Raw genomic sequence first — 57,671 nt, forward strand, 5'->3', positions numbered from 1 at the left:
GGGTAAGAAACGTATCCTTCACATACCGTTAATTCCTTTTATATTTCTTTCTTTTGTATCAACCTCTGTCTTGTACGCAGACCTTTTATATTTTTTCAACTTTAACTGATAGGAGCATGAAAATTGAACATTAAACAATTACCAGATTGTGATAAACCCAGAGAAAAGCTGGTGACGAAAGGTGCAGACAAGTTGTCTGAATCAGAATTGCTGGCAATATTAATTAATACAGGCACTAAAGGAAAGTCTAGTGTGGAACTTGCTCAGGACTTACTGCATTTAACGACGAACCTCAAAGATTTGAAGCTGTTGTCATTAGACGATATGACACAAGTTAAAGGGATTGGTTTGTATAAAGCGGTGATTTTAAAAGCTGCCTTTGAATTAGGAGAACGCATGAATGCGCCGGATCAAAAAGAGAAAGTGAAAATCAATTCACCGCAAGATGCGGCGGACTATTTTATGTCTAGGATGATGCATTTAAAGCATGAGCAGTTCGAAGTTTTATTTTTGAATTCGAAAAATATAGTTATTCGTCATGAAGTGATATTTGTAGGGACATTGAATTCGTCTGTTGTTCATCCAAGGGAAGTATTTAAAGCTGCAATTAAATGGTCGAGCAATGCGATTATTGTCGTACATAATCATCCTTCTGGGGATGTTACGCCTTCTAAAGAAGATATACGAACAACACAACGTTTGCAGGAGTGCGGCAGAGTACTTGGAATAGAAGTGCTCGATCATATCATTATTGGAGATGCTAAGTATTTGAGTATGGTGGAAAAGGGATATTTTGATGCATAATAAAACCCGACTATACTTGTTGTGTATAATCGGGGAGATTATCTATTTCGCTTAAAAGAGATGCAGCTGGAAGTAATCATTCAACCAAACAACGCCTTGATAAGCGAGATAAACTACTAATGCTAATATCGCTAATTTTATAATAAAACGCAATAATGAAATGCCCACTCTAAAGAGCAGTCCAATAAGCAGTACTATTAATATTATTGTTAAAATTGACATGGTCGCCACTCCTTTAATTACATTTTAACCGAAACTATCAGACGATGCATCAGTCCTGGGATAGACATTTGAAGTCATTCTCTAGTCTGATGCAAACATTTATATTTTCGGCTAAAATAAAGACAATAATAATGAGGCGGTGTGAGCATGCGTTTTCTCTTCAACATTATAAAAAATATCATCGCTGTTGTATGTATTATTGTTATCGTATTTTTTGCATTGAAATACGCACCGTTCTTAAAGGAACAAGAGTGGAATCCTATCAGCAACAAAACGACGTATTCCTCTTATCATGGAGGTAACGTACCTGTTGAAGACTTCAAACCAGGTCAGCGTTACGTTGTTGAAAAGAACGATTTATTAAATAACATGCCTGCAAGTCAGACTAAAAATATCTTCGGCATGCTGGACAAACAAGAATTTATGGACGTCAGCGGAATCAGCAGAATGGGATATAATGATAAATATTTAATCGGACAGCGCGGGAATCAATTTATTATGTATCGCTTCGGTTCGAAAGAAATACGAATCTATGCGACTGAAATCGAATTGCAGCAGGATTTGAGAGCGATGCAGCAAAATATACAGATGCAGCCGGTTTCGGCTTTTAAGTAAAAGCACTTCAACAGTTAAGAATCTTGAAAATATACCTGTCTTGCGTTAACCTTGTGTTGAATCATTAAAAAGAGAGGTTTGGTGTTTGCAATGAGTAAACAAGCGAATGGTAAGAAAGCTGACGAACAATCAAAAGCACAAAAACTATTCGAACAGTGGAGAAAAGAAGAAACACTGTATAAAGAAGACGAGAAAGACAACAACAGCCAGAAGAAATGATTCACGTTAGGAATGCAGGGATTAACATTAAAAGCTGATTTTTGAAATAATAATAGAGTAAAAAACACTTTGGAGTATCAGCAAATTGATTTGAATTTGTTGATGCTCTTTTATTTTGTAAAGTGAGTTATAAAATAGGGGGTTCGTACTTTATATAACGAACAGAGTAATATAAAATAAAATGAGATATGAAAAATTGAGTTAATAGAGGTGTTCAGGTTGTCCAAGTTTTTTAAAAATAACAAACTGATTGTTATTTTCTGTTCCCTGATTCTATTTATATCATTAATAGGGTTATCGATCAGATCACATCACCAGTCTCCGGTGGAACAATATGTCGGTGATACTGTTTCAGTTCCGCAACGCGTACTATCTTACCCATTACATATGGTGACTGGTTCAATCAGCGGCTTATTCGATGGGAAATCATCTGAGAAAGATAAAAATAAAATTAAGCAATTGGAAGCGGAAAACGAACGTTTAAAAGCAGAAAACAAAGATTTCCGCAAAGAGCTTGATATTAAAGACATATCCAAATACGAACCTTTGAGTGCTACGGTAATTGCCAGAAATCCAGATCAATGGATGAATAAAGCGATTATCGACAAAGGTAAAAAAGCGGGTGTCAAACAAAACCAAGCAGTGATTACGACGAAAGGTTTAGTCGGCAGAGTTTCGAAAGTCAATCAGTTTTCATCTCAAGTCGATTTGCTTTCTACATCATCAAGAAATGGTAAATTAGCAGTCAATATTCAACATAATTCAAACAAAGTTTTCGGTCTTATCAATCACTACGATACTAAAACAAATGAATTAGTGATCAGCGATATAGACAACAAAGACAAAATTGCCAAAGGCGATAAAGTCGTAACAAGCGGACTTGCTGAACAATTGCCGAGCAACTTATATATTGGAGAAGTTACAAAAGTCGAAAACGATCAATACGGTCTTTCTAAAGAAGTGAGAGTGAAAACAGCGGCTGATTTAAGTGATTTAGGTCATGTCTATGTCGCACAACGCGATCCTCAAACACTTCCTGACGAAAGCGGTGATGAATAATGCGTGCATTTTGTTATTTTTTGATAGGGGCGGTATTGTTTTATCTTGATGCGCTCATCGCATTAGTCATCCCGATGCAGATTTCCGGTAAGAGTATTATCTTTGTACCGCATCTTCTTTTGATGTACTTGCTGATGATTACAATATATAAGAAGCCAAGCATTGCAGTGGTACTTGCAATTATTTTCGGGTTAACAACTGATTTGTATTACGGTACGATTTATGGTCTGAACACTTTTGGTTATTTATTATTCGTGATTTTAATGGACTTTTTCTTTAAAGTTTATTATCGCGATCATACAATGATTTTCTTGGGTGTTTGGATATTCACAATCATTTTTGAAATCTATCAAGTTATTATATATGGACTCCTTGGGTTGATTCGATTTAATTTAGGCGAGTTTATTTTATTCAGGATGCTGCCTACTGCTTTCATCAATTTATTACTGTTAATTATTATTTTCAGCTTGATTAGAAAAATCGTAAAAAAATTAGATTTGTCAATTGACAGGAAAGCATAAGGATGGTAAGCTTTAGCAGTTGAGTAGTTTATAGCTACATACAACCGCTCAAATATAGGTTTAAGAATACCATGTGTATCACCTATATATGGCGTGACTTATTTTATAGGAGGTGCAAAGTATGTTTGCTATTATCGAAACAGGCGGTAAACAAATTAAAGTAGAAGAAGGTCAAGAAATCTACGTTGAAAAATTAGACGTAAATGAAGGTGACGCTTTCACTTTTGACAAAGTTTTATTTGTAGGCGGAGACTCAGTTAAAGTTGGTGCTCCAACAGTAGAAGGTGCTACTGTAACAGCTACAGTAAACAAACAAGGTCGCGGTAAGAAAATCACTGTATTTACTTACAAACGTCGTAAAGACTATAAACGTAAAAAAGGCCATCGTCAACCATACACTAAATTAACAATCGACAAAATCAACGCTTAATCATGATAAATATAGACGTTTCGTTTAACGATGAAGGTCAAGTTACAGATGTCATCATGGATGGTCATGCTGAACATGGCGAGTATGGTCATGATATTGTCTGTGCTGGAGCTTCAGCTGTCTTATTTGGAAGTGTAAATGCCATTCTTGGATTAACATCTGAAAGACCCGATATTGATTACGACGATGATGGAGGTTATTTCCACATCCGAAGTGTAAACGTAAACGATGATCAAGCGCAATTAATTTTGCAAGCAATGCTCGTTTCGCTTCAAACTATTGAAGACGAATACCAAGATAATATAAAATTAAATTATAAGTGAGGTGTATCCAGATGTTAAAATTAAACTTACAATTCTTCGCATCGAAAAAAGGGGTAAGTTCTACTAAAAACGGACGTGACTCTGAATCTAAACGTCTTGGCGCTAAACGTGCTGACGGACAATTCGTAACAGGCGGTTCTATTTTATTCCGTCAACGCGGAACTAAAATTTACGCTGGTGAAAATGTAGGTCGCGGCGGCGATGACACATTATTCGCTAAAATTGACGGCGTTGTTAAATTCGAACGCAAAGGCCGTAACAAAAAACAAGTTTCAGTTTACGCTGCAGCTGAGTAATTTTGTTGACGCAACACCAGAAGTTTAACTTCTGGTGTTTTATTTTTGTCTTTATTTCTCTGGGTACATAAATAATGATATAATATTCTAGATATTGCATTAGAAAACATATAAAAAAGAGGTGAGAAACATGTTTGTCGATCAAGTGAAAATACTATTAAAAGCTGGTGACGGCGGTAACGGCATTACAGCATACAGAAGAGAGAAATATGTTCCATTCGGAGGACCAGCAGGCGGCGATGGCGGTCGCGGTGCATCAGTGATATTCGAAGTAGATGAAGGATTAAGAACATTGCTTGACTTCAGATACCAACGCCAATTCAAAGCGAAACGCGGTGAAGGCGGTCAAGGCAGCAACATGCACGGCAGAAATGCGGAGGATTTAGTACTTAAAGTACCGCCAGGCACTATTATCAAAGAAGTTGAAACAGGCGAAGTTCTAGCGGATTTAGTTGAAAACGGCCAACGTGCAGTCATTGCCAAAGGCGGCCGCGGCGGACGAGGCAACTCTCGTTTTGCGACACCAAGAAACCCTGCGCCTGATTTCAGTGAAAACGGCGAACCAGGCGAAGAAATTGAAGTTACATTAGAATTGAAATTATTAGCGGATGTAGGACTTGTCGGTTTCCCAAGTGTCGGTAAATCTACATTGCTTTCTACAGTGTCAAAAGCTAAGCCTAAAATCGGTGCTTACCATTTTACTACTATCAAACCTAATTTAGGTGTGGTTTCAACACCGGATGGCAGAAGCTTTGTTATGGCAGACTTGCCAGGATTAATCGAAGGGGCTTCTGAAGGTGTCGGTTTAGGCCATCAATTCTTGCGACATGTCGAAAGAACAAAAGTTATTGTACATGTTATCGATATGAGCGGTTCTGAAGGCAGAGACCCGTTAGAAGACTATGAAACGATTAATAACGAATTGAAATCTTATGGTCAGCGATTAGAAGATCGTCCGCAGATTGTTGTTGCGAACAAAATGGATTTGCCTGATTCAGAAGATAATTTAGAATTATTCAAAGCATCTGTCGGCAAAGATATTGAAATCATTCCAGTTTCAGCATACACACGCGACAATATCGATCAATTGCTCTATGCGGTAGCTGATAAATTAGAAGAGTACAAAGATGTAGACTTCTCTAAAGAAGATGATGAAGCATTAGGTGTAAACCGTGTACTTTATAAACACACACCATCACAAGATACATTTACGATCACGCGTGATGATGATGCGGCTTATGTTGTCAGCGGCAAAGCAATTGAAAGAATGTTCAAGATGACTGACTTTAACAGTGATCCTGCAGTCAGACGCTTTGCACGTCAAATGCGTTCAATGGGTATTGATGATGCATTACGAGAACGCGGAGCGAAAAATGGAGATATCGTCAGAATTTTAGGCGGAGAATTTGAATTCGTTGAATAGAGGTGTCTAAGTGAACGATAAACAAGTTAAGAAGTTCTATCTGATACGAGAAGATGTACTGCCTGAATCTGTGATCAAAACATTGCAGATTAAAGACGCTTTAAAGGAAAATCCGCACTTATCCATTTACGAAGCAGTGAAAAAGTTCGGTTTATCCCGCAGTGCGTTTTATAAGTACAAAGATACTATTTTCCCCATTGATGAAAAGATGGAGGAAAGCAAAGAGTTTACGATTATTCTTTATGTGCATGACAAGGTAGGTATGCTTGCGCAAGTTCTCAATACGATATCTCAAATTCAAATGTCGATATTAACGATTCATCAAAGTATTCCTATGGAAGATAAAGCAACCATTACACTATCTTTGAATTCAGCTGGCAGTCAGGCCTCAATGGAAGATGTGATTTATGCGTTGAGAAATATAGAAAATGTATATAAAGTAGAAATTATAAGTATGTCCATGTAAGGAAGTGACGGCATGTATGCATATATAAAAGGGCAATTGACGCAGCTTTTTCCAACACATGTTGTGGTTGAAACGAATGGCGTCGGTTATGAGATTCAAACACCGAACTCTTATCGTTTTCAATCATCTTATCAAAAGGAAGTTGTCATTTATACTTCCTTAGTAGTAAGAGAAGATGCGCAATTACTTTACGGATTTGTTTCTGAAGAAGAAAAAGAAATGTTCTTAAGTCTGAATAAAGTAACGGGTATCGGTCCTAAATCAGCTTTAGCAATTTTAGCTGCCAGTACCCCGAACGAAGTTAAAATCGGAATTGAAAATGAAAACGAAGCGTATTTAACGGAGTTTCCGGGCATCGGTAAAAAGACAGCCAGACAAATTATTTTAGACTTGAAAGGCAAAGTTAAAATTACCGAAGAAAGCGCAAGTACTTTATTAACGCAGCCCGACAGCAATGTGTCTGGCAATGACCCTGTTGTTGAAGAAGCATTGCTTGCTTTAGATGCCTTAGGCTATTCTAAACGTGAATTGAATAAAGTTGAAAAGAAACTCAATGCAGAACATTTCGAGTCTGTAGACGATGCAGTCAAAGCAGGTTTGAAACTGCTTATTTCATAAATTTGTAATAAGGAGGGGACAAAATGGATGACAGAATGGTAGATCAGTCCGTGCATGATGATGAATATTCATTTGAATTATCATTAAGACCGCATTTACTAAGACAATATATTGGCCAAGCTTCAATTAAAGCCAATTTAGAAGTTTTTATCAAAGCAGCTAAAATGCGTGAAGAGCCATTAGACCATGTCTTATTATTCGGTCCCCCTGGACTCGGTAAAACGACACTGTCTAATATTATTGCGAATGAAATGGGTGTCAATATCAGAACAGTAACCGGTCCTGCAATTGAACGCCCAGGCGACTTAGCAGCCATACTCAATGGCTTGCAGCCGGGCGATGTCTTATTTATTGATGAAATCCATCGCTTGAGCAGTGTAGTAGAAGAAGTGCTTTATCCTGCAATGGAGGACTTTTATTTAGATATTGTTATCGGAAAAGGCGAAGAAGCGAGAAGTATCCGCATTGATTTGCCTCCGTTTACACTGGTTGGAGCCACTACGAGAGCCGGCAGTTTAACTGGTCCGCTGCGCGATCGCTTTGGTGTCCATCTGCGTTTAGAGTTTTATAAAGAAAATGAACTCAAAGATATTATTAAAAGAACAGCAGATGTCTTGGATACTGAAATCGATGATGAAAGTGCAGTTGAACTTGCTAAACGCAGCCGCGGTACACCGCGTATTGCGAATCGATTATTAAAACGTGTCCGTGATTTCCAACAAGTAAATGAAGATGACAAAATTTATATTGAAACGACAAAACGTGCTTTACAGCTCTTGCAGGTAGATGATTATGGTTTAGATTATATTGACCATAAAATGATGCGTTGTATTATAAACCAATATAACGGCGGACCTGTCGGTTTAGACACTATTGCAGTTTCAATCGGAGAAGAACGTATTACTATTGAAGATGTCTATGAACCTTTCTTGATTCAAAAAGGGTTTTTAGAACGTACGCCTAGAGGCAGAAAAGCAACACCCCTAGCTTACGAACACTTTGGTACAGAACATGGAAAGAGGGACGATTTTGAATATTGAAGAATTTGATTACCATTTGCCAGAATCATTGATTGCACAAACGCCTTTAAAAAACAGAGATACTAGTCGTTTGTTAGTGCTGCATAAAACGAATGGCGAAATTGAACATCGTCACTTTAAAGATATTTTAGAATATATCAACCCAGGCGACACATTGGTATTAAATGATACGAAAGTGATGCCTGCACGTTTATTCGGAATAAAAGAAGATACAAAAGCAAAAGTTGAAATGCTGATGCTGACACAAATAGAAGGCGATGATTGGGAAGTATTGCTGAAACCTGCCAAGCGTATTAAAGTTGGACAAAAATTATCATTCGGCGAAGGCAAAATCATTGCTGAATGTATAAAAGAATTAGAACAAGGCGGACGCATCATGCGTTTATCGTATGAAGGTATTTTGCAAGAACGTTTGGATGAGCTTGGAGAAATGCCTTTGCCGCCATACATCAAAGAGCGCTTAGATGATCCTGATCGCTATCAAACAGTGTATGCAAAAGCAGCGGGTTCTGCAGCTGCACCAACAGCAGGTCTGCATTTTACAGACGCATTATTAGAACAGCTGAAAGAAAAACAAGTGAACCTTGCTTTTGTAACGCTACATGTCGGATTAGGCACTTTTAGGCCTGTCAGTGTGGAAAACATCGACGATCACAAAATGCATAGCGAGTACTATCAAATGTCGCAAGCAACAGCGGATTTATTGAATGAAACTAAGGCACAAGGAAAACGAATTATCTCTGTGGGTACAACTTCGACAAGAACACTTGAAACGATACGCAGAGACCATGACCAATTCGTAGCAAAAAGCGGTTGGACAGATATATTTATTTATCCAGGCTTTGAATTCAAAGCTATTGATGGTTTAATTACGAATTTCCATTTGCCTAAATCAACACTTGTCATGCTGGTTTCCGCATTCAGTTCAAAACAATACATTTTAAATGCATATCAAACAGCTGTTGAGATGAAATATCGTTTCTTCAGTTTCGGCGATGCAATGTTAATTATTTAAGGGAGTCGTGAAAAAGTTATGCCTGCAGTAACTTATGAACATATTAAAACATGTAAACAATCCGGTGCGAGGTTAGGAATTGTGCATACACCGCATGGTTCTTTCGAAACACCGATGTTTATGCCAGTTGGAACAAAAGCCACAGTAAAAACAATGAGTCCAGAAGACTTGCGTGCGATCAACGCAGAAATCATCTTAGGAAACACATACCATTTATGGCTTCAGCCGGGCAGTGAAATTATCAAACGCGCTGGCGGCCTGCATAAATTTATGAACTGGGATGGTCCGATTCTTACAGATTCAGGCGGATTCCAAGTCTTCAGTTTAAGCAATCTGCGTAAAATCACAGAAGAAGGCGTACACTTCAGACATCATAAAAATGGTTCTAAACTCTTTTTAAGTCCAGAAAAATCAATGGAAATTCAAAATGATTTAGGATCAGATATTATGATGGCTTTTGATGAATGTCCTCCGATGCCGGCAGAATACGAATATGTTAAAGATTCTATCGAACGTACAACAAGATGGGCTGCACGATGCAAAGCAGCGCATCAGCGTACTGAGGATCAAGCATTATTCGGTATTATCCAAGGCGGAGAATATAAAGACTTGCGTCAGCAAAGTGCTGAAGAATTAGTCAAACTTGATTTTCCAGGTTACGCTATCGGCGGATTATCTGTAGGTGAGCCTAAACCAGTCATGTATGATATGGTTGAACATACAGAACAATTTATGCCGAAAGATAAACCGCGCTATTTAATGGGTGTAGGTTCTCCTGATGCATTAATTGAATGCAGTATCAGAGGTATGGACATGTTTGATTGTGTCTTGCCTACACGTATTGCCAGAAATGGTACATGTATGACTTCAAATGGCCGTGTCGTAATTAAAAATGCTAAGTATGCGGAAGATTTAGGTCCATTGGACGAAAATTGCGATTGCTATACATGCCGTAATTATTCTAGAGCATATCTTCGCCATTTGATAAAAGAGGAAGAAACTTTCGGTATACGTCTAACTACTTACCATAATTTGTATTTTCTGTTAAAATTAATGGAGGATATCAGACAGGCCATTCGGGAAGATCGTCTTTTAGATTTTAAAGAGGAATTCTTCGAACAATATGGATTGAATGAAGAAAATCCTAAAAACTTTTAATTAAAGGAGAATGTTTGTGAATTTAACCGGTCTTATTTTACCTATTGCATTACTAGCTTTAATGTGGTTCTTCATGATCAGACCACAACAAAAGCGTCAAAAAGAACACCGCGAAATGGTGAATCGTTTGGAATCAGGACAACACGTTACAACAATCGGCGGAATCAAAGGTGTGGTTCGCGCAGTTGATGAAACAACAGTTGTGATTTCAGTTAACGATAAAGGCACTCAAATCACTTTTGAAAAAGGTGCTGTTAAACAAGTTAATCCAGACTAATCGCATATTGCGTTAACAAAGTATAGGTTTTTTAATCAAGCAATTCCTGTACATAGATTAACAACATCACATCCCGTATAGATCCTTAGAGGATTTGTACGGGGTGTTTTTGTTCATTTGAAATACTTCACTTCCTTGAAAAATAGTTTTAAATTAGTGCTAGAGCGTGTATAATTCATTATTGGAATACGACTTAATAGGATTCTGTATAGTTCAACCGTAATTAAATCGCATTATAAATTAAGTTGAAATATGCATGAATTTGAATGCGGTCTGTTTTGAAAGTGAAGGAAGGATGTAGTAAGCTATAAAGGTTCATTCAAATAGATTGTATGTCAAAACAATTCACATTATGCAGTGCAGTTTTGGCTTGCAGTTGGTTTGAAAAATCAAGTATGCTATTTACATAAGTAAATAATGAGGTGTTCATGTGAAGAAAAACAGTAGAATAATTGCATTCTTGTTACTTGTTGTTTTGCTATTTGCAGGCATGGGAGCTACATATAAGAGTGTAATTAAAGATGTTCGTTTAGGCTTGGACCTTCAAGGTGGATTTGAGGTACTTTACCAAGTAAATCCATTGCAAAAGGGTGATAAGATAGACGATAAGGCTGTACAAGCCACAGCCAAGACATTAGAAAACAGGGTTAACGTTTTAGGGGTATCTGAACCTAAAATTACAGTGGAAGATAATAACCGTATCCGTGTACAATTAGCGGGTGTTAAAAACCAAAATGAGGCAAGGGATATTTTATCTTCACAAGCGAATTTAACAATTCGAGACTCTGATGACAATGTTAAATTAACAGGTAAGGATTTAGTTCAAGGTTCTGCGAAACAAGAATTCAAGCAGAATACAAATCAGCCGGCAGTTACGTTTAAATTGAAAGACAGCAAAAAGTTCAAAAAAGTAACTGAAGAGATTTCAAAACGCAAAGAAAACGTAATGGTTGTTTGGTTGGACTTTGAAAAAGGCGACAGTTACCAAAAAGAAAAAGATAAAAAAGATCCGAAATACGTATCAGCCGCTTCAGTTGATCAACCAATCAACTCAGACAGCGTAGAGATTTCCGGCGGATTCAACGGTGAGGAAGGCGTACAAAAAGCCAAACAAATTGCGGACTTATTGAACTCTGGTTCATTACCGGTTCAATTAAAAGAAATCTACTCTAACTCAGTAGGTGCACAATTTGGTCAAGATGCACTTGATAAAACAATCTTCGGATCATTATTAGGTGTCGGCATTATTTATTTATTCATGGTAGGATTCTACAGATTGCCGGGTATCATTGCCGTGATTACGTTGACAACATATATTTATTTAACACTTGTTGCATTCAACTTCATTCATGGTGTGCTAACATTGCCAGGTTTAGCCGCACTCGTATTAGGTGTCGGTATGGCAGTCGATGCGAACATTATCATGTATGAACGTATCAAAGATGAATTGAGAATCGGACGAACGTTGAAACAAGCGTTCCATAAAGCTAATAAGAGTTCCTTCATCACTATTTTAGATGCGAACTTAACAACTGTCTTAGCCGCAGCTGTACTGTTCTTCTTCGGTGAAAGTGCAGTTAAAGGTTTCGCAACAATGTTATTACTTGCGATTCTTATGAGTTTCGTAACAGCAGTATTCTTAACACGTATTTTATTATCACTGCTTGTACAATCAAATTACTTCAAGAAAAGCTTTGGATTATTCGGTGTTAATAAAAAGCATAGACATGATATCAACGAAGGTATCGATGTGTATCAATTGAAAACACCTTATGACCACTGGAACTTTATGAAGCTTGCTAAACCATTGTTCTGGGCAAGCGGTGTGGTTATCGTTGCAGGTATCGTGATTCTGTTTATCTTCAAACTGAACCTAGGTATCGACTTTACCAGCGGTACACGTGTTGATATGAAAGCAGATCACAAAATTACACAACAAGAAGTCACTAAAAAGATTGAAGATGCAGGTCTGAAAGCAGACAGAGTTGCACTATCAGGCAATAACGACAGTGCATCAGTTCAATTCAAAGAAGATTTATCGAAAAATGAAGTGGCTAAAGTCAAATCAATGATGAAAAAAGAATTCGGCAACGATCCGACTGTCAACACAGTATCGCCTGTAATCGGACAAGAGATTGCGAAAAACGCATTATTATCTCTGATTTACGCATCGATCGGTATGATTATTTACATTTCATTACGATTCGAATGGCGTATGGGTCTTTCATCCATCATTGCATTGCTGCATGACGCATTTATGATTGTCGCAGTGTTCAGTCTCTTCAGAGTCGAAGTCGATGTAACATTCATCGCTGCAGTGTTAACAATTATCGGTTACTCTATCAACGATACTATCGTTACATTCGACCGTGTACGTGAGAACTTGCATAAGATGAAAGTTATTACCAAACCGGAACAAATTGATAAAATTGTAAACCGTTCTATCCGACAAACAATGACACGTTCCATCAATACAGTATTGACTGTTGTGATTGTAGTCGTAGCATTATTAATCTTCGGTGCATCAAGTATCTTTAACTTTGCACTGGCATTATTAATCGGTTTAGTTTCTGGGGTATTCTCATCTATCTTCATTGCCGTTCCGTTATGGGGCATGATGAAGAAAAAACAACTTAAAAATGCACCAAATCAAAAACTTGTAGTTCATCGTGAAAAACGTAAAAACGAAGATAAAATCCTAGTTTAATTTGATTTTGGTATTAACTCTCAGACTTTTTCAGTCTGGGAGTTTTTCATTCGAAAGAAAAACAGTATTTCAGTAGAAGTTGCTTTTTATTTTTTGGGTTCTTCTGTATAATGACATGTGGAAAAGAGGGAAGTCGTTCTATGATTAAAGCTAAGTATAAATGGGACTTACAACAAAATAATACGGAAATCGCACCTGAAGTTGTACAATCATTGAAATTAACACCGATTGTGCAAAAAGTACTGCAAAGCAAAGGTATTGTTGCACAAGAGGAGATTCAAAAACTGCTTGTACCATCTCAGTTGAAACATGATCCGTTTTTATTAAGCGATATGCAGAAGACTGTTGATAGAATCAATCATGCACTCGACAAAAAGGAGCGCATTTTGGTTTATGGAGATTATGATGCGGATGGTGTTACGTCTACTTCTATTTTAGTTACGGCTTTACGTGAATTGGGAGCTGAAGTCGGCTGGTACATACCGAATCGATTCACAGAAGGTTATGGCCCGAACGAAGCAGCATTTAAAAATGCGGCTGATGAAGGTATTAATCTAATTATTACAGTCGATAACGGCATTCAGGGCCATCATGAAATGGAAGTCGCAAAATCATTGGGTATCGATGTGATTGTGACCGATCACCATGAAATCGGTGAAACATTGCCGGATGCCTATGCAATCGTACATCCAATGCATCCTGAATTTGATTATCCGTTCAAATATTTAAGCGGTGCCGGTGTTGCACTGAAAATTGCACAAGCATTGCTGGATCATCCATCACCATCCTTTACTGCTTTAGCAGCCATCGGTACTGTAGCGGATTTAGTCTCATTAACAGATGAAAACCGTGCCATTGTTCAACAAGGTTTGAAAGTTATGAACGATCAGCCGTTTGATTCAATCACAGCTTTATTGAATCAAGCAGGTCATAACGATGTGATTACTGAAGAAACTATCGGCTTTATTATCGGTCCGAGATTAAATGCGGTCGGCCGTTTGGATGATGCAGGATTAGCTGCAGAATTATTAATGTGCGAAAGTGCAGAAGAAGCTGAGTTCTTAGCTGAACAAGTTGAACACTTTAATCAAGAACGAAAAGATATCGTTCAAGAAATTGCGGAAGAAGCCTTAGAGATGGCACAAGCAGAAGTCGATGCAGGAAATCGTTTCTTAATTCTCGCTAAAGAAGGCTGGCATGAAGGTGTTTTAGGTATCGTTGCTTCACGTATCGTAGAAACATACGGCTTACCGACAATTATTTTAAATATCGATACTGCACAAGACTTTGCGAAAGGTTCAGCACGAAGTATCGAGCAAGTATCAATGTATGAAATACTAGATAAAGAACGCAGCTTGATTTCGAAATTCGGCGGCCACCACATGGCAGCAGGTATGACACTTCCGATTGAAAGTATTGAACCTTTGAAAGCAGCGCTGAATCAGCATATGGAAGAAATTGCGCAAACAGAAGACTTAACACCAAGAAAGAAAGTGGATTTAGTATTAACAGAATCGGACATCACAGTTAAAAATATCGCAGATATTCAAAAACTGAGACCGTTCGGTACTGATTTTACAAGTCCGTTGTTCGAACTTGATAATGTTGTTGTCAAACAAGCAAAAGGTATCGGACAAGAAGGCAAGCATTTAAAAATGACTTTAGGGGATTCAAAACTGCAAGCACTTTATTGGCAGCACGGCGAATATGCGAATCAGCTTGAACCGAATGAACCGTTGAATATGATTGGTGCGCTTCAAATTAATGAATGGAACGGCAATCAATCACCACAGTTCATGGTGCAGGATATGGCTTCAGAAGCACTTCAAATTCTTGATTTCAGAGGCAAAGCCCGTCAGCATGAAATGCATGATGAAGCCTCTACAGCAGAAATTATCAATGCACAGCAAACTAAGACGCATGAACATCAATATTATTATGGGAATATGATTGATAGACCATATGAACGCTATGTGTTTAAAGAATTGCCGTTGAATTTAGAAACAATGGAGACGACACTGAACTCCATGCAAGAGAGCCAGATTATTTTAGAATTAAAACATAAGCAGTCGATTTACTTTGACGGCATGCCGAGTATGAATCATTTCAAAGCTTGCTATAAAGCACTGATGGCTAAGAATGAAGTCAATCTTCAGCAAGACGGCATGCAGCTATGCGAATTTCTGAAAATCAAGCCGCCATTGCTCATTTTTATCCTCAAAGTATTCAATGAATTGGATTTCATTGAGGATAATCATGGTATAATCAAAGTGAACCAGAATGTGGTTAAAAAGGACATAGCATCCAGCAAGCTTTACCAAGCTAGACAAAAGCGGATGGATGTTGAAAAATTCTTATTGTATGATGATTTTTCAAAAGTTAAAAATTGGATTAAAGCACAGCTAGCTAAGTAATTAGGAGGATATATAGAAATGGATTTAAAACAATATGTTTCAGAGGTACAAGATTGGCCGAAAGAGGGCGTAAACTTTAAAGACATCACAACAATTATGGATAACGGTGAAGCTTATGGCTACGCTACAGATCAAATCGTCAACTTTGCTAAAGAAAAAGAAGTTGATATCGTAGTCGGACCAGAAGCCCGCGGTTTCATTATCGGATGTCCGGTTGCTTACTCTATGGGAATTGGTTTTGCACCTGTAAGAAAAGAGGGCAAATTACCGCGTGAGGTCATTAAATACGAATATGACTTAGAGTATGGCACAAACGTTCTTACAATGCATAAAGACGCAATCAAACCAGGTCAACGTGTCTTAATTACTGATGACTTGCTAGCAACTGGCGGAACAATTGAAGCAACAATCAAACTTGTTGAAGAATTAGGCGGCATTGTAGCTGGTATTGCATTCATTATCGAATTGAAATACTTGCATGGTATTGAAAAAATAAAAGATTATGAAGTATTAAGTTTAATTTCATACGATGAATAATAGAATGTATCGCTTGCTTTCGTTTGGCAGGCGATACATTTATTTATTTGCAATATCAGACTTTTATTTTTAAAATAAATATTAATTCCGTATAAAAAAAGGTTCGCTGTATATTGCAGGATAATTGTGAATGTTTAAACAATGTGGTTCGTATAGAGGTTCAATTATCTGTCAATGTATAGTAGAATAGATATATTATTTAATATAAATGTAGGTCGCAGTTAAAGAATGAGGTCAATTGTATATGAGATAGGAGTGGTAACCTATCATCATTTTCAAAATACTTAAATAAAATTCATCTGAATTCTATGCGGTATGCCTCTTTATACTTGAAACATAACATTTATATGAAAAATGAATATGTGGGGGTGTCTAATGTGAATAATGAATATCCGTACAGTGCAGACGAGGTCCTGTACAAAGCAAAGTCTTATTTAAGTAAAGAAGAATATGAACATGTCCTTAAGAGTTATCATATTGCTTATGAAGCACACCAAGGACAATTCAGAAAAAATGGTCTGCCATATATTATGCATCCCATTCAAGTGGCTGGAATCTTAACTGAAATGCATCTGGATGGTCCGACCATTGTTGCGGGCTTTTTACATGATGTTATCGAGGATACGCCTTACACATTTGATGACGTAAAAGCAATGTTTAATGATGAAGTAGCCATGATTGTCGAAGGGGTTACTAAGTTAAAGAAAGTGAAGTATCGTTCTAAAGAAGAACAACAAGCTGAAAACCATCGTAAATTGTTTATTGCGATCGCTAAAGATGTTCGGGTCATCTTAGTAAAATTAGCCGACAGACTGCATAATATGCGAACATTAAAAGCAATGCCGAGAGAAAAGCAAATCAGAATTTCTAAAGAAACATTAGAAATTTATGCACCGCTTGCACACCGTTTAGGGATTAATACCATTAAATGGGAACTTGAAGATATTGCGCTGCGCTATATTGATGGCGTACAGTACTTCCGTATTGTTAATCTCATGAAGAAAAAGCGCAGTGAGCGTGAAGCGTATATTAAGAATGCGATTGAACGTATTCGTGCTGAGATGGATAAAATGCATATTGAAGGCGAAATTAATGGTCGTCCGAAGCATATCTACAGCATTTATCGCAAAATGATGAAACAAAAGAAACAGTTCGATCAGATTTTCGACTTATTAGCAGTCCGCATTATTGTGGATTCGATTAAAGATTGTTATGCGGTCTTAGGTTTGGTACATACGTTATGGAAACCTATGCCAGGCAGATTTAAAGACTATATTGCCATGCCGAAACAAAACATGTATCAATCCTTGCATACGACAGTAGTAGGTCCGAACGGCGACCCGCTGGAAATTCAAATCAGAACGCATGAAATGCATGAAATAGCAGAACACGGGGTTGCGGCACACTGGGCGTACAAAGAAGGCAAAAAAGTAACAGATGATAATTCAGGCTATGCTAAAAAATTATCATGGCTGAAAGATTTGGCTGAAGCGGATAAAACAGCAAATGATGCTCAAGAATTTATGGAATCATTGAAGTTTGATCTGCAAAGTGATAAAGTATACGCCTTCACACCGCAAAGTGATGTTATCGAACTGCCGTATGGTGCCGTGCCGATTGACTTTGCTTATGCTGTGCATAGTGAAGTCGGCAATAAAATGATCGGTGCGAAAGTCAACGGTAAAATCGAACCGATTGATTATGTACTGCAAACCGGCGATATTGTTGAAATCCGTACGAGTAAACATTCATACGGACCGAGTCGCGATTGGTTGAAAATTGTGCGTTCATCCAGTGCTAAAAGCAAGATTAAAAGTTTCTTCAAGAAACAAGATCGTTCTTCTAACATTGAAAAAGGAAAATTCATGGTAGAAGCTGAAATCAAAGAGCAAGGTTTCAAAACAGAAGATGTTTTAACTGAATCTAATATTGAAATTGTGAATCAAAAATACAACTTCTCAAACGAAGATGATTTATTCGCAGCAGTCGGTTTCGGCGGTGTGACATCTTCTCAAATCGTCAACAAATTAACTGAGAAACAACGTATTCTTGATAAACAGCGTGCATTGAATGAAGCACAAGAAGTCACAAAATCAGTGCCGATTAAAGATAATATTACAACTGACAGCGGCGTGTATGTAGAAGGTATAGAAAACGTATTGATTAAATTGTCGAAATGCTGCAATCCAATACCTGGTGACGACATTGTCGGTTATATTACTAAAGGACATGGTATTAAAGTGCACAGAACCGATTGTCCGAACATTAAAAACGAAACAGAACGTTTAATCAATGTGGAGTGGGTAAAATCAAAAGACTCCACACAACGTTATCAAGTTGATTTAGAAGTAACCGCTTATGACCGTAACGGCCTGCTTAATGAAGTATTGCAGGCAGTGAATGCAACAGATAGTAATTTAGTTAAGGTTTCTGGTAAATCTGACGTAGAGAAAAATGCTATCATTAACTTGAGTGTTATGGTTAAAAATGTCAATGAAGTCTTCAAAGTTGTTGAGCGTATCAAACAGCTAGGAGATGTTTATACAGTTACAAGAGTCTGGAACTAACTGAGGTGTTTATTATATGAGAGTAGTAGTACAACGTGTTAAACAAGCATCTGTAACAAATGACTCGATCAACGCATCTATCGGGAAAGGTTTATGTTTATTGGTCGGTGTCGGACAAGATTCTACAGAAGCAGATGTGAAAGCAGTAGCAAAAAAGATTGCAAATGCAAGAATATTTGAAGATGAACAAGGAAAAATGAATTTGAATGTTCAGCAAATCGGAGGTTCTGTATTGTCGATTTCTCAATTCACGCTTTATGCGGATGTTAAGAAAGGCAACAGACCTGGATTTACAAATTCAAAAGCTCCTGATGAAGCGAATCGTTTGTATGAAGCTTTAAATGACGAGTTACGACAATTCGATCTTGAAGTGAAGACAGGTGAATTCGGAACAGATATGTTGGTGGATATCGCAAATGACGGTCCTGTAACTATTATCTATGAAAGTCAGGACGGCAAAGTGATATGAACCGAATTGAACGGTGGTTTAAAAAGAATAGACTGAAACCTATTCCCGTGCTGATTGCCCTGATTCTAATTATCATTTTGGTCTTTATCATCATATTGGTAGCGAATTATCAATATAAACATGATGATAGTGTCACAATGAAAGAAGATGCAGAATTAAGAACCGGACCTAACGCAGTCTATCCTGAAATTTTTCCAGCTGAGAAAGGCCAAACTTTTCATCAAATTGATAAAAGGGGCAAATGGCTCTATGTAGAAACAAAAGACGGCAAAGATAAAGGTTGGGTTGCCGGCTGGCATACGGATTTAGATATTCCTCCGGATAATGATCCGAATGCTAAGCCGTTAAAAGGCAAAGTGATTGTACTGGATCCTGGTCATGGCGGAGGAGACCAGGGTGCTTCCAGTTCAACTAAATATAATTCACTTGAAAAAGTTTACACCTTGAAAACAGGTTTAGAACTTAAAAAGAAATTAGAACAAGAAGGCGCTAAAGTCAAAATGACAAGAGATAAAGATGAATACGTCAAATTGAAAGACAGAAATTTCAAAGGCGACGCATTTATCAGCTTACATAATGATGCATTGAAATCACCTGAAGCCAATGGTGTGACAGTATACTGGTTTAAGAAGCAGCAAGAAGGCCTTGCGGAAGCTTTGAGCATGAGTATACAGAAAAAAGGATTGTTATCGCCTAAAGGTGCAAGACAAGAAAATTATCAAGTACTGAGACAGTCGAAACTGCCGGCAGTATTGATAGAATTAGGTTATATCAGCAATCCGACAGATGAAATGATGATTCGCGATAAATTGCATCGTCAAGTATTGGAACAAGCAATTGTTGACGGTCTGCGCATGTACTTTTCATCTTAAATAGTTGCAATCAATGCTTAAAATCGTTATGATAGTATCTGAATAAAATAATTAAAACCGTTATGATTCTTGAATAGACATTACGAAATGGCAAAAGAGAAATAATCCTTGGCTGAAAGATTATGCAGAGTAAGCGTGTCAATATTGAACACAAGAAGAGGTGAAGTGCAATACTTGCTGTTGTACTTCCGTAAGACATACGTTAAATGTTTAAAGTGGAGCTGATTTTTTCGGCTCAATTAGGGTGGCAACACGGAAAATTCGTCCCTTGTGTGATAGTGATATCATGCAGGGGATTTTTTATTTCTAAAAGGAAGTGACGAGATGATAAATATACCGCGCGGTACACAAGATATACTGCCTGATCAAAGCAGAAAATGGAGATATATTGAATCAAAATTAGACGAGTTAATGGAACTTTATAATTATAAAGAAATCCGTACACCGATTTTCGAAAGCACAGATTTATTTGCGAGAGGTGTCGGCGACTCTACAGATGTCGTTCAAAAAGAAATGTATACATTTAAAGATAAAGGCGACAGAAGTATTACATTAAGACCTGAAGGTACAGCTGCAGTTGTGCGTTCATATATTGAAAATAAAATGCAAGGCGACCCGAACCAGCCGATTAAATTGTATTATAACGGACCTATGTTCAGATACGAACGTAAACAAAAAGGACGTTATCGCCAATTCAACCAATTCGGTGTAGAAGCGATTGGTGCACAAGACCCAAGTATTGATGCTGAAATACTTGCCATGGTAATGCACATTTATCAATCATTCGGCTTAAAACACTTGAAATTAGTGATTAACAGTGTCGGTGATTTTGAATCACGCAAAGAATACAACCAAGCATTAATTGAACACTTCGAACCTGTTATCGATACATTCTGCAGTGATTGTCAATCACGTTTGTATACAAATCCAATGCGTATTCTTGACTGTAAAGTCGATAGAGATAAAGAAGCTGTTAAAACAGCACCGCGTATTACAGAATATCTTAACGAAGAATCTAAAACATATTTCGAACAAGTGAAAAGCTATTTAGATGAATTAGGCATTCCGTATGTAGAAGATCCAAATCTTGTACGCGGATTAGACTACTATACACACACAGCATTCGAATTGATGATTGATAGTCCAGATTACGACGGTGCAATCACAACGTTATGCGGCGGCGGAAGATACAATGGTCTGCTTGAATTGTTAGACGGACCTAAACAAACAGGTATCGGTTTTGCTTTAAGTATCGAACGTTTATTGCTGGCACTTGAAGAAGAAGGTATCGAAATCGAAGACGAAGATCATCTTGACTTATTCGTCGTAACAATGGGCGACAAAGCAGATCGCTATGCCGTTAAATTATTAAACGACTTGCGTCATCACGGTATTAAAGCAGATAAAGACTATTTGAAACGTAAAATCAAAGGTCAAATGAAACAAGCTAACCGTGTCGGTGCAGAATATACCATTGTTATCGGTGATCAAGAACTTGAAGATGGAAAAATCGATATTAAACACATGGAAAGCGGCGAAACTGAAAGTATTCAGTTAACAGATTTAGTATCGTATTTCGAAGAAAAGAAAGCAAAATAAGAGGAGAGTATGAAAATGAGTAAAAGAACAACTTATTGTGGTCTTGTAACTGAAGACTTTTTAGGACAGCACGTAACATTGAAAGGATGGGTGCATAACCGCAGAGACTTAGGCGGATTGATTTTCGTAGACTTGCGTGACCGCGAAGGCTATGTACAAATCGTATTCAACCCTGATTTTTCTAAAGAAGCATTAGAAATTGCAGAATCTATCCGTTCAGAATATGTCATCGAAGTTGAAGGTACTGTCACTAAACGTGATCCTGAAACAGTCAATAATAAAATCAAAACAGGTAATGTTGAAGTGCAAGTAGATAAAATCAACATTATCAACAAAGCACAAACACCTCCGTTTTCAATCAACGATGATTCACAACAAGTTGACGAAAATATTCGTTTGAAATATCGTTATTTAGATTTAAGAAGACAAGAGTTGGCGCAAACAATCAAAATGCGTCACCATATTACACGTTCAATTCATGAATATCTTGATAACGAAGGTTTCTTAGATATTGAAACACCATTCTTAACAAAATCAACACCTGAAGGTGCACGCGACTACTTAGTTCCTTCTCGTGTGCATGAAGGAAAATTCTATGCCTTGCCGCAATCTCCGCAATTATTCAAACAATTATTGATGATCAGCGGATTCGACAAATACTATCAAATCGTTAAATGTTTCCGTGACGAAGACTTGCGTGCAGACAGACAGCCGGAATTTACACAAGTCGATATCGAAATGAGTTTTGTGGATCAAGAAGATGTTATGGAAATGGGCGAAGACATGCTTAAAAAAGTCGTAAAAGACGTGAAAGGCATCGAATTGACTGAACAATTCCCACGCATGACTTATGCAGAAGCAATGGCACGTTACGGTTCTGATAAACCAGATACACGTTTCGACATGGAATTATTAGATGTATCTGAACTTGGTCAAACAATGGACTTTAAAGTTTTCAAAGATACAGTTGAAAAAGGCGGAGAAGTTAAAGCCTTAGTAGCAGAAGGTGCTTCAGACAAATATACACGTAAAGACATCGATAAATTAACAGAATTTGTTAATATCTACGGTGCTAAAGGATTAGCATGGGTTAAAGTTGTTGAAGACGGTTTAAGCGGTCCGATTGCAAGATTCTTCGAAGATGCAGATGTTGAAAAATTAAAATCATTAACAGGCGCAAAAGCAGGGGATTTAGTATTATTCGTTGCTGACAAACCAAGTGTTGTAGCGCAAAGTTTAGGTGCATTGCGTGTGAAACTTGCACATGAGTTAGGTTTAATCGACGAAGACAAATTAAACTTCTTATGGGTAACAGATTGGCCGTTATTAGAATATGACGAAGATGAAAAACGTTATGTGGCAGCACACCATCCATTCACATCTCCTAAAGATGAAGACTTGGAAAAATTAGACTCAGAACCAGAAAATGCACAAGCCAAAGCATATGATATCGTATTAAACGGTTATGAACTTGGCGGCGGTTCAATCAGAATTCACAACGGTGACATTCAATCTAAAATGTTTGAAGTGCTTGGATTCACAAAAGAAGAAGCACAAGATCAATTCGGCTTCTTGCTTGATGCATTCAAATATGGTGCACCACCACATGGCGGTATCGCATTAGGTTTAGACCGTTTTGTAATGTTATTGACAGGACGTACAAACTTGCGCGACACAATCGCATTCCCTAAAACAGCATCAGCTGTATCATTAATGACACAAGCACCAAGTGAAGTATCTGACAAACAACTTGAAGAGTTAGCCTTACGTATTCGTCACTAATAAAATATTTCCATTTCAAGGGCTTTTAAATTTGCAAATTGGAAATAATGTGGTAATATTTAATTATAAGATAGTCGTCTGAAATACTCGTAGTTTGCTGTATGTATTTTGACCTAACACTCTTTGATCAGGGAGCCCAATAGGTTTTCTTGCAGCGCACACGCCTCTATAGGAGGACGTGCAAAACAAGAAACAGGGCACCCACCTGTAATTAGCAGGCCAAAATGATCAAGCGCTAACAACTACGGTACAACGGATTCTATCGTACGTAGGACTTCGGTCCTGCGTATTTTTTTTATAAAAGTTTAGAAAATGTTAAGAAATGAACTTGCAAAAGTTTGTTATAATGGTTCAATGTTAGTTAAGTAATACAAAAGGAGTAAGAAGTAGAATGAAGCATCAATTTTCACGTAATGAATTGGCTTATGGTAAAGAAGGACTGGATTTATTAAAAGAACAAACAGTTGCTGTTTTAGGCGTTGGGGGTGTTGGTTCTTTTGCTGCTGAAGCATTAGCAAGAACAAATATCGGCCATATCATTTTGATCGATAAAGATGATGTCGATATCACAAATGTTAACCGCCAGCTGCATGCATTGACGACAACAATCGGCCAAAGCAAAGTAACATTAATGGAAGAACGTATTAAGTTGATTAACCCGGATTGTAAAGTGACTTCATTACATATGTTCTATAACGAAGATACATATGAAGCGCTGTTCAATGACTATGATATTGACTATATCATTGATGCAAGCGATACAATTATTTACAAAGTTCACTTAATGGAAGAATGCTTAAAACGCGGGATTAAATTGATTTCTAGTATGGGTGCTGCAAATAAGACAGATCCTACACGCTTCCAAATTGCGGATATTTCAAAAACACATACAGATCCGATTGCTAAAATCATTAGACAAAAGCTTAAAAAAGACGGGATTAAAAAGGGCGTACCTGTAGTATTCTCTGATGAAAGTCCGATTGTAATCAGAGAAGATGTGAAGGAAACTGTTGGCGATAAAAATGCGGCAACAAGAAAAGGACAAATACCGCCATCATCAAATGCTTTTGTACCAAGTGTTGTAGGTTTGATTTGTGCAAGTTATGTCATTAATGACGTACTTAAAGATATTCCTGTAACACGTATTAAAGACGGCAAACAAAAATAAAAGGCTGATAAAGAATCGTAATCATTCATTACGATTCTCATATCACCCCGTTTAAGATTTGTGTTGTTGTTTGGAAATATTATCATAGATTTGTTTGAATTGCTGCTCAGCTTTTGAAGTTGTTTTCGGCTTATAATAATGTCTGTTTTTAAGTTTATCCGGCAAGTACTGCTGCGGAATAAAACCATTTTCTGAGTTGTGCGGATATTGATAGCCGATGGCACGTCCAAGTTCTTTAGCACCGGCATAATGACCATCTTTAAGATGGCTTGGAATTTGTCCGACATGTCCCTTTTTAATGTCAGATAATGCCGCATCGATGGCTGTAATGCCTGAATTTGATTTCGGTGACAAGCATAATTCGATCACTGCTTGGCTTAACGGAATACGTGCTTCAGGAAAGCCTAAGCGTTCAGCAGATTCAATCGCAGCAAGTGTTCTTTGTCCTGCACCAGGTGAAGCTAAACCGACATCTTCATAACTGATAACAAGCAATCGTCTTGCGATAGTCGGCAAATCACCGGCTTCTATCAATCTGGCTAAATAATGAAGCGCTGCATCAGTATCGCTGCCGCGAATCGACTTTTGAAATGCACTCATGACATCATAATGCATATCGCCGTCTTTGTCTGAGACAAAGCTGCCTTTTTGCATACAGTCTTTCGCATCTTCAAGCGTGACATGGATGGTACCATCCTCTTGCGGTTTTGCGCTCAGCACAGCGAGTTCCAAAGCATTCAATGCACTGCGGACATCGCCATGACTTTGTGTTGAGAAGTACAGCATAGCATCTTCATCCAGTTCAGCATTGTATTTTGCTAAACCTCTGTCTTCTTCAGAAAGTGCGCGTTCTAATGCAATCTTGACATCATTCTCATCTAAAGGATAGAGTTCGAAAATCTGTGCACGAGAACGTATCGCTGGATTGATTGCATGATAAGGATTTGAAGTTGTTGCGCCGATTAAGACGATTTTGCCGTTCTCTAAATGCGGCAGCAAGAAGTCTTGTTTGGCTTTGTCTAAGCGATGAATCTCATCTAATAGTAAGATAACTTGACCAGACATTTTCGCTTCTTCAACAACCATTTGCATGTCTTTCTTAGTATTAGTAACAGCGTTTAACTGTCTGAATTTATATTCAGTTGAGCCTGCTATTGCTTTAGCAATACTCGTCTTTCCAATACCAGGCGGTCCATAGAATATCATAGAAGTTAAACGTTTGGATTCAACCATTCTTCTAATGATTCCTTTTGGACCCACCAAGTGTTGTTGTGATATGATTTCATCTAGGTTTTGCGGACGCATTCTAGATGCTAAAGGTTCATTATTCAATATTGAGTCACACCTTTCTATTACTATATTAACGTAAAAAATGCTAGAATTGAATAAAACAAAATCGGATTAAGCGAGGTAATAAAATGAAAATTTCTACAAAAGGGAGATACGGCTTAACCTTGATGATTTCTCTTGCTAAGAGAGAAGGGCAAGGTTGCGTATCGTTAAAAACAATTGCAGAAGAAAATAATCTTAGTGATCTATACTTAGAACAATTAGTGGGGCCGTTAAGAAATGCGGGATTGATTCGAAGTGTACGTGGTGCTAAAGGTGGATACCAACTTCGTGTTCCAGCTGATGAAATCAAAGCTGGTGACATTATTCGACTCCTAGAAGGTCCGATTTCCTTTGTCGAAAGTATAGATTCAGAACCGCCAGCGCAAAAAGAACTATGGCTGCGCATGAGAGATGCGGTAAGAGAAGTGCTCGATGGTACAACATTAAAATATCTTGCTGAGTTTAAAGACAATGATAAACTTAATAACTACATGTTCTACATTTAACAAGGACTAGAAAAGCAGCTGATACACTTTTATATTCGGCTGCTTTTTTGCTCTAATTTATGTTTGCCGACATTTTCATTGTGGTAGAACAAAATATAAATCAATTATACTTCGAATGGAGGAATAAATGATGACAAACAAAGGCGAAAGCAAATTAGAACAAGCTAAAGGTAATGTAAAAGAAACAGTAGGCAACGCTACAAACAACAAAGAATTAGAAAATGAAGGCAAAGCAGATAAAGCTTCAGGCAAAGTCAACGAAAAAGTTGATGAAGCAGCAGATAAAGCAAAAGACGCTGCTGACAAAGTTAAAGGTAAATTAAACGATAAATAAATTGTATTACCAAAGATAAAATGGGTGGAACGTACAACATTGCGTTCCACCCATTATTTATGCCGTTTATTAAATTAAGCGGTTATTATTTATTATTGATTTCAGAGACAACTTTTTGAATACGTTTGAATGAATCAATTTGTTTATCTTGATCGTAAACATAACTGATTGCCATTAATTCATCAATATCTCCGTAAATATCGATAAAGTTTTCAAGTTGTGCTTTCACTGTTGCTTCAGAACCGATTAATGAAGATTTTGCGCGACTTTCTGCCATTTTCAGTTCGTTAGGTGTTAACAGTGATGCCAAATCATCAGTAGGCGGCTGCAGCGGTTCCATTCTGCCTCTGGCGATACTGACTGCTACTTGTGCTAATGTTGTAGCAAGTTTTTTCGCTTCTTCATCTGTTTCAGCTACAATCGCATTTAAACAAACAATCATATAAGGTTTGTCTAATACATCAGATGGCTCGAATAATTCTTTGTAGATTGCCATAGCTTCTCTCATTTGCTGAGGCGCAAAATGACCGGCAAATACATAAGGCAAACCCATTCTTGCTGCTAAATGTGCTGAATCTGTAGATGAACCTAATACATATAGCGGTACTTCTTTACCGACAGCCGGATAAGCTCTCACATAACCTTGCTGATTTTCAGGTCCGAAATATTTTTGAAGCTGTGCAACTTCTTCAGGGAATGCAAATACCCCGTTATGTTGATCGCGGCGTAATGCGCTAGCTGTCATCATATCTGTACCAGGTGCACGGCCTAGACCCAAATCGACACGGTTAGGGAACATTGTTTCTAACGTTCCGAATTGCTCAGCCACGACTAAAGGTGCGTGGTTCGGAAGCATTATACCGCCTGAACCGACACGGATGTTTTGTGTATGTTCTAATGTATGCTGAATTAATAACGCTGTTGCTGAACTGACTAAATTCGGTGCATTATGATGTTCAGCAATCCAATAGCGTTCAAAGCCGAGTTGATCAAGATTTTGTGCTAAGTCTATCATATTATCAATGGCTTGCTTTTCATCTTGACCGTCTTTAATCGGCACTAAATTTAAAGCTGATACTTTTATATTACTCAAAAAATGACCTCCTCTTTAAAACTCGTAACTTAATTATAACAAGGGTGAAATAGAGAAAGAATTTTATTGCTTAACCACACCTTTTTGCATGTTATAATAATTGTTGAACAGAGTACTAGAAAATTTGTAGTGATGGTGCTAGAATTGGAACATTGATAAAATTGTGAGGAAGTGTCTGACAAAATGGAAGTATATGCAGATTATGCAGCAACAACTCCTGTTAAACCAGAGGTTATAGAGAAGATGATGGACTTGTATGCAAAGCATTACGGCAATCCTTCGTCCATCCATCATGTAGGTAGAGATGCCAGACAATATTTAGATGAATCAAGAAGAACAATTGCAAAGTTATTAAGCGCAAACCCGAATGAAGTAATTTTTACAAGCGGTGCAACAGAATCCAACAATACTGCAATCAAGGGCTTGGCTTACGCTAATCAGCATAAAGGCAAACATTTAATTACATCAAAAATCGAACATCATTCTGTATTACATGTATTCGAACAACTGGAAAAAGAAGGTTTTGAAGTCACATATCTTGATGTAGACAAAGAAGGCCTTGTAGATTTAAAGCAATTAAAATCAGTTATGCGCGACGATACGATTTTAGTATCTATTATGTTCGTTAATAATGAAGTAGGGACTGTACAGCCGATGTATGACATTGAAGAAATAGTCAAAAGCCGCGGTGCATTATTACATGTCGATGCAGTACAGGCAATTGAACATTTGCCGATTGAATTCGATGACTTCGATATCGATACAATGAGTATGACTGCACATAAATTCGGAGGCCCTAAAGGTGTAGGTGTCTTATTGGTTAAACCGAATACACCGATTCAATATTCACAACTTGGCGGCGAACAAGAAACCAAGCGCCGTGCAGGAACTGAAAATGTACCGCAAATAGCAGGTATGGCAGAAGCATTGAAACTTGCGGCTGAAAATCGAGATGCAAACAATGTGCATTTAATGAATTTGAAAGAGCAGTTTTTAGTGAATCTTCAAGAACGCAGCATTCCATTTGAAGTCAATGGATCAATGACAGATACAACGGGGCATATTTTGAATTTATACTTCCCGTTTATCGATGTAGAAACAATGCTGACGCTGCTTGACTTAGCCAATATTGCTGTATCATCAGGTTCAGCATGTACAGCAGGTTCAACATTGCCGTCCCATGTCTTAGCAGCAATGTACGGAGAAGATGATAATCGCACAAAACAATCTATCCGCTTCAGCTTCAACGAACTGACAACTGAGCGTGAAATCAAATATATCGTAGCAGAAATTCACAAGATTTATCACAAATTTAAGGAGGAATAAAACGTGAGCAACCAAGATACACGTGTAGTAGTAGGTATGTCAGGCGGCGTTGACAGTTCAGTCACTGCTTATCTGCTTAAAGAGCAAGGTTACGACGTTATCGGTATCTTCATGAAAAACTGGGATGATACTGACGAAAACGGCGTATGTACAGCAACTGAAGATTATAATGATGTCATTGCTGTGTGCAACCAAATCGGTATACCTTACTATGCGGTCAATTTTGAAAAAGAATACTGGGATAAAGTCTTTACTTACTTCCTGGATGAATATAAAAAAGGACGCACACCTAACCCTGATGTAATGTGCAATAAAGAAATCAAATTCAAAGCATTTTTAAACCATGCAATGAAATTAGGCGCTGATTATGTGGCTACCGGTCATTATGCGAGAGTCAGACGCAATGACGACGGAACAGTGGAAATGTTAAGAGGTGTGGATAATAACAAAGACCAAACCTACTTCCTAAACCAATTAACAAATGAACAATTATCTAAAGTAATGTTCCCGTTAGGCGGCATGGAAAAATCAGAAGTCAGACAAATTGCCTTAGAACAAGATTTAGCAACCGCAAAGAAAAAAGATTCAACAGGTATCTGCTTTATCGGTGAACGCAATTTCAAAGATTTCTTATCTAATTACCTGCCTGCACAATCAGGTGATATGCGTACGCTTAACGGCAAGAAAATGGGCACACACAGCGGTTTAATGTATTATACAATCGGACAGCGCCATGGCTTAGGAATCGGCGGAGACGGCGATCCATGGTTTGTTGTAGGCAAAAACTTAGACCAAAACATTTTATATGTTGAACAAGGTTTCCATCATGATGCATTATACAGTGATTATTTAATCGCATCTGATGTATCATTAGTTAATCCTATCGATTTAAGCGAAGGCTATGAATGTACAGCAAAATTCAGATACCGCCAAAAAGATACGAAAGTCACAGTGACACAAATCGCAGACAATCAAATCCGTGTAGATTTCGAAGAACCAGTCCGTGCGATTACACCTGGACAAGCAGTCGTATTATATGACGGTGAAGTCTGCTTAGGCGGCGCGACAATCGATGATGTATATAAAAATGAAGGACAACTCACATACGTAGTTTAACTTGCTTGAAGAGACAAGGAGAAATTCCTCGTCTCTTTTTTACATAGTTGCGGTAATTTCTGATAAAATAAAGAGTTGAATATGAAAGAAATGAGGACAAAGCATGAAACAAGAAGAAATTTATCAGTTGATTAAAGATGGACAATTCGAAGCGGCTTTAAAAGCCCTTTTTGAAAATATAGATGCACATCCAGAAGCCATTGAAAATTATATCAACTCCGGTATATTGCTTGCGGAAGCTGGAGAAGTGGAAAAAGCTGAAAAATTTTTCCAAAAAGCCTTAACAATCGATCCGGACAACGGTGCGATTTATTATAACTTAGCCAATGTATATTACAATGCTGAAAGTTATAACGATGCTATCAAGCTGTATCATCAAGCGCTCCAAACTGGTGTCAATGAAGCAGATACTAATTATATGATCGGCATGTCATTCAACCAATTAGGCGATTTTAAATCTGCTTTGCCGTTTTTAATGCGCGCAGCTGAATTAGATCAAAATCAAGACGAAGAAATCCAATTCCAATATGGTTTGGTGCTCTGTCATATGGAAATGTTTGAACAAGGCATCACACAATTAGATAGAGTACTAAAAATCAATCCGAAACATACCGATGCATTATATAACAGAGGTTTAGCAGGATTCATGCATACAGAAGATACGGACCAAGCTTTACCCTATTTTGAGAAAGCGGTAGAGATTGATCCGAAACATTTATTAAGCCAGCATGCGATTAAAACATTCAGTCAGCTTAAAGAAGAGGAGGAATAACCTTTGAAGGACCCTACATTATTTGATTATTCAATGGTCAAAGGAACAGTGGAAGCCATCCTGTTTCAAAACAAAGACAATTTTTATACGGTATTAAAAGTAGAACCGATTGAAACCAATGAAGACTTTGATGCGATGCCTACGATTGTAGGGTTCTTTCCTGAAATTGCTGAAGGAGATGTCTACACATTCAAAGGGCAAGCTGTCACGCATCCTAAATACGGCAAACAGCTGAAAGCAGAAACCTTCGAAAAAGAAGTGCCGCAAACCAAAGATGCTATTGTCAGCTATCTATCCAGTGATTTGTTCAAAGGTATCGGTAAGAAAACTGCAGAAAATATTGTTGCAACTTTAGGAGACAATACGATTAATAAAATCTTAGATGATAAAACCGTATTAAAAGATGTCCCTAACTTATCGAAGAAAAAGCAAGAACAAATTGCTGATCAGATATACAGTAATCAAGAAGTTGAAAAAATTATGATTCGCCTTCATGATTTAGGGTTCGGTCCTAAACTTGCGATGAGTATCTATCAGGTATATCAAAGCGATACAATTTCAACGATAGAGAAAAATCCGTATGACTTGGTTTATGATGTACGCGGGGTCGGCTTTAATAAAGCAGACACTTTAGCTAAAAATTTGGGTATTGCCTTTGATGCACCTGAACGTCTTAAAGCAGGAGTGCTGTATACGATTGAAGAAGAGTGTATCAAACAAGGGCACACCTATTTGCCTAAAGACTATGTCATCGAAACTTCGCTTGCGATGCTCAGCGGCAGTTACAATGAACAGATTGAACCAGATTTGTTAGAACAGATGATTACAGAACTTACAGAAGAAAGCAAGTTGATTGAAGCGGATGAAACGTTATCTGTCCCAAGTTTGTATTATTCTGAAATGAAAAGTGTTCAAAATTTATATCGCATTCAATCTCATCAAACGAAGCTGATAGATATCGAACAATCTGATTTGCAGATGCATATCGGTGAAATCGAAGAAATGAACGATGTGAATTATGCAACGTCACAAAAAGAAGCGCTTGAGACAGCTATTAATTCCAAGGTGATGTTGTTAACCGGCGGTCCTGGGACAGGAAAAACAACTGTTATTAAAGGTATTGTTGAATTATATGCGGAGATACACGGTTTATCGCTCGATTATGGCGATTATGATGAAGATGATTATCCTGTTGCACTCGCTGCACCGACAGGCAGAGCAGCCAAACGGCTTCAAGAATCTACAGGTTTAGAAGCGATGACCATTCATCGTTTGATCGGCTGGAGCCAAGATACAAAACCTGAAGATGTTCTAGAAAATGAAATCACCGCAAAATTGATTATTATTGATGAAATGTCGATGGTCGATACATGGCTCTTCCATCAATTTTTAAATGCGGTACCGATTGATGCTCAAATTATCTTAGTCGGCGATGAAGACCAATTGCCGTCTGTCGGACCTGGACAAGTATTTAAAGATTTAATTGATGCTAAAGTGATTCCACGTGTCAATTTAACGGAAGTCTATCGTCAGCAAGATGGATCAAGTATTATCGAATTGGCACATAAGATGAAATTAGGACAGCCGATTGATATTACACAGCGTTTTCACGATAGAAGCTTTATTCCATGTACAGCAGAACAAATTCCGGATGTTGTCAATAAAGTAGTCAGCTCTGCAGTCAAAAAAGGCTATGATATGAGCGATATTCAAGTACTGGCACCGATGTATCGCGGCAGTGCGGGCATCAAACGGCTGAACAAAGTGCTGCAAGATATATTGAACCCTAAAGAAGATGATGCGAGAGAGATTGAGTTTGGTGAAGCGGTCTTTAGAAAAGGCGATAAAGTACTGCAGCTGGTCAATCGTCCGAATGATAATATCTTTAACGGTGATATCGGTGTGATTATCGGCATCTTCTGGGCGAGAGAAAATGAATTGAATAAAGATATTTTGGTCGTTGATTTTGAAGGCAATGAGATTACATTTACCAAACAAGATATGATGGAATTAACACATGCTTATTGTACATCGATTCATAAAGCACAAGGTTCTGAATTCCCGATTGTCATCATGCCGATTGTTAAACAATATTATCGTATGCTGCAGCGTCCCATTATTTATACAGGATTGACACGTGCTAAGCAATCACTCGTCTTCCTCGGCGACAGCCAAGCATTTGATATCGGTATGAAGACATATGGTCAAGTACGTATGACGCGTCTTGCACAACTGCTAAGAGATTACTTCGGTGCTGAAGGTGATGAAGATGCAGCTTCTGATACAGATGATTCAACTAGTGAAGAAAAAAGCGAATCATCAGCACCAGCAGGACATAAAGTTGTTGCTCTGACAGAGGAGACAATCTATGACATTGATCCGATGATAGGTGTCGGCGATGTAACACCTTATACATTTAATCAATCTAAATAATCGTGAAGCTATGAGATTTAGTTGACTTTTTGGATGTGTCAGACTAAAATAAAATTAATTCGCATAAAGCCGAGTAAGCAAAGACTATGGTGAAGAGAGATACCGGCAGGTGAAAGGTATCGCATAGCTTGCTGAACGCTACTTTATGTCAGTCCGTATAAAACATTGAGTGATGTGATTCGTTGATAATCGCATAACTAGGGTGGTACCGCGATGCATTCGTCCCTTTGTGGATGGATGCATTTTATTTTGCGTTCTAAGCATGCGTGATACGGAAATTGAACAACAATGCACAATTAGGAGTGAGGTTATTTATGAAACAGCTAAAAGCAAGTGAAATCAGACAAAATTTCATTGATTACTTTAAAGAACAAGGACATATGGTAGAACCTTCTGCACCGTTAGTACCGATTGATGATGATTCTTTACTTTGGATCAACTCAGGTGTTGCGACACTTAAAAAATATTTTGACGGCCGTGAAATCCCGAAAAAACCGCGTATCGTCAACTCTCAAAAAGCGATTCGTACCAACGATATTGAAAATGTCGGCTTTACAGCACGCCACCATACATTCTTTGAAATGTTAGGCAACTTCTCTATCGGCGATTACTTTAAACGAGAAGCAATTGAATTTGCTTGGGAATTCTTAACAAGCGATCGCTGGATGGGTATGGAACCTGAAAAATTATATGTAACGATTCACCCTGAAGATATAGAAGCATATGATTTATGGCACGATGTCATCGGATTAGATGAAAGCCGTATAATTCGTATCGAAGGCAACTTCTGGGATATCGGGGAAGGCCCATCAGGTCCGAACACAGAGATTTTCTATGACCGCGGACCAGAATACGGCAAAGAAGATCCTGCTGAAGAAATGTATCCAGGCGGCGAAAACGAACGTTATTTAGAAGTATGGAACTTAGTATTCAGTGAGTTCAACCATAACAAAGATCATACGTATACACCGCTTCCTAATAAAAATATTGATACCGGCATGGGCTTAGAGCGTATGGCTTCTATTGCTCAAAATGTACGTACAAACTATGAAACTGACTTATTTATGCCGATTATTGAAGAAGTAGAACGTATTTCTGGTAAAAAATATCAAGAAAAAGAAGCACAAGATGTTGCTTTCAAAGTTATTTCTGACCATATCAGAACAATTGCTTTTGCGATCGGCGATGGTGCATTGCCTGCTAACGAAGGCCGCGGCTATGTATTGCGTCGTTTATTACGCCGTGCAGTACGTTTCAGTCAGTCATTAGACATCAACAAACCATTTATGTATGAACTTGTTGATACAGTGGCAGATATTATGGAACCGTATTATCCAGAAGTAAAACAAAAAGCAGACTTCATCAAACGTGTCATCAAATCAGAAGAAGAACGCTTCCACGAAACATTGGAAGAAGGTTTGAACATTTTAAATGAATTGACTAAAACTGCTAAACAAGGCGATAAAGTCATCAACGGTAAAGATGCTTTCAAACTTTATGACACATACGGTTTCCCAATCGAATTAACAGAAGAAATCGCACAAAACGAAGGCTTAACAGTCGATATGGCAACTTTCGAACAAGAAATGCAGCAGCAAAGAGACCGTGCACGTCAAGCACGTCAAAACTCACAATCTATGCAAATTCAAAGCGAAGTGCTTAAAAACATCACTACTGAAAGCGAGTTTGTTGGTTATGATGTTATGGATCAGCACACAACACTTACTGACTTGATTTATAACGGTGAAAAAGTGGAACAAGCAGAAGCTGGAGAAACAGTTTACTTTGTTTTAAAACAAACACCATTCTACGCTGTCAGCGGCGGACAAGTTGCGGATAATGGTACAGTCGGCAATGACAACTTTGAAATCGAAGTAACAGAAGTCACAAAAGCACCGAACGGTCAAAATCTGCACAAAGGTGTAGTACAGTTCGGTCAAGTCACAGCAGGTGCTGAAGTAGAAGCTTCCGTTAATCATGAAGAACGCCGAGACATTACGAAAAACCACAGTGCAACACACTTATTGCATGCTGCGCTGAAAGAAGTATTAGGCGATCATGTTAACCAAGCAGGTTCTTTAGTTGAAGGCGAACGTTTGCGTTTTGACTTCTCTCACTTTGGTCCTGTGAATAAAGATGAATTAGAAAAAATCGAACGCCGTGTGAATGAAGAAATCTGGAAAGGTATTAATGTCACAATTAAAGAAATGCCGATTGAAGAAGCCAAAGCATCAGGTGCAATGGCATTATTCGGAGAAAAATACGGCGATATCGTTCGCGTTGTAGATATGGCACCATTCTCAATCGAATTATGCGGCGGTATTCATGTTAAAAACACATCTGAAATCGGATTGTTTAAAATCGTCAGCGAATCGGGTACAGGTGCTGGTGTAAGACGTATTGAAGCTTTAACAGGCAAAGCAGCATTCTTATATCTTGAAGACATCCAAGATAAATTCAATACAGTTAAAGACCAAGTCAAAGCGAAATCTGATGATCAAGTTGCTGAAAAAGTTGAACATGTGATTGACAGTGAAAAACAATTGCATAAACAACTAGAACAGCGCAATCAAGAAATTACAGCACTTAAAATGGGCAATATCGATGACCAAGTCGAAGACATCAATGGTCTTAAAGTGTTAGCATTGCAAGTAGACGCTGATAATGCAAAAGGCTTAAGACAAACAATGGATGACTTCAAATCTAAATTGCAAGATGCAGTGATTATCTTAGCAAGTGATGTCGGCGGTAAAGTTGCATTGGTTGCGACAGTGCCTAAATCAGAAACAGATAAAGTCAAAGCAGGCGACATTATTAAAGAAATGGCTCCGATTGTCGGAGGCAAAGGCGGCGGACGCCCTGATATGGCCCAAGGCGGCGGCAGCGACCCTAGCAAGATAACAGAGTCATTACAATTCATTAAAAACTATATTAAATCTCTATAATCTCCTTGCACTCTCATGTAGAATAGAGATGTATCAGCCTACTATAGTATAAGGAGTGTGTAATGATATGAATAATTTCGACAAAACGATGCGTTTTAATATTGACGAAGTGCCAAAAGATGATGTTAAATCCGTGCTGACAAATGTGTATAATACGCTTGAAGAACGTGGTTACAATCCAGTAAACCAAATTGTAGGTTACTTGCTGTCAGGTGATCCGGCATACATTCCACGCCACAATGAAGCGAGAAATCAAATCAGAAGAATTGATCGCGACGACATTATGGAAGAACTTGTTTCTTACTACTTGAAAGTATCTGATCAAGATTAATTTATGTTAAAACATAAAATTATCGGATTAGATGTCGGCAGCAAAACAGTCGGCGTTGCTGTCAGCGATTTAATGGGTTGGACTGCTCAAGGCTTAGATACACTCCGAATCAATGAAGAAGAAAATGAATTAGGTATAGACCGATTGGCAGAAATCATCAAAAAAGAAGACGCAGATACTGTCGTCATAGGTTTGCCGAAAAACATGAATAATTCTATTGGATTTAGAGGCGAAGCTTCGATAAAATACAAAGAAGCACTGCTAGAAGCATTACCGGATATTAATGTGGTAATGTGGGATGAACGCCTTAGTACAATGGCTGCTGAAAGGTCATTGCTGGAAGCGGATGTTTCCAGAAAAAAACGGAGTCAAGTGATTGATAAAATGGCTGCTGTTTTTATCTTGCAAGGTTATTTAGATTCACTTTAATTTACCGTAAAAGGAGAGTTATTTATGTCAGAACAAAATCATAATCAAGATGCAGAATTACAAATCAATAACGATGAGGAATTATTAACATTATACGATGAAGACGGTAATGAAGTATTATATCGCAAAGTCTTAGAATTCTATCATCCTGGATTTGAAAAAGAATATGTTATTTTAGCTGAAGAAGGCGATACTTCAGACGATGATGACATGATTGAATTGATTCCTATGATTAACGTACCAGATGATTCTGGCGACGGTGGTAAATTCTTACCAGTTGAAACAGAGGAAGAGTGGGACATGATTGAAGAAATCGTGAACACTGAAATGGAATAAATGAGCAGTTTGAAGCGGAGGAGCTACCTCCGCTTTTTCTATGCACTCCACTATCAACATAGAAGTTTTTTAACTAAGGTATAACTTTGAAAATTAATTAGCAGATATTTACTTTGAGTACTTAATATTCAACAAGATATATGGTAAAATATGTAAAGTTAATTTATGAAAAGTGCAGTGTTAAATAAGATAAGAATCAGTCAAAAAACGACTGATTTATTTTTATTGAACCAGCACTCAGTATGGATAAAGGAAGAGAAACATGAGTAAAAATGAAAGTTATTTAGTCGCTTTATCACAAAAGCATCCGCACAAGTTAGAAGCGCTCAGACCCTATGCAATAGAACATGAGGTGCCGATTATTCATCCTTTATCATTAGATATGGTTAAACAATTGATACGTATTCATCAGCCCAAACATATCTTAGAAATTGGTACTGCAATCGGATACAGTGCGATGCATTTTGCGTCAGTCGATCCTGATATCCGTATTACTACGATTGAGCGAAATGACGATATGTATCAGCAAGCGAAACAAAATATCGCAGACTACGGCTATCAAGAACAAATCGAAATCATCTTTGAAGATGCCAGAGAAGCATTTGATGCAGTAGGAGATCGACAATTAGATATGATCTTCATCGATGCGGCCAAAGCACAAACGAAGAAGTTCTTTGAACTGTATACGCCGCTGCTTAAAACAGGCGGTCTCGTCGTGATTGATAATATTTTATACCACGATTTTGTGGCTGATATTGATGTAGTAAGAAGCAGAAATGTCAGACAGATGGTTAAGAAAATACAAAAATTCAACACTTGGTTAAATGATAACGAAGCGTATCACACTAACTTTTTAGATATAGAAGACGGCTTAGCAATAGCTGTAAAAGGAGAGTCGAAATGACAGAATTATTAGTGACACCGAAGTCGGTAGATCATATTGAAACTTTAATTTACAGAGGCGCTGATGCATTTGTGATTGGCGAACAAAAGTTCGGTTTGCGTTTAGCAGGCGAATTTGACAGAGAAGCAATGAAAGAAGCAGTTGAAATGATTCATGCACACGGCAAAAAAGCATATGCTGCTGTGAATGGTATTTTCCATAATTATCACCTCAATGCTTTAGAAGACTATATTCAATTCTTGCATGAAATCAAAGTAGACAGAATTATCTTCGGCGACCCTGCAGTTGTGATGTATGTAAAAGAACAAGCGAACCCTATTCCTTTGAACTGGGACGCTGAAACATTAGTTACCAATTACTTCCAATGCAACTACTGGGGTAAACGCGGTGCTAAAAGAGCAGTATTAGCACGCGAATTAAGCTTAGAAGAAATTTTGCATATCAAAGAAAATGCAGATGTTGAAATTGAAGTACAAGTACATGGTATGACTTGTATGTTCCAATCTAAACGTATGCTGCTCGGCAACTATTTTACATTCCAAGAGCGTCAAATGAAGATTCAGCGTGATGAAGAGACAGAAAATGATTTATTGCTGTATGATGAAGAACGAGAAAATCAATATCCGGTCTTTGAAGATTATAACGGCACACATATTATGTCTCCGAACGACATTTGTTTGATTGAAGAGTTAGAGCCGTTGTTTGAAGCGGGTATCGACAGTATTAAAATAGATGGCGTCTTGCATTCTGAAGAATATATTAACGAATGTACAGAACAATACAGAGAAGCTATTGATTTATATAATGATGATCCGGAATCTTATGAAGACCAGAAATTCTTCTTGCTCGATGCGATTGAACAAATCCAACCAGCACATCGACCATTTGACGAAGGTTTCTTATTCAAGCATACCGTATATTAAGGAGGAATTATCTTGGTTACTCAAGTTAAAGAAATGAAAACAAAATCTAAACGCCAAGTGAAAAAACCTGAATTATTGGCACCAGCCGGCAACTTAGAAAAACTGAAAATTGCAGTACATTACGGTGCAGATGCTGTATTTTTAGGCGGTCAAGAGTACGGTTTGCGTTCAAATGCTGATAATTTCACAATGGAAGAGATTAAAGAAGGCGTTGAATTTGCAGCAAAATACGGTGCTAAAATCTATGTTACGACTAACATCATTGCACATGATGAAAACATGGAAGGATTAGAAACGTATTTGAAAAATCTAGAAGCTACAGGTGCAACAGGCATTATCGTAGCGGACCCGTTAATCATTGAAACATGTAAAAGCGTAGCACCGCGCTTAGAAATCCATTTATCAACTCAACAATCTTTAAGCAACTATAAAGCAGTTGAATATTGGAAAGAAGAAGGTTTGGACCGTGTAGTATTAGCACGTGAAACCGGTGCGATGGAAATGAAAGAAATGAAAGAAAAAGTGGATATCGAAATCGAAGCCTTTATCCACGGTGCAATGTGTATTGCCTATTCAGGCCGCTGTACATTAAGCAATCATATGACAGCCAGAGACTCAAACCGCGGAGGTTGCTGCCAAAGCTGCCGCTGGGATTATGATTTATTAGAAGTAGAAGAAAACGGCGACTTGGACTTATACTACAAAGAAGGCAAGGTCGTACCGTTTGCGATGAGTCCTAAAGACTTGAAATTAATCGAATCTATCCCGAATATGATGGATATCGGCATCGATTCATTGAAAATCGAAGGCCGTATGAAATCTATTCATTACATTGCGACAGTTGTATCTGTCTACCGCAAAGTCATTGATGCTTATGCTGAAGATCCGGATAACTTTAAAATCAAACCTGAATGGCTGATTGAGCTGGACAAATGTGCCAACAGAGACACTGCTTCATCATTCTTTGAAGGTACACCAGGTTATCAACAGCAAATGTTCGGCAATGAATCGAATAAAAAGACACCGTATGATTTCTGCGGTTTAGTCTTAGATTATGACAAAGAAACTAAAATTGCGACGGTACAACAGCGCAACCACTTCAAACCAGGACAAGAAATTGAGTTCTTCGGCCCTGAAATTGATGGTTTCACACAAGTGGTTGAAGCGATTTATGATGAAGAAGGCAATGAATTAGATGCTGCGCGCCATCCGCTCCAAATCGTTCAGTTTAAAGTAGACCATGATATTTATCCAAACAACATGATGCGAAAGGAAATCGGATAATGAAAGCAACAACAATTATAGGCATTGCAGGCGGGTCTGGTTCAGGCAAAACATCAGTTACGAATGAAATTCTTCATAATTTAGAAGGTCATAGTGTTGCATTAATTGCACAAGACTACTATTATAAAGACCAATCGCATCTTACATTCGAAGAACGCTTGAAAACGAATTATGATCATCCGTTTGCGTTCGACAATGATTTATTGATTCAAAACTTGATTGATTTGCGCAACGGCATTCCTGTAGAGGTTCCGACATATGATTATGTCAATCATACGAGAAGCGCTGAAACCATTGCATTTCAACCAAAAGATGTTATTATCGTAGAAGGAATATTTGCACTTGAAAACAAAACATTACGTGATTTAATGGATGTTAAGATTTATGTCGATACAGATGCGGATTTGCGTATCTTAAGACGCTTGATGCGCGATACTAAAGAACGCGGTCGTTCTATGGAGTCTGTCATTGAACAATATATGACAGTCGTGCGTCCGATGCACAATCAATTCATAGAACCGACGAAAAAGTATGCGGATATTATTATCCCTGAAGGCGGCAGCAATAAAGTCGCTATCGACATAATGACAACAAAAATCCAATCTTTAATAAAAAATCAATAGGAACACTTGAGTAAAGGAAGATGACAATATGGAAAACCAAAAACAATATCCAATGACCCAAGAAGGTTTTGAAAAGCTAGAACAAGAACTTGAAGAGTTAAAGACGGTTAAACGTCCTGAAGTTGTAGAAAAAATCAAAGTTGCACGTTCTTTCGGCGACCTTTCAGAGAACTCTGAGTACGATGCAGCTAAAGATGAACAAGGTTTCATCGAACAAGATATCCAACGTATTGAACATATGATCCGCAATGCGCTGATCATTGAAGATACAGGCGACAACAATGTTGTTCAAATCGGGAAAACTGTTACATTTGTAGAGATTCCTGATGGTGAAGAAGAAGTTTACCAAATTGTCGGTTCTGCTGAAGCGGATGCTTTCAACGGCAAAATTTCTAACGAATCACCAATCGCTAAAAGTTTAATCGGAAAACATTTAGACGACGAAGTGCGTGTACCACTACCAAACGGTGCAGAAATGAAAGTTAAAATTACTAATATTCAATCACAATAATTATGAAATAAAGTAATCGTGTTTGGATTGCTTAATAAAATGATGACGGTTGGCGATACTTTTTCTGTTTGAAACACACTTTCAATAAGCAAAAGTAAAGCGCCAACCTTTTTTTGTGGATTAAAGCTTTGTTGCAATGTGTTTGGTCGTTGCGACTGGCAAATTATGATAAAATATCACTGATAGTTAATTTGAAAGGGGAAATGACGATGATTGGTATCATTGGCGCAATGGAAGAAGAGATTATGATTTTAAGAGATAACATCACACATCTCGAAGAAATCACGATTGCCCATGTTAAGTTTTATAAAGGTCAGCTCAACAATAAAGATGTTGTCCTGACACTCAGCGGTATTGGCAAAGTCAATGCCAGTATTTCAACAGCATTGCTGATTAACGAATTTTCACCGGACGCTATTTTAAATACAGGTTCAGCAGGTGCACTTGATCATTCATTGAATATCGGAGATGTACTAATCGGTACAAAAGCAATGTATCATGATGCAGATGCACGTGCTTTCGGTTACGAATTAGGTCAGATTCCAAATATGCCGTTAGCGTATGAAGCAGATAATGATTTGGCTGAACTTGCACAAGCTGTCATCGAGAAGCAGCAGCTGACAGGCCGCTTAGGTCTCATTGTCAGCGGCGATAGTTTTATTGGCGAAGTCAAACAGCGCGAACATATTAAAGCACATTTCCCTGAAGCTATGGCAGTAGAAATGGAAGCAACAGCAATTGCACAGACTTGCTACCAATTCAAAGTACCGTTTATTGTGACAAGAGCAGTGTCTGATTTAGCAAATGGCGAAGCTAACGTAACGTTTGATGAATTTATTGGAAAAGCAGCGAAATCATCAAGTGAAATTGTATTACAAATGTTGAAATCTTTATAAGGATAAGGTGAATTGTTGTATGGGAATCTTAAGTAAAAACTTTATGCCGAATGCCTATGTGCAGTCTATACATGAAATTGATTTTGATAAGTTAGCAGATAACGGTATTAAAGGTGTCATTACTGATTTAGATAACACTTTAGTCGGTTGGGATGTTGCAGATCCGACACCTGCTGTGATTCATTGGTTTAATATGCTTAATGAAAAAGGCATTAAAGTCACAGTAGTGTCTAATAACCACCAAAACAGAGTATCAAGCTTCTGCCAACCGTTAAAAGTCAATTACATTTTCGAAGCAAGAAAACCGATGGGCAAAGCATTTAAACATGCGGCAGACCGTATGGGGTTAAAACCAGAAGAAACAGTGGTCATCGGCGATCAAATGCTGACGGATGTATTCGGAGGCAACCGCCGCGGTATGTATACAGTAATGGTAGTACCTGTTAAGAAAACAGACGGCTTTGTGACGAAATTCAATCGTATTATCGAAAGACGTCTGCTCAACAGATATAAAAGAAAAGGCTATATTAAGTGGGAGGAAAATTGATTGACAGAAACGAGCAAATGTATCGGATGCGGCGCTGAACTTCAAGCTGACGATCCGAAAAAACCCGGTTATGTCCCTGCGCATAATCTGCATAAAGAAGATGTAATCTGCCAGCGTTGTTTCAGATTGAAAAATTATAATGAAATCCAAGATGTCGGTATGGATAGCGAAGACTTCTTAGACTTGCTGAATAATTTAGCAGATAAAAAGGGACTCGTTGTTAATGTTGTGGATGTCTTCGACTTTGAAGGTTCATTTATCAATGCATTAAAACGTATTGTCGGCAACAAGAAAGTCATCTTAGCTGCTAACAAAGTGGATTTGCTGCCGAAACAAATCAATAAACGCCGTGTTAAAGAATGGTTGAAGAAATCAGCACGCAAATATGGTTTAGAAGCAGAAGAGGTTGTTTTGATTTCAGCTGAAAAAGGCTATGCTATCAATGACCTGTTAGAAGCGATTCAAAAACATCGCAGCAATGACGATGTCTATATCGTCGGTACAACTAATGTCGGCAAATCTACTTTAATCAACAAATTAATCGAACAAAGCGTAGGGGAAAAGAATGTCGTTACGACATCAAGGTTCCCAGGTACAACATTGGATTTAATCGATATCCCATTAGACGATACGTCATTTATGTACGATACACCAGGTATTATCCAAGACCATCAAATGACACATTATGTATCAGAAAAAGAATTAAAACAGATTATGCCGAATAAAGAAATTAAACAACGTGTTTATCAATTGAATGAAGGTCAAACATTATTCTTTGGAGGACTTGCACGTATTGATTATGTCTCAGGCGGCAAACGTCCTTTAGTATGCTACTTCTCTAATCAGCTGCATATTCATCGTACTAAGACTGAAAAAGCAAATGATTTATGGCGTACACAGCTTGGAGACTTATTAACACCTCCAGGCAATCGTGATGACTTTGATTTAAATGATATGAAAGCAGTCCGCTTAGAAACGGGTAAAGAGAAAAGAGATGTCATGATAGCGGGCTTAGGATTTATTACTATCGGTCCTGGCGCGAAAGTCATTGTCAGAGTACCGAAGTCTGTAGACGTAGTGCTAAGAAATTCTATCATGTAGCAGGTGATAATTATGAAATTTGCGGTTATCGGTCACCCTATCGACCACTCATTATCTCCCATCATGCATAATGCCAACTTTAAAGCATTAGGGCGTGATGACACTTATGAAGCATTGAATATTCCGCCCAAGCATTTTCATCTGATTAAAGAAATAATCAGCGAAAAGCAATTGGACGGCTTTAATATTACGATTCCGCATAAGGAAAGTATTATTCCTTATCTGGATGAAATCGATACACATGCTTCTAAGATAGGTGCAATTAATACAGTTAAAATACAAGATGGCAAATGGACAGGGTATAACACAGACGGCATCGGCTATGTTAAAGGCTTAAAACGTGTGTATCCAGATTTAGAGCATGCAAAAATTTTATTGCTTGGTGCCGGCGGTGCAAGCAAAGGATTAGCAGCGGCACTGAGTGAAATTGCGAACAAGCCGCTGACAGTTGCCAATCGTACGATGAAACGTTTCGATACTTGGGATTTAGAGGTCGAACAGTATACACTCAAAGAAGCAGAAGCAAATTTAGAACAATTTGATATTGTGATTAATACAACGCCCGCTGGGATGAATCATAACCAAGATGTTGTGATTTCATTAGATCAGTTAGCACCTGATACTTTAGTAAGTGATATCGTGTATATCCCAGAGAAAACACCGATACTTGCTTTAGCCGAAGCAAAAGGCAATTCTATCTATAATGGGTTGGATATGTTTGTGAATCAAGGTGCTGAGAGTTTCAAAATATGGAGCGGGGCAGAAGCGGATATTGAAGTAATGAAAAGTACAGTAATTGAACAATTAAAAAGGAGAAATTAAATGCTGACAGGTAAACAAAAAAGATTTTTAAGAAGCAAAGCACATCATGTTAACCCAACTTTCCAAATCGGAAAAGCGGGATTAAATGATAATATGATTGAGCAGCTGAATGAAATTTTAGAGAATAGAGAACTTATCAAGATTCATATCTTGCAAAATAACATGGATGATAAAAGCGAATTAGCACAAGCAGTCAGTGAAGCGACGCAAAGTGAATTGGTACAAGTAATCGGATCTATGATTGTGTTGTATAAAGAATCTGAAGAAAACAAACAGATTGAACTCCCATAATATGACAAATAAAATTGTCTTATACGGCGGCCAATTCAATCCGATTCATATTGCGCATATGGTTGCAGCAAGCGAAGTTTATCACCAATTGAAACCTGATCGCTTTCTCTTTTTGCCGAGTTATATGTCGCCGTTAAAAGCACATCGCACTGAATTAAATACAAAACACCGTATTGCGATGTTAAAGGCAGCAATCACGCAATTAGGCTTTGGAGAAATCTGCTTAGATGAGATAGAACGAGAAGGCCAAAGTTATACGTATGATACGCTGCAAGCGATAAAAACGGCACATCCAGATTCAGAACTCTATTTTGTGATTGGTACTGATCAGTACGATCAACTAGATAAATGGTATAAAATTGATGCATTGAAACAAATTGTAACGTTTGTCGTTGTGAACAGAGACAAAGCGGTTCAAGATGTTTCTAATGACATGATAGCAGTGAACATTCCTCGAATAGATATCAGCTCGTCTATGATCAGAACACGTGTTGCTGAAGGTGAATCTATTCAAGTGCTGGTTCCTGCAGAAGTGGAATCCTATATCAGAAAGGAGCGATTATATGAAAATTAATGAAGCGGTAAAACTTGTAGAAGAAAAACTGCCTAAAAAGCGTTATAAGCACTCTTTGCGTGTAGCAGAAACTGCTAAGCATTTAGCACAAATACACAAAGGAGATGTAGAAAAGGCAGAACTTGCAGGTGTTTTGCATGACTATGCAAAATATGATGATTTAAGTTCTATGTACCAGATTGTAGGACAATATAACTTAGATCAGGATTTATTAAGTTATGGTTCAGAAATTTTACATGGCCCAGTCTGTGCGGTTATTATGAAAGAGAAGTATGGTATCGATGACCAAGAAGTTTTAGATGCGATTCACTTCCATACGACAGGGCGTGCGCAAATGTCGAAAACAGAAAAAATTGTTTTCATTGCGGACTATATTGAGCCGAAAAGAACTATACCTGGTGTAGAAGACATAAGAGAGATGGCTGAACAGCCGGGCAACTTAGATAAAACTATTTATGAAATTTCTAAAAGAACCGTGTTATTTTTAATTGGCAATGATATCTCTGTGTACAAAGCGACGATTGATTGTTTAAATTACTACAATTTCAGTGATGAAAGAATAAAGGATGATTAAATGCAAACAGAACAAATTTTAGATTTGGCGGTAGAAGCTGTTGAAAGTAAAAAAGCAGAAGAAGTGATTTCTCTAAATTTAGAGGGCATCAATGATATGGCAGATTACTTTGTGATTTGTCATGGTAATAACGAGAGACAAGTACAGGCGATTGGGAGAGCGGTGAAAGAAGCGGCTGACAAAGCAGGCGTAGATATTACTGTCTTTGAAGGCCTGAGCGAAGCAAGATGGGTATTACTGGATTTATCTGGTATTATTGTCCACATCTTCCATAAAGACGAGCGCAGTTATTACAACATTGAAAAGCTCTATAGAGATGCACCGATGAAAACCTATGAGGAAGCTTACTAAATGGTTCAGTACCAAGGTTTTAGTCAATACTATGATGAATTAACACAAGATCAACCTTATGAACAATGGTTAGCTATTATACAGCAAGCTGCTTCAAAACGAGATTCTATTTTGGATATCGGTTGCGGAACCGGCAGCTTAACGCATTTATTAACAGATTTTAAGCATGTTACTGGTATGGATTTAAGCAGTGATATGCTAGCTGTTGCATCAAAAAAAGCATCGAATATCAGATGGATAGAAGGCGATATGACTGATTTTGATTTAGGTCAAACTTATGACGTCATTACAATCTTATGCGACTCATTGAATTATATTGCTGAAAAAGATCAAGTTGCAGCAACTTTTAATCATGTATACGAGCATTTGAATGACGATGGAACTTTCATCTTTGATGTGCATTCCACATACAAAATGGAGACCTTATTTGCAAATCATAGTTATATTGACGAGACAGAACATATCTTCTTAGGATGGGACGCTGTTAAAGGCGAGGAACCCTATAGTGTTTGGCATTATATGACATTCTTTGAGCTTCAAAATGATGGCAGCTATCATCGTTTTGATGAAGAACATTATCAAAGAACGTATCTGCGTGAGGACTATATTGATATGTTGGAAAATGCCGGCTTTAAGTCGATTTCAACCTTCTATGATTTTGATGTTGAGAATCAAGATGAACAAAGCGATCGTTTATTCTTCATTGTAAAAAAATAAAGTAAATTCACTCCTTGAAACGTTTGTTATACAAAGGAGTGAATTTTTTATGTTTGACCAATTAAAACATTATTATGAGCAATATAAGCAATACACCTGGTTAGCAGTAATTGGAATGTTGCTGCTGGTGGGTATCTTCTTATTTATCCATCCTAATGAAGAACCTGCACCAATAGAAGCCAAAGCTGCTGATAAACCTGCGCATGAGTATCAAAAAGGCACCAATAGTACTTTTGAAAAAGGAAAAGAAACCTCTGAACCTATTAAAACGAATGGTGGAAAAGTTAAAAATATTGTAGTGGATGTCAAAGGAGCGGTAGAGCATCCTAACATTTACGAGATGAAAGATAACCAAAGAGTTAAAGATGTACTGGATAAAGCAAAAATAACCTCCAAAGCTGATTTGACCCTGATAAATCTTTCGGAAAAGCTTACCGACCAAAAAATGATTGTCGTACCAGAAAAAGGACAAACAGTCTCAGATACAACAAGCACAAACGCTGCGGCTTCGTCCAAGCAATCTGGGAGTCCTCAGGCTAAGGTTAACTTGAATAGTGCTAAAGAAAGCGAATTGACTACTGTTAACGGATTAGGGCCATCTAAGGCAAAAGCAATCATAGAGTACAGAGAATCAAAAGGTTCATTTAATAGTGTAGACCAATTAAAAAACGTTAAAGGCATAGGTGAAAAATCATTTGAAAAGCTAAAGGATTATTTCACAGTTTAGAGATAATGATTTATTAAAATGCCTTTTTGTAATAAAATAGTATTGTTATATAACAATGGAGGTGCAAAACGTGGACAGAATAAAATGGGAAGAGTACTTTATGGCGCAAAGTCATTTGCTTTCACTTCGTTCTACGTGCACTAGACTCTCTGTCGGTGCAACAATTGTAAAAGATAATAGAATCATTGCAGGAGGTTATAACGGCTCTGTAGCAGGCGAAGTACACTGTATTGATGAAGGCTGCTTAATGGAAGATGGTCATTGTATCAGAACAATTCATGCAGAAATGAATGCCTTATTGCAATGTGCGAAACAAGGGGTTTCTACAGAAGGGGCAACAATCTATGTAACACATTTCCCTTGCTTGAATTGCACTAAATCCATTATTCAAGCTGGTATTAAACAAATTTACTACGCCAAAGATTATCACAACCATGATTACGCAATTCAACTGCTTAAACAATCAGGAATTGAATATAAAAAGATACCATTTGATGCTGATCAAGTTGCAGAATTTTTAACTAAGAAGTGATAGATATTTGATATATATTGCACTTGCATTTTTAGACGGCATCTTATTGATTTATAATAAGCCGCTTGCTTACATGCTTGCTGGCTTATTATTATTCATAATTACAAAAAGAAAGCTTCCAATATTATTAACTATAGTTATATTATGTCAACCCATAATAAGTTATACGATTTTTTCTAGCCATATTTCAAATAAATCCCAAAATTTAATGTGGTTTAAGACTTCAAAACCTTTTAAAGGGCATTTAGTCCTTCAACATTTGCAAATAAAGAAGGAAAAATATGCAGAATCAAATGTTAAAATTCGAGATTTTCCCGTAAAATTGACTTACTTTCCCAAAAATCCTGCGGAAATAAACAAATTAAAGGGGATGACTGCTAATCTAGACTGCTATATAGAAGGCCAATTTAAAGTTGATCCGGACTTTAATGATGCAATATCTTTAATCGTAAAGAAATTAGACTATGCATCATGTAAGCCGGTAAAATCCCATTCTTTGGAATCATTAATAGCACAACATAAGTTTTATTCTCTTGATCGTCTCAAACTCTATTCTCCGCATTGGCAAAATACATTTGCGATGATTACAGGTGATGTAAGTTATATTAGTCCAAGTGAATTAGAAACTGATAAGGAACTTGGTATTTATCATTTGCTCGCAGTAAGCAGCTCTCATGTTGTTGTCATTGCGTCAATTTTCTATTTTGTATTTAATAGACTCTCTATTTCTCTTATCTTTATCAAGTTTATTATTATTACAGTATTATTGTTATTTGCTTACTATACTGATTTTGCGCCAAGTGCATTACGAGCCATTTTATGTATGAGCTTAGTGATGATACTTCCAAAAAAGTTTTACCATTCTCTAATTGATATCTTATGTACTGTATTTTTATTTCTATGCATCGTTAACCCTGATATTGTATTAGATATCGGCTTTCAATTTTCATTTTTAATTACATGCTTTATATTATTATCCTCACCAGCACTTAAAAATAAATCCACTTTATTTACCATGTTTATCATGACATTGATTGCACAATTCGGTTCTTTTTTGATTAGCGCTTATCATTTCAACCAAATTCAATGGATTGGATTTGTTTCCAACTTTATATTTATTCCTTTTTATTCGTTTATTTTATTTCCGCTTGCTATTTTTACTTATTTTTATTATCAGTGGCTCCCGTCGAATACGTTACTTAATTTGATGATAGTTAAATTATATGCCATTCATGATCAGTTACTTATTCCTTTGTTCAAGTACTTAGTGCGATTTCGCTGGTTCATAGGTGAGATGAATGGTTTTCTCATTATAATGACACTCGTTTGGTTGATTGTCTTGCTGGTGTTAACAACCAATTCTAAGATTAAAGCAGCTTTGATTTTATTTGTGGTTGGAAGTGTTATTCTCACGTACATTGCATCTATCCCACACACTAGATTTACTGCACTGAATGTGGGACAAGGCGATGCATTTTTATTTGAAACTCGACATAGACAACGTATTTTAATCGACACAGGAGGTAAAGCGCAAAATGAAAATCAATTGTTTGATTTTAACTCGAATAATTCAAATGATTCTCATTCCATCAGCAAGTTTCATATTTTGCCTACATTAAGAAAAAGGGGAATCTCGTCACTTGATTATGTCATAGTGACACATCCGCACGCAGATCATATTGGAGAGCTTCATTATGTAATGACTCACGTGCACGTTAAAAATTTGATTGTTAACTTTAAAAGTTTTCCTGTTTCTTCTTTAATGCAGCTTCATGGATTATGTCATCAAAACAAGGCGCAATTAATAGACGTTAATACAATAAAATCTTTACGTTTAGGTGAAAATAAAATCACATTTTATGATACTGCCTTAACGCAAAGCAAAGACTTAAATGATCATTCAATCATTGCATTAATTCAAACCAAAAAATATAACATTTTAACGACAGGAGATGCTACTGCTAAAAACGAAAATCTGTTACTGCAAAAATACAAATTACCTAAAATTGATATTTTAAAGGTGGGCCATCATGGCAGCCAAACGAGTAACAGTGTTACGTACATCAATACAGTTCATCCGACTTACAGTATAATTTCCAGCGGCAAAAACAATGTGTATAAACTACCGAATAAAAATATATTAAAACGTTTAAAAGACGTCCGTTCAATGATTTACGACACTCAAAAAAATGGTGAAGTGACTTTTAATTTAGATCACAATATAGAAGTCATCACGCAAAATCAATAGGAATGGTGTCATATTAATACAAATGCTATAATACTAAAGTATGCTAATTTTGAGAGGTGCCAGTTGTGGAAAATAATATTATTACAATTTACGGTGAAGTACCTGAGCTAATTGATAAAAAGACAAATGAGCTTACACAACAATATTTGCAAACAGATAAAGATGACTTTAACTTTGCAAGTTTTAATTTAAACGAAACAGAAATCAGTGTATGTATTGAAGAAGCAATGACTTTACCTTTTTTCTCAGATGAAAAAGCAGTTGTGATTAAAAATGCTTATGTATTTACTGGTGAAAAGGGCAGTAAAGATGTTACGCACAATCTAGAGCAGCTGCAAGAATTTATTGAAAAGTTCGATGGACCCTCACTTGTAATATTTGAAGTATATAACCAAAAATTAGACGAGCGTAAGAAGCTTGTGAAAACTTTAAAAAAGCATTCAAAGCTGATTAAAATAGAGCAAATGTCTGAAGAAGAATTGAAGAATTGGATTAAAACATCTTTGAATGAACAATATAAAGACATTAAGCAAGATGCGTTAAACCTTTTTATTGATTTAACAGGTATTAATTTCAACTTGGTAAAGCAAGAGTTGGATAAAATCATTTTATATTTAGGGGATCGACCTACAATTACAAAGCAGGATGTTGAAACGATTGTAAATAGAAGTTTGGAACAAAATGTATTTCTATTAACTGATTATATTCAACAAGGTAAGAAACCAGAAGCTGTAAATTTGGTGAATGATTTAATCACCATGAAAGAAGAGCCAATCAAGTTATTGGCATTAATAGCAAGTAATTTCAGATTGTACTACCAATGTAAAATTTTAGCGAAAAAAGGGTATTCTCAACAACAGATTGCTAAAACAGTCAGTGTACATCCATTCAGAGTTAAATTAGCTTTAAGAGCATCAAGACAATATGATTTAAGACATTTAATGCAAATCATGAATGCATGTGCTGAAACTGACTACAAACTTAAATCTTCTTATATGGATAAACAATTGATATTGGAACTTTTTATTTTGTCCATATAAAAAAAGTTCAAGCCAAGAGCTTGAACTTTTTCATTATTTAGCTGCAACCATCAATTGTGATTTTACGCGGTCAGCTTTATTTGAGTGGATTAAGTTAGCTTGTGCTGCTTTATCAACTTTTTTCACAGCGATACGTACTAATTCTTCTTTGTTATCAGCGTTTTCAGCGATAGCTGTTTTCGCACGTTTAACTGCAGTACGCATAGCATTTTTTTGAGAAATATTTTGTGCTTCAGCTTTGTTAGTTGTTTTAACACGTTTAATAGCAGATTTAATATTTGGCATCGAATGTCACCTCCTATAGTGATCTATGCTCATCAAATAAATATTTGATTACAACAAGAAATATTTTATCAAATGTACTATTAAACTGCAATCATTTATTTTTAAAGAGGCTTTTAACAAGCGCAGATTTACAGTAAAATAGAGTCTGACAATAAATGTACAATAAATTGCCATTAGTTGCAATTATGGGGCAAACACGTTATTATATCAAAGAATATCATACATAATGCTCTATTGAATATTATGAAAGCGAGTAGATAGAATGAATAATCAAGAACGGTTAAACCGACAAGAAAATATTAGAAACTTTTCTATCATTGCCCACATTGACCATGGGAAGTCAACTTTGGCTGATAGAATTTTAGAAAATACAAAAAGTGTAGAAACAAGAGAGATGCATGCGCAATTATTAGACTCAATGGATTTGGAAAGAGAACGCGGTATTACGATTAAATTAAACGCAGTTCGATTGAAATATGAAGCAAACGACGGCAACAGTTATATTTTCCATCTTATCGATACACCAGGACACGTCGACTTTACTTATGAGGTATCACGTTCTCTAGCAGCTTGTGAAGGGGCAATATTAGTAGTAGATGCTGCTCAAGGTATTGAAGCACAAACTTTAGCTAACGTGTATCTTGCATTAGATAACGACTTAGAATTGCTTCCTGTCGTAAACAAAATCGATTTGCCGGCTGCAGAACCAGAAAGAGTTAAACAAGAATTAGAAGATGTCATTGGTTTAGACCAAGATGAAGTAGTTTTAGCAAGTGCTAAATCCAACATCGGTATTGAAGATATCTTAGAAAAAATTGTTGAAGTTGTTCCGCCTCCGCAAGGTGATCCTGAAGCTCCATTAAAAGCATTGATTTTCGACTCTGAATACGATGCATATCGCGGTGTCATTTCATCTATCCGTATTATCGACGGTGTTGTAAAAGCCGGTGATAAAATTAAAATGATGGCTACAGGCAAAGAATTCGAAGTTACAGAAGTAGGTATCAATACACCGAAACAATTGCCGGTTGAAGAATTAACTGTCGGAGATGTTGGTTACATTATCGCCAGCATTAAAAATGTAGACGACTCACGTGTGGGGGATACTATTACACATGCTGAGAGACCAGCTGCAGAACCTTTAAAAGGTTATAAGAAAATGAATCCGATGGTATTCTGCGGACTTTTCCCGATTGATAATAAAAATTATAACGACCTAAGAGAAGCATTAGAGAAACTTCAATTAAACGATGCTTCTTTAGAATTCGAACCTGAAACATCTCAAGCATTAGGATTCGGGTTCCGTACAGGTTTCTTAGGTATGCTGCACATGGAAATTATCCAAGAGCGTATCGAAAGAGAATTCGGTATTGAGCTTATTGCTACGGCACCATCTGTTATTTATGAATGTGTCTTGAAAAATGGAGACAAAAAAATTGTTGATAACCCTGCTCAAATGCCTGAGCGTGATCAAATTGAAAAAATTTACGAACCATACGTTAAAGCAACTATGATGGTACCTAGTGATTATGTCGGTGCTGTAATGGAACTCTGCCAACGTAAACGCGGTCAATTTATCAATATGGATTACTTAGATGATATTCGAGTAAATATTATTTATGATATTCCATTATCAGAAGTTGTATTCGACTTCTTCGACCAATTAAAATCAAACACTAAAGGTTATGCATCATTTGATTACGAATTGATTGGTTATAAAGAAAGTAATCTTGTTAAGATGGATATCTTGCTTAACGGAGATAAAGTGGACGCATTAAGCTTTATCGTTCACAAAGACTTCGCGTATGAACGCGGTAAAGCTTTAGTTGAAAGATTAAAAACTTTAATTCCGCGTCAACAATTCGAAGTGCCTGTTCAAGCAGCAGTAGGGCATAAAATTATTGCACGTACAAACATTAAATCAATGGGTAAAAACGTACTTGCGAAATGTTACGGCGGGGATATCAGTCGTAAACGTAAATTATTAGAAAAACAAAAAGCAGGTAAAGCTAAAATGAAAGCTGTAGGTAACGTAGAAATTCCTCAGGATGCATTCTTAGCTGTACTAAAAATGGATGAAGATTAATAAAGGTTGGGACACTCGAACGTCCCAGCTTTTTATTTTGAATTTCATTCCTAAAAGAGAGGCGAAACCATGAAAGTAGAAAGTGCATATATTCATATCCCTTTTTGTGTCAGAATTTGTACTTACTGTGATTTCAATAAATATTTCATTCATAATCAACCTGTCGATGAATATTTAGACTGCTTGATTGAAGAATTTAAAACTGCCGATAATAGAAATTTGAAAACGATGTTTGTCGGAGGCGGTACACCTACAGCATTAAGTAATGAACAATTAGAAAGATTGCTGCAAGCCATCAATACACATTTTAATATCTCAAATGAATATACGTTTGAAGCGAACCCTGATGAACTTACACCTTCAAAAATCAAATTATTAAAGGATTATGGTGTCAATAGAATATCGATGGGGGTACAAACGTTTGATCAAGATTTATTAAAAGTACTTGGACGTACACATCAAACAAACGATATTTATAATGCTGTGGATTTGGCAAATCAATACAACATTGATTCAATCAGTTTAGATTTAATGTATCATTTGCCAGGTCAAACGATAGAGCAGTTTGAAAAAAGCTTGGATATTGCGCTGTCCATGGATATCAATCACATTTCAAGCTATGGTTTAATTTTGGAACCTAAGACTCAATTTTATAACCTATATCGTAAAGGAAAATTAAAATTACCTAGTGAAGACTTAGGAGAAGAAATGTATCAATTGCTTCTGAGTAAAATTAATCAATCTTCAATGCATCAATATGAAATTTCAAACTTCAGTCAGATCGGCCATGAATCTGAACATAATAAAGTATATTGGAAAAACGAAGGGTATTACGGCTTTGGTGCAGGCGCTAGCGGTTACGTAAATGGGGTTAGATTTTCGAACGTTAATCCAGTCAATCACTACATTAAGAAAATACAAAATAATGAACGCCCAATACTTCATCAGACAACACCAACGCGTAATGAACAAATGGAAGAGCAAATGTTTTTAGGTTTACGTATGAATCAAGGCGTAGATAAAACAGTTTTCAAAGAAAAATTCCAAACTGATATCAATCAAGTTTATGAGAAAGCATTAACAGATTTAAGCAAAAAAGAACTGATTATTAATGATGAGAATCATGTTGCTTTAACCGACAGAGGGAAAGTAATCGGCAATGAAGTCTTCGAAGCATTCCTGATTGATTAACTTTTTTTGCAGTCCAATGCTTTAACATTGACTTACTTTGACCAATTTGATAAATTATAATTAGCACTTGGAAGAAGAGAGTGCTAATGAGGTGGAAACATGATTACAGATAGACAATTGAGCATTTTAAATGCCATTGTTGAAGATTATGTAGATTATGGTTTACCTGTTGGATCTAAAACGATTATAGAGCGGCACAACGTAAATGTCAGTCCTGCTACTATCAGAAATGAAATGAAACAATTGGAATCAATTGGTTTAGTAGAGAAGTCTCATGCTTCATCTGGCAGGTCGCCGTCAATGAAAGGTTTTAGATATTACGTAGACCAGCTGTTGGAAAATACTTCTCCTCTTAAAGAATCGCACAACCAGCGTTTAAACAAATTATTAATGGAATATAATTTCAATTTATCTGCTGCATTAAGTGTTTATGCAAATGAATTGTCATTATTTACCCAGTATACTACGTTGGTAATGAAACCGAATCAATCAAAAGATTTAATCAGCGATGTTCATTTGTTTAATGCGACCGCAAATTTGGTTATTATGGTAATTGTGTTCGAAACAGGTGATGTAGAGCACATTCAATTGGCCATAGATGAGAAAATTTCTAAATCGCGTTTAATCCAAATTGCCAACTACATCAAAGAAATTTATAATAACAAAGGCTTTGAAGATAAAACATTTGAACAATCCAATGATATCTCAACGGTTCATCAATTAACAGATTTGCTTTACCAAAGAGTAAATGATAGTCAAAACGACATTTACCTTGGCGGAAAATCTAATTTAATTGATACATTAAATGAACAGAATGTGAATTCAATACAACAAATTCTTCAATATTTAGAGTCCAATAAGATATTGAAACTGTTCGAAGAAGGTAATCACTCTGGTATCGATGTTAAAATCGGTCAAGAAATTGATAATGGATTAGAAGATATTTCCATTGTGATGAGTGATTATCATATTGATGAGCATCTTAAAGGGCACATAGCTGTTATTGGACCAACCGCTATGCGTTATCAAAATGTAATTCAATTACTATACAAAATATAGTGTTGAAACGTATTGGAGGACGGAAAATGGCAGAAAAAGATCAATCAGTAAACAATGAAGAAGTTGCTGAAAATGAAGAAACAGCAGTAGATTCAAATACTGAAGAACAGACTCAAACAACAGAGAATAATGAAGACGTTCAAAATGATTCAGAAGAGAATCAACAAGAGAATGAAATCCAACAACTTAAAGATGAGTTAAATGAACAAGAAGAAAAATATTTACGTCTATATGCTGAGTTTGAAAACTACAAAAGACGTATTCAAAATGAAAATCAAACTTTAAAAACTTACCAATCTCAAAGTGTTTTAACAGATATCTTGCCGACGATCGATAACATCGAACGTGCATTGCAAATCGAAGGCGACGATGAATCATTTAAATCTCTTCAAAAAGGGGTACAAATGGTTTATGAAAGCTTATTACGCGCATTGGAAGAAAATGGTCTTGAAAAAATTCAAGCACTTGGCGAACAATTCGATCCAAACTTCCATCAAGCTGTAATGCAAGATAATGATGATTCATACGAATCAGGCGCTGTTACACAAGAGCTTCAAACTGGTTATAAATTGAAGGATCGTGTATTACGCCCTTCAATGGTAAAAGTAAACCAATAAAAATAACTGATTAAATAAAACAACAAATGTAATTAGGAGGAATTATTAGTTATGGGTAAAATTATCGGTATTGACTTAGGTACAACAAATTCTTGCGTGTCTGTTTTAGAAGGCGACGAACCAAAAGTTATTCAAAATCCAGAAGGTGCACGTACAACTCCATCAGTTGTTGCATTTAAAAATGGTGAAACGCAAGTAGGTGAAGTTGCTAAAC

Annotated in this window: 62 protein-coding genes, 1 other RNA gene and 1 other annotated feature (2 of these 64 cut by a window edge); of the genes, 59 read left to right on the forward strand and 4 right to left on the reverse strand. The window is 37.1% G+C overall.

Annotation, left to right across the window (positions count from 1 at the left end; genetic code table 11):
- Positions 1–109: the 3' end of an A24 family peptidase gene (locus DVJ99_RS13465; RefSeq protein ID WP_162912133.1), read on the forward strand. The gene continues 608 nt to the left of window position 1, outside the view; the window shows 109 of its 717 coding nt (coding positions 609–717); its start codon lies off the left edge, out of view; its stop codon occupies positions 107–109.
- Between the two features lie 14 nt (positions 110–123).
- Positions 124–804, forward strand: a complete 681-nt coding sequence (radC, locus tag DVJ99_RS03795) for a RadC family protein (protein WP_114603206.1) — start codon at positions 124–126, stop codon at positions 802–804.
- A gap of 51 nt (positions 805–855) precedes the next feature.
- Here radC and DVJ99_RS13100 read toward each other — a convergent pair whose 3' ends face one another.
- Positions 856–1,026, reverse strand: coding sequence for a hypothetical protein (locus DVJ99_RS13100; protein ID WP_162912134.1), 171 nt, complete (start codon positions 1,024–1,026; stop codon positions 856–858).
- A 147-nt stretch (positions 1,027–1,173) separates the two neighbouring features.
- Between DVJ99_RS13100 and DVJ99_RS03800 the strand changes: the two genes are divergently transcribed.
- From DVJ99_RS03800 to DVJ99_RS03910, 24 genes are all read left to right on the forward strand, one after another.
- Positions 1,174–1,641 (forward strand): DUF4930 family protein, encoded by a 468-nt coding sequence (locus tag DVJ99_RS03800; protein ID WP_114603207.1) that lies wholly within the window; start codon positions 1,174–1,176, stop codon positions 1,639–1,641.
- Positions 1,642–1,731: 90 nt separating this feature from the next.
- Complete coding sequence (locus tag DVJ99_RS13395) at positions 1,732–1,860, forward strand: hypothetical protein (protein WP_267894437.1); 129 nt, start codon at positions 1,732–1,734, stop codon at positions 1,858–1,860.
- 219 nt (positions 1,861–2,079) lie between these two features.
- The gene (mreC, locus tag DVJ99_RS03805) at positions 2,080–2,919 is read left to right on the forward strand and encodes a rod shape-determining protein MreC (protein ID WP_114603208.1); all 840 of its coding nucleotides are present in this window, start codon (positions 2,080–2,082) and stop codon (positions 2,917–2,919) included.
- Complete coding sequence (gene mreD, locus DVJ99_RS03810; protein WP_114603209.1) at positions 2,919–3,440, forward strand: rod shape-determining protein MreD; 522 nt, start codon at positions 2,919–2,921, stop codon at positions 3,438–3,440. The genes mreC and mreD overlap by 1 nt, the downstream gene beginning before the upstream one ends.
- 32 nt (positions 3,441–3,472) lie before the next feature.
- Positions 3,473–3,549: a sequence feature (ribosomal protein L21 leader region), on the forward strand.
- 12 nt (positions 3,550–3,561) lie between these two features.
- A complete protein-coding gene (gene rplU, locus DVJ99_RS03815) occupies positions 3,562–3,870 on the forward strand; it encodes a 50S ribosomal protein L21 (protein WP_105992613.1) in 309 nt (102 codons plus the stop codon).
- A 2-nt stretch (positions 3,871–3,872) separates the two neighbouring features.
- Positions 3,873–4,193: a ribosomal-processing cysteine protease Prp gene (locus DVJ99_RS03820; protein ID WP_105992614.1), complete on the forward strand. Its 321-nt coding sequence runs from the start codon at positions 3,873–3,875 to the stop codon at positions 4,191–4,193.
- Positions 4,194–4,204: 11 nt separating this feature from the next.
- The gene (gene rpmA / locus DVJ99_RS03825; protein ID WP_105992615.1) at positions 4,205–4,489 is read left to right on the forward strand and encodes a 50S ribosomal protein L27; all 285 of its coding nucleotides are present in this window, start codon (positions 4,205–4,207) and stop codon (positions 4,487–4,489) included.
- A 130-nt stretch (positions 4,490–4,619) separates the two neighbouring features.
- The gene (gene obgE / locus DVJ99_RS03830; protein ID WP_105992616.1) at positions 4,620–5,912 is read left to right on the forward strand and encodes a GTPase ObgE; all 1,293 of its coding nucleotides are present in this window, start codon (positions 4,620–4,622) and stop codon (positions 5,910–5,912) included.
- A gap of 10 nt (positions 5,913–5,922) precedes the next feature.
- Positions 5,923–6,378 (forward strand): ACT domain-containing protein, encoded by a 456-nt coding sequence (locus DVJ99_RS03835; RefSeq protein ID WP_114603210.1) that lies wholly within the window; start codon positions 5,923–5,925, stop codon positions 6,376–6,378.
- Positions 6,379–6,390: 12 nt separating this feature from the next.
- Positions 6,391–6,996 carry a Holliday junction branch migration protein RuvA gene (gene ruvA, locus DVJ99_RS03840; RefSeq protein ID WP_114603211.1) on the forward strand — a complete coding sequence of 202 codons (606 nt, stop codon included), beginning with the start codon at positions 6,391–6,393 and terminating at the stop codon, positions 6,994–6,996.
- A gap of 23 nt (positions 6,997–7,019) precedes the next feature.
- Positions 7,020–8,036, forward strand: a complete 1,017-nt coding sequence (gene ruvB / locus DVJ99_RS03845; protein WP_105992619.1) for a Holliday junction branch migration DNA helicase RuvB — start codon at positions 7,020–7,022, stop codon at positions 8,034–8,036.
- Positions 8,026–9,051 carry a tRNA preQ1(34) S-adenosylmethionine ribosyltransferase-isomerase QueA gene (gene queA, locus DVJ99_RS03850; RefSeq protein ID WP_114603212.1) on the forward strand — a complete coding sequence of 342 codons (1,026 nt, stop codon included), beginning with the start codon at positions 8,026–8,028 and terminating at the stop codon, positions 9,049–9,051. The genes ruvB and queA overlap by 11 nt, the downstream gene beginning before the upstream one ends.
- An 18-nt stretch (positions 9,052–9,069) precedes the next feature.
- Positions 9,070–10,209: a tRNA guanosine(34) transglycosylase Tgt gene (gene tgt / locus DVJ99_RS03855; RefSeq protein WP_114603213.1), complete on the forward strand. Its 1,140-nt coding sequence runs from the start codon at positions 9,070–9,072 to the stop codon at positions 10,207–10,209.
- 16 nt (positions 10,210–10,225) lie between these two features.
- Positions 10,226–10,486, forward strand: coding sequence for a preprotein translocase subunit YajC (gene yajC / locus DVJ99_RS03860; RefSeq protein ID WP_002481121.1), 261 nt, complete (start codon positions 10,226–10,228; stop codon positions 10,484–10,486).
- A 430-nt stretch (positions 10,487–10,916) separates the two neighbouring features.
- Entirely contained in the window at positions 10,917–13,193 is a 2,277-nt protein-coding gene (secDF, locus tag DVJ99_RS03865) for a protein translocase subunit SecDF (protein ID WP_114603214.1), read from the forward strand.
- A 140-nt stretch (positions 13,194–13,333) separates the two neighbouring features.
- Entirely contained in the window at positions 13,334–15,607 is a 2,274-nt protein-coding gene (recJ, locus tag DVJ99_RS03870) for a single-stranded-DNA-specific exonuclease RecJ (protein ID WP_114603215.1), read from the forward strand.
- A gap of 18 nt (positions 15,608–15,625) precedes the next feature.
- The gene (locus DVJ99_RS03875) at positions 15,626–16,144 is read left to right on the forward strand and encodes an adenine phosphoribosyltransferase (RefSeq protein WP_105992624.1); all 519 of its coding nucleotides are present in this window, start codon (positions 15,626–15,628) and stop codon (positions 16,142–16,144) included.
- Between the two features lie 377 nt (positions 16,145–16,521).
- Positions 16,522–18,711: a RelA/SpoT family protein gene (locus tag DVJ99_RS03880; RefSeq protein ID WP_105992625.1), complete on the forward strand. Its 2,190-nt coding sequence runs from the start codon at positions 16,522–16,524 to the stop codon at positions 18,709–18,711.
- A 16-nt stretch (positions 18,712–18,727) separates the two neighbouring features.
- Positions 18,728–19,180, forward strand: a complete 453-nt coding sequence (gene dtd / locus DVJ99_RS03885; protein ID WP_105992626.1) for a D-aminoacyl-tRNA deacylase — start codon at positions 18,728–18,730, stop codon at positions 19,178–19,180.
- On the forward strand, positions 19,177–20,052 hold the full coding sequence (locus DVJ99_RS03890; RefSeq protein ID WP_114603216.1) for an N-acetylmuramoyl-L-alanine amidase: 876 nt from the start codon (positions 19,177–19,179) through the stop codon (positions 20,050–20,052). The genes dtd and DVJ99_RS03890 overlap by 4 nt, the downstream gene beginning before the upstream one ends.
- Before the next feature lie 324 nt (positions 20,053–20,376).
- Positions 20,377–21,651, forward strand: coding sequence for a histidine--tRNA ligase (hisS, locus tag DVJ99_RS03895; RefSeq protein ID WP_114603217.1), 1,275 nt, complete (start codon positions 20,377–20,379; stop codon positions 21,649–21,651).
- A gap of 15 nt (positions 21,652–21,666) precedes the next feature.
- Positions 21,667–23,433: an aspartate--tRNA ligase gene (gene aspS / locus DVJ99_RS03900; protein WP_114603218.1), complete on the forward strand. Its 1,767-nt coding sequence runs from the start codon at positions 21,667–21,669 to the stop codon at positions 23,431–23,433.
- Positions 23,434–23,505: 72 nt separating this feature from the next.
- Positions 23,506–23,696: non-coding RNA, 6S RNA (gene ssrS / locus DVJ99_RS03905), on the forward strand.
- Between the two features lie 128 nt (positions 23,697–23,824).
- Entirely contained in the window at positions 23,825–24,601 is a 777-nt protein-coding gene (locus tag DVJ99_RS03910; protein WP_114603219.1) for a tRNA threonylcarbamoyladenosine dehydratase, read from the forward strand.
- Between the two features lie 51 nt (positions 24,602–24,652).
- Here DVJ99_RS03910 and DVJ99_RS03915 read toward each other — a convergent pair whose 3' ends face one another.
- On the reverse strand, positions 24,653–25,933 hold the full coding sequence (locus DVJ99_RS03915; RefSeq protein ID WP_114603220.1) for a replication-associated recombination protein A: 1,281 nt from the start codon (positions 25,931–25,933) through the stop codon (positions 24,653–24,655).
- Between the two features lie 86 nt (positions 25,934–26,019).
- Between DVJ99_RS03915 and cymR the strand changes: the two genes are divergently transcribed.
- Both cymR and DVJ99_RS03925 read left to right on the forward strand, forming a co-directional pair.
- Entirely contained in the window at positions 26,020–26,439 is a 420-nt protein-coding gene (cymR, locus tag DVJ99_RS03920) for a cysteine metabolism transcriptional regulator CymR (protein ID WP_105992632.1), read from the forward strand.
- 130 nt (positions 26,440–26,569) lie between these two features.
- Complete coding sequence (locus tag DVJ99_RS03925) at positions 26,570–26,773, forward strand: CsbD family protein (RefSeq protein ID WP_114603221.1); 204 nt, start codon at positions 26,570–26,572, stop codon at positions 26,771–26,773.
- 85 nt (positions 26,774–26,858) lie between these two features.
- On the opposite strand, the gene DVJ99_RS03930 is transcribed toward DVJ99_RS03925, so the two are convergent.
- The gene (locus tag DVJ99_RS03930) at positions 26,859–27,866 is read right to left on the reverse strand and encodes an LLM class flavin-dependent oxidoreductase (RefSeq protein ID WP_114603222.1); all 1,008 of its coding nucleotides are present in this window, start codon (positions 27,864–27,866) and stop codon (positions 26,859–26,861) included.
- A gap of 183 nt (positions 27,867–28,049) precedes the next feature.
- On the opposite strand from DVJ99_RS03930, the gene DVJ99_RS03935 reads away from it, so the two are divergent.
- From DVJ99_RS03935 to holA, 26 genes are all read left to right on the forward strand, one after another.
- Positions 28,050–29,192, forward strand: coding sequence for a cysteine desulfurase family protein (locus tag DVJ99_RS03935; protein WP_114603223.1), 1,143 nt, complete (start codon positions 28,050–28,052; stop codon positions 29,190–29,192).
- A gap of 3 nt (positions 29,193–29,195) precedes the next feature.
- Entirely contained in the window at positions 29,196–30,308 is a 1,113-nt protein-coding gene (gene mnmA, locus DVJ99_RS03940) for a tRNA 2-thiouridine(34) synthase MnmA (protein ID WP_114603224.1), read from the forward strand.
- 103 nt (positions 30,309–30,411) lie between these two features.
- Positions 30,412–31,080 carry a tetratricopeptide repeat protein gene (locus DVJ99_RS03945; RefSeq protein WP_114603225.1) on the forward strand — a complete coding sequence of 223 codons (669 nt, stop codon included), beginning with the start codon at positions 30,412–30,414 and terminating at the stop codon, positions 31,078–31,080.
- 3 nt (positions 31,081–31,083) lie between these two features.
- A complete protein-coding gene (gene recD2 / locus DVJ99_RS03950) occupies positions 31,084–33,513 on the forward strand; it encodes an SF1B family DNA helicase RecD2 (RefSeq protein WP_114603226.1) in 2,430 nt (809 codons plus the stop codon).
- A gap of 314 nt (positions 33,514–33,827) precedes the next feature.
- Positions 33,828–36,458, forward strand: coding sequence for an alanine--tRNA ligase (alaS, locus tag DVJ99_RS03955; RefSeq protein ID WP_114603227.1), 2,631 nt, complete (start codon positions 33,828–33,830; stop codon positions 36,456–36,458).
- Between the two features lie 67 nt (positions 36,459–36,525).
- The gene (locus tag DVJ99_RS03960) at positions 36,526–36,789 is read left to right on the forward strand and encodes an IreB family regulatory phosphoprotein (protein ID WP_105992639.1); all 264 of its coding nucleotides are present in this window, start codon (positions 36,526–36,528) and stop codon (positions 36,787–36,789) included.
- 3 nt (positions 36,790–36,792) lie between these two features.
- Entirely contained in the window at positions 36,793–37,218 is a 426-nt protein-coding gene (gene ruvX, locus DVJ99_RS03965; RefSeq protein WP_114603228.1) for a Holliday junction resolvase RuvX, read from the forward strand.
- Positions 37,219–37,242: 24 nt separating this feature from the next.
- A complete protein-coding gene (locus DVJ99_RS03970) occupies positions 37,243–37,554 on the forward strand; it encodes a DUF1292 domain-containing protein (RefSeq protein WP_105992641.1) in 312 nt (103 codons plus the stop codon).
- Between the two features lie 262 nt (positions 37,555–37,816).
- A complete protein-coding gene (locus DVJ99_RS03975) occupies positions 37,817–38,458 on the forward strand; it encodes an O-methyltransferase (RefSeq protein WP_114603229.1) in 642 nt (213 codons plus the stop codon).
- Complete coding sequence (locus DVJ99_RS03980) at positions 38,455–39,381, forward strand: peptidase U32 family protein (protein WP_114603230.1); 927 nt, start codon at positions 38,455–38,457, stop codon at positions 39,379–39,381. The genes DVJ99_RS03975 and DVJ99_RS03980 overlap by 4 nt, the downstream gene beginning before the upstream one ends.
- A gap of 33 nt (positions 39,382–39,414) precedes the next feature.
- The gene (locus DVJ99_RS03985) at positions 39,415–40,665 is read left to right on the forward strand and encodes a peptidase U32 family protein (protein ID WP_114603263.1); all 1,251 of its coding nucleotides are present in this window, start codon (positions 39,415–39,417) and stop codon (positions 40,663–40,665) included.
- A complete protein-coding gene (gene udk / locus DVJ99_RS03990) occupies positions 40,665–41,288 on the forward strand; it encodes a uridine kinase (RefSeq protein ID WP_114603231.1) in 624 nt (207 codons plus the stop codon). The genes DVJ99_RS03985 and udk overlap by 1 nt, the downstream gene beginning before the upstream one ends.
- Positions 41,289–41,316: 28 nt before the next feature.
- On the forward strand, positions 41,317–41,799 hold the full coding sequence (gene greA / locus DVJ99_RS03995; protein WP_105992645.1) for a transcription elongation factor GreA: 483 nt from the start codon (positions 41,317–41,319) through the stop codon (positions 41,797–41,799).
- A gap of 209 nt (positions 41,800–42,008) precedes the next feature.
- Positions 42,009–42,695, forward strand: coding sequence for a 5'-methylthioadenosine/adenosylhomocysteine nucleosidase (locus DVJ99_RS04000; RefSeq protein WP_114603232.1), 687 nt, complete (start codon positions 42,009–42,011; stop codon positions 42,693–42,695).
- Positions 42,696–42,714: 19 nt separating this feature from the next.
- Positions 42,715–43,242 (forward strand): YqeG family HAD IIIA-type phosphatase, encoded by a 528-nt coding sequence (locus DVJ99_RS04005; RefSeq protein ID WP_114603233.1) that lies wholly within the window; start codon positions 42,715–42,717, stop codon positions 43,240–43,242.
- Entirely contained in the window at positions 43,243–44,343 is a 1,101-nt protein-coding gene (gene yqeH / locus DVJ99_RS04010; RefSeq protein WP_114603234.1) for a ribosome biogenesis GTPase YqeH, read from the forward strand. It begins immediately after the preceding gene.
- Between the two features lie 12 nt (positions 44,344–44,355).
- Entirely contained in the window at positions 44,356–45,165 is an 810-nt protein-coding gene (gene aroE, locus DVJ99_RS04015) for a shikimate dehydrogenase (RefSeq protein ID WP_114603235.1), read from the forward strand.
- Complete coding sequence (gene yhbY, locus DVJ99_RS04020; RefSeq protein ID WP_114603236.1) at positions 45,166–45,456, forward strand: ribosome assembly RNA-binding protein YhbY; 291 nt, start codon at positions 45,166–45,168, stop codon at positions 45,454–45,456.
- A 1-nt stretch (position 45,457) separates the two neighbouring features.
- Positions 45,458–46,030, forward strand: a complete 573-nt coding sequence (locus DVJ99_RS04025; protein WP_114603237.1) for a nicotinate-nucleotide adenylyltransferase — start codon at positions 45,458–45,460, stop codon at positions 46,028–46,030.
- On the forward strand, positions 46,020–46,604 hold the full coding sequence (gene yqeK, locus DVJ99_RS04030) for a bis(5'-nucleosyl)-tetraphosphatase (symmetrical) YqeK (protein ID WP_114603238.1): 585 nt from the start codon (positions 46,020–46,022) through the stop codon (positions 46,602–46,604). Before DVJ99_RS04025 ends, yqeK begins: the two co-directional genes overlap by 11 nt.
- The gene (gene rsfS, locus DVJ99_RS04035) at positions 46,605–46,955 is read left to right on the forward strand and encodes a ribosome silencing factor (RefSeq protein WP_114603239.1); all 351 of its coding nucleotides are present in this window, start codon (positions 46,605–46,607) and stop codon (positions 46,953–46,955) included.
- Positions 46,956–47,672 (forward strand): class I SAM-dependent DNA methyltransferase, encoded by a 717-nt coding sequence (locus DVJ99_RS04040; RefSeq protein WP_114603240.1) that lies wholly within the window; start codon positions 46,956–46,958, stop codon positions 47,670–47,672.
- A gap of 49 nt (positions 47,673–47,721) precedes the next feature.
- Complete coding sequence (locus DVJ99_RS04045; RefSeq protein ID WP_114603241.1) at positions 47,722–48,399, forward strand: helix-hairpin-helix domain-containing protein; 678 nt, start codon at positions 47,722–47,724, stop codon at positions 48,397–48,399.
- Positions 48,400–48,469: 70 nt separating this feature from the next.
- Complete coding sequence (locus DVJ99_RS04050) at positions 48,470–48,931, forward strand: ComE operon protein 2 (protein WP_114603242.1); 462 nt, start codon at positions 48,470–48,472, stop codon at positions 48,929–48,931.
- Between the two features lie 7 nt (positions 48,932–48,938).
- Positions 48,939–51,179 (forward strand): DNA internalization-related competence protein ComEC/Rec2, encoded by a 2,241-nt coding sequence (locus DVJ99_RS04055; protein WP_114603243.1) that lies wholly within the window; start codon positions 48,939–48,941, stop codon positions 51,177–51,179.
- A 65-nt stretch (positions 51,180–51,244) separates the two neighbouring features.
- A complete protein-coding gene (holA, locus tag DVJ99_RS04060; protein ID WP_114603244.1) occupies positions 51,245–52,219 on the forward strand; it encodes a DNA polymerase III subunit delta in 975 nt (324 codons plus the stop codon).
- Between the two features lie 33 nt (positions 52,220–52,252).
- Here the strand turns inward: holA and rpsT are convergent, their stop codons facing one another.
- Positions 52,253–52,504: a 30S ribosomal protein S20 gene (gene rpsT / locus DVJ99_RS04065; RefSeq protein ID WP_105992658.1), complete on the reverse strand. Its 252-nt coding sequence runs from the start codon at positions 52,502–52,504 to the stop codon at positions 52,253–52,255.
- Positions 52,505–52,766: 262 nt separating this feature from the next.
- Between rpsT and lepA the strand changes: the two genes are divergently transcribed.
- The 5 genes from lepA to dnaK all read left to right on the forward strand — a co-directional run.
- Positions 52,767–54,590, forward strand: coding sequence for a translation elongation factor 4 (gene lepA / locus DVJ99_RS04070; protein ID WP_114603245.1), 1,824 nt, complete (start codon positions 52,767–52,769; stop codon positions 54,588–54,590).
- A 69-nt stretch (positions 54,591–54,659) separates the two neighbouring features.
- Positions 54,660–55,781 (forward strand): radical SAM family heme chaperone HemW, encoded by a 1,122-nt coding sequence (hemW, locus tag DVJ99_RS04075; protein ID WP_114603246.1) that lies wholly within the window; start codon positions 54,660–54,662, stop codon positions 55,779–55,781.
- A 99-nt stretch (positions 55,782–55,880) separates the two neighbouring features.
- The gene (gene hrcA, locus DVJ99_RS04080) at positions 55,881–56,840 is read left to right on the forward strand and encodes a heat-inducible transcriptional repressor HrcA (protein WP_114603247.1); all 960 of its coding nucleotides are present in this window, start codon (positions 55,881–55,883) and stop codon (positions 56,838–56,840) included.
- 26 nt (positions 56,841–56,866) lie between these two features.
- On the forward strand, positions 56,867–57,457 hold the full coding sequence (gene grpE, locus DVJ99_RS04085) for a nucleotide exchange factor GrpE (protein ID WP_114603248.1): 591 nt from the start codon (positions 56,867–56,869) through the stop codon (positions 57,455–57,457).
- Between the two features lie 51 nt (positions 57,458–57,508).
- Positions 57,509–57,671, forward strand: the 5' portion of a protein-coding gene (dnaK, locus tag DVJ99_RS04090) for a molecular chaperone DnaK (protein WP_114603249.1). The gene runs 1,676 nt beyond the window's last position; the window shows 163 of its 1,839 coding nt (coding positions 1–163); it begins with the start codon at positions 57,509–57,511; its stop codon lies beyond the right edge, outside the window.

It is taken from the genome of Staphylococcus sp. EZ-P03, from assembly GCF_003344575.1.
GTDB classification, from domain to species: Bacteria; Bacillota; Bacilli; order Staphylococcales; family Staphylococcaceae; genus Staphylococcus; species Staphylococcus simulans_B.

Excerpts from the sequence above, each read along its gene's own strand:
- tgt (WP_114603213.1), top strand. The coding sequence starts at position 9,070 with ATGCCTGCAGTAACTTATGAACATATTAAAACATGTAAACAATCCGGT.
- lepA (WP_114603245.1), top strand. The coding sequence starts at position 52,767 with ATGAATAATCAAGAACGGTTAAACCGACAAGAAAATATTAGAAACTTT.
- greA (WP_105992645.1), top strand. The coding sequence starts at position 41,317 with ATGGAAAACCAAAAACAATATCCAATGACCCAAGAAGGTTTTGAAAAG.
- rplU (WP_105992613.1), top strand. The coding sequence starts at position 3,562 with ATGTTTGCTATTATCGAAACAGGCGGTAAACAAATTAAAGTAGAAGAA.
- DVJ99_RS03875 (WP_105992624.1), top strand. The coding sequence starts at position 15,626 with ATGGATTTAAAACAATATGTTTCAGAGGTACAAGATTGGCCGAAAGAG.
- DVJ99_RS04005 (WP_114603233.1), top strand. The coding sequence starts at position 42,715 with ATGGGAATCTTAAGTAAAAACTTTATGCCGAATGCCTATGTGCAGTCT.
- aroE (WP_114603235.1), top strand. The coding sequence starts at position 44,356 with ATGAAATTTGCGGTTATCGGTCACCCTATCGACCACTCATTATCTCCC.
- yqeK (WP_114603238.1), top strand. The coding sequence starts at position 46,020 with ATGAAAATTAATGAAGCGGTAAAACTTGTAGAAGAAAAACTGCCTAAA.
- ruvB (WP_105992619.1), top strand. The coding sequence starts at position 7,020 with ATGGATGACAGAATGGTAGATCAGTCCGTGCATGATGATGAATATTCA.
- alaS (WP_114603227.1), top strand. The coding sequence starts at position 33,828 with ATGAAACAGCTAAAAGCAAGTGAAATCAGACAAAATTTCATTGATTAC.
- DVJ99_RS03935 (WP_114603223.1), top strand. The coding sequence starts at position 28,050 with ATGGAAGTATATGCAGATTATGCAGCAACAACTCCTGTTAAACCAGAG.
- ruvA (WP_114603211.1), top strand. The coding sequence starts at position 6,391 with ATGTATGCATATATAAAAGGGCAATTGACGCAGCTTTTTCCAACACAT.
- mreD (WP_114603209.1), top strand. The coding sequence starts at position 2,919 with ATGCGTGCATTTTGTTATTTTTTGATAGGGGCGGTATTGTTTTATCTT.
- DVJ99_RS03975 (WP_114603229.1), top strand. The coding sequence starts at position 37,817 with ATGAGTAAAAATGAAAGTTATTTAGTCGCTTTATCACAAAAGCATCCG.
- dtd (WP_105992626.1), top strand. The coding sequence starts at position 18,728 with ATGAGAGTAGTAGTACAACGTGTTAAACAAGCATCTGTAACAAATGAC.
- grpE (WP_114603248.1), top strand. The coding sequence starts at position 56,867 with ATGGCAGAAAAAGATCAATCAGTAAACAATGAAGAAGTTGCTGAAAAT.
- udk (WP_114603231.1), top strand. The coding sequence starts at position 40,665 with ATGAAAGCAACAACAATTATAGGCATTGCAGGCGGGTCTGGTTCAGGC.
- DVJ99_RS03980 (WP_114603230.1), top strand. The coding sequence starts at position 38,455 with ATGACAGAATTATTAGTGACACCGAAGTCGGTAGATCATATTGAAACT.
- yhbY (WP_114603236.1), top strand. The coding sequence starts at position 45,166 with ATGCTGACAGGTAAACAAAAAAGATTTTTAAGAAGCAAAGCACATCAT.
- DVJ99_RS04045 (WP_114603241.1), top strand. The coding sequence starts at position 47,722 with ATGTTTGACCAATTAAAACATTATTATGAGCAATATAAGCAATACACC.
- DVJ99_RS03945 (WP_114603225.1), top strand. The coding sequence starts at position 30,412 with ATGAAACAAGAAGAAATTTATCAGTTGATTAAAGATGGACAATTCGAA.
- rsfS (WP_114603239.1), top strand. The coding sequence starts at position 46,605 with ATGCAAACAGAACAAATTTTAGATTTGGCGGTAGAAGCTGTTGAAAGT.
- recJ (WP_114603215.1), top strand. The coding sequence starts at position 13,334 with ATGATTAAAGCTAAGTATAAATGGGACTTACAACAAAATAATACGGAA.
- obgE (WP_105992616.1), top strand. The coding sequence starts at position 4,620 with ATGTTTGTCGATCAAGTGAAAATACTATTAAAAGCTGGTGACGGCGGT.
- cymR (WP_105992632.1), top strand. The coding sequence starts at position 26,020 with ATGAAAATTTCTACAAAAGGGAGATACGGCTTAACCTTGATGATTTCT.
- DVJ99_RS04040 (WP_114603240.1), top strand. The coding sequence starts at position 46,956 with ATGGTTCAGTACCAAGGTTTTAGTCAATACTATGATGAATTAACACAA.
- DVJ99_RS03960 (WP_105992639.1), top strand. The coding sequence starts at position 36,526 with ATGAATAATTTCGACAAAACGATGCGTTTTAATATTGACGAAGTGCCA.
- DVJ99_RS03970 (WP_105992641.1), top strand. The coding sequence starts at position 37,243 with ATGTCAGAACAAAATCATAATCAAGATGCAGAATTACAAATCAATAAC.
- rpsT (WP_105992658.1), bottom strand. The coding sequence starts at position 52,504 with ATGCCAAATATTAAATCTGCTATTAAACGTGTTAAAACAACTAACAAA.
- DVJ99_RS03985 (WP_114603263.1), top strand. The coding sequence starts at position 39,415 with ATGAAAACAAAATCTAAACGCCAAGTGAAAAAACCTGAATTATTGGCA.
- ruvX (WP_114603228.1), top strand. The coding sequence starts at position 36,793 with ATGTTAAAACATAAAATTATCGGATTAGATGTCGGCAGCAAAACAGTC.
- DVJ99_RS03820 (WP_105992614.1), top strand. The coding sequence starts at position 3,873 with ATGATAAATATAGACGTTTCGTTTAACGATGAAGGTCAAGTTACAGAT.
- DVJ99_RS13395 (WP_267894437.1), top strand. The coding sequence starts at position 1,732 with ATGAGTAAACAAGCGAATGGTAAGAAAGCTGACGAACAATCAAAAGCA.
- hrcA (WP_114603247.1), top strand. The coding sequence starts at position 55,881 with ATGATTACAGATAGACAATTGAGCATTTTAAATGCCATTGTTGAAGAT.
- DVJ99_RS03910 (WP_114603219.1), top strand. The coding sequence starts at position 23,825 with ATGAAGCATCAATTTTCACGTAATGAATTGGCTTATGGTAAAGAAGGA.
- rpmA (WP_105992615.1), top strand. The coding sequence starts at position 4,205 with ATGTTAAAATTAAACTTACAATTCTTCGCATCGAAAAAAGGGGTAAGT.
- DVJ99_RS04000 (WP_114603232.1), top strand. The coding sequence starts at position 42,009 with ATGATTGGTATCATTGGCGCAATGGAAGAAGAGATTATGATTTTAAGA.
- DVJ99_RS03890 (WP_114603216.1), top strand. The coding sequence starts at position 19,177 with ATGAACCGAATTGAACGGTGGTTTAAAAAGAATAGACTGAAACCTATT.
- hisS (WP_114603217.1), top strand. The coding sequence starts at position 20,377 with ATGATAAATATACCGCGCGGTACACAAGATATACTGCCTGATCAAAGC.
- DVJ99_RS13100 (WP_162912134.1), bottom strand. The coding sequence starts at position 1,026 with ATGTCAATTTTAACAATAATATTAATAGTACTGCTTATTGGACTGCTC.
- DVJ99_RS03800 (WP_114603207.1), top strand. The coding sequence starts at position 1,174 with ATGCGTTTTCTCTTCAACATTATAAAAAATATCATCGCTGTTGTATGT.
- hemW (WP_114603246.1), top strand. The coding sequence starts at position 54,660 with ATGAAAGTAGAAAGTGCATATATTCATATCCCTTTTTGTGTCAGAATT.
- DVJ99_RS04025 (WP_114603237.1), top strand. The coding sequence starts at position 45,458 with ATGACAAATAAAATTGTCTTATACGGCGGCCAATTCAATCCGATTCAT.
- aspS (WP_114603218.1), top strand. The coding sequence starts at position 21,667 with ATGAGTAAAAGAACAACTTATTGTGGTCTTGTAACTGAAGACTTTTTA.
- DVJ99_RS03925 (WP_114603221.1), top strand. The coding sequence starts at position 26,570 with ATGACAAACAAAGGCGAAAGCAAATTAGAACAAGCTAAAGGTAATGTA.